The 54,312-nt window shown below is 67.9% G+C and carries 63 protein-coding genes (1 of these 63 cut by a window edge); 47 read left to right on the top strand and 16 right to left on the bottom strand.

Features of this window, described 5'->3' with window-relative positions:
* Position 1: a 1-nt sliver of a hypothetical protein gene (locus tag ACGFY9_RS31860; protein WP_393759863.1), read on the top strand. The gene continues 737 nt to the left of window position 1, outside the view; only 1 of the gene's 738 nt is visible here; its start codon lies off the left edge, out of view; the stop codon is cut by the window's left edge — 1 of its three bases falls inside, at position 1.
* A 92-nt stretch (positions 2-93) separates the two neighbouring features.
* Entirely contained in the window at positions 94-411 is a 318-nt protein-coding gene (locus tag ACGFY9_RS31855; protein WP_393759861.1) for a hypothetical protein, read from the top strand.
* Positions 412-433: 22 nt separating this feature from the next.
* On the opposite strand, the gene ACGFY9_RS31850 is transcribed toward ACGFY9_RS31855, so the two are convergent.
* From ACGFY9_RS31850 to ACGFY9_RS31840, 3 genes are all read right to left on the bottom strand, one after another.
* Positions 434-991, bottom strand: coding sequence for a Uma2 family endonuclease (locus tag ACGFY9_RS31850; protein ID WP_393759859.1), 558 nt, complete (start codon positions 989-991; stop codon positions 434-436).
* Between the two features lie 28 nt (positions 992-1,019).
* A complete protein-coding gene (locus ACGFY9_RS31845) occupies positions 1,020-1,892 on the bottom strand; it encodes a helix-turn-helix domain-containing protein (RefSeq protein ID WP_393759858.1) in 873 nt (290 codons plus the stop codon).
* Between the two features lie 214 nt (positions 1,893-2,106).
* Positions 2,107-2,493, bottom strand: coding sequence for an ATP-binding protein (locus ACGFY9_RS31840; RefSeq protein ID WP_393760028.1), 387 nt, complete (start codon positions 2,491-2,493; stop codon positions 2,107-2,109).
* A 260-nt stretch (positions 2,494-2,753) separates the two neighbouring features.
* Between ACGFY9_RS31840 and ACGFY9_RS31835 the strand changes: the two genes are divergently transcribed.
* On the top strand, positions 2,754-3,629 hold the full coding sequence (locus tag ACGFY9_RS31835) for a helix-turn-helix domain-containing protein (protein WP_393759856.1): 876 nt from the start codon (positions 2,754-2,756) through the stop codon (positions 3,627-3,629).
* Positions 3,626-3,826, top strand: coding sequence for a DUF397 domain-containing protein (locus ACGFY9_RS31830; RefSeq protein WP_393759854.1), 201 nt, complete (start codon positions 3,626-3,628; stop codon positions 3,824-3,826). Before ACGFY9_RS31835 ends, ACGFY9_RS31830 begins: the two co-directional genes overlap by 4 nt.
* Before the next feature lie 79 nt (positions 3,827-3,905).
* Here ACGFY9_RS31830 and ACGFY9_RS31825 read toward each other — a convergent pair whose 3' ends face one another.
* Together ACGFY9_RS31825 and ACGFY9_RS31820 are read right to left on the bottom strand one after the other, a co-directional pair.
* Positions 3,906-8,828, bottom strand: a complete 4,923-nt coding sequence (locus ACGFY9_RS31825; RefSeq protein ID WP_393759852.1) for a DEAD/DEAH box helicase — start codon at positions 8,826-8,828, stop codon at positions 3,906-3,908.
* Between the two features lie 127 nt (positions 8,829-8,955).
* Positions 8,956-10,944, bottom strand: a complete 1,989-nt coding sequence (locus ACGFY9_RS31820; protein WP_393759850.1) for an ATP-binding protein — start codon at positions 10,942-10,944, stop codon at positions 8,956-8,958.
* Positions 10,945-11,518: 574 nt separating this feature from the next.
* Here ACGFY9_RS31820 and rpsJ point away from each other — a divergent pair.
* The 31 genes from rpsJ (at position 11,519) to truA (ending at position 29,074) form a co-directional block, all read left to right on the top strand.
* The gene (gene rpsJ / locus ACGFY9_RS31815; RefSeq protein WP_003948644.1) at positions 11,519-11,827 is read left to right on the top strand and encodes a 30S ribosomal protein S10; all 309 of its coding nucleotides are present in this window, start codon (positions 11,519-11,521) and stop codon (positions 11,825-11,827) included.
* Between the two features lie 17 nt (positions 11,828-11,844).
* Positions 11,845-12,489 (top strand): 50S ribosomal protein L3, encoded by a 645-nt coding sequence (gene rplC, locus ACGFY9_RS31810; protein WP_010986342.1) that lies wholly within the window; start codon positions 11,845-11,847, stop codon positions 12,487-12,489.
* A 5-nt stretch (positions 12,490-12,494) separates the two neighbouring features.
* Positions 12,495-13,151 (top strand): 50S ribosomal protein L4, encoded by a 657-nt coding sequence (gene rplD, locus ACGFY9_RS31805; RefSeq protein ID WP_037747970.1) that lies wholly within the window; start codon positions 12,495-12,497, stop codon positions 13,149-13,151.
* On the top strand, positions 13,151-13,570 hold the full coding sequence (gene rplW, locus ACGFY9_RS31800) for a 50S ribosomal protein L23 (RefSeq protein ID WP_393759848.1): 420 nt from the start codon (positions 13,151-13,153) through the stop codon (positions 13,568-13,570). The genes rplD and rplW overlap by 1 nt, the downstream gene beginning before the upstream one ends.
* A 38-nt stretch (positions 13,571-13,608) precedes the next feature.
* Positions 13,609-14,445 carry a 50S ribosomal protein L2 gene (gene rplB / locus ACGFY9_RS31795; RefSeq protein WP_384162215.1) on the top strand — a complete coding sequence of 279 codons (837 nt, stop codon included), beginning with the start codon at positions 13,609-13,611 and terminating at the stop codon, positions 14,443-14,445.
* A 12-nt stretch (positions 14,446-14,457) separates the two neighbouring features.
* Entirely contained in the window at positions 14,458-14,739 is a 282-nt protein-coding gene (rpsS, locus tag ACGFY9_RS31790) for a 30S ribosomal protein S19 (RefSeq protein WP_019055518.1), read from the top strand.
* 40 nt (positions 14,740-14,779) lie between these two features.
* Positions 14,780-15,127, top strand: coding sequence for a 50S ribosomal protein L22 (gene rplV, locus ACGFY9_RS31785; protein WP_006604878.1), 348 nt, complete (start codon positions 14,780-14,782; stop codon positions 15,125-15,127).
* Positions 15,127-15,993 (top strand): 30S ribosomal protein S3, encoded by an 867-nt coding sequence (rpsC, locus tag ACGFY9_RS31780; RefSeq protein WP_393759845.1) that lies wholly within the window; start codon positions 15,127-15,129, stop codon positions 15,991-15,993. Before rplV ends, rpsC begins: the two co-directional genes overlap by 1 nt.
* A gap of 5 nt (positions 15,994-15,998) precedes the next feature.
* Positions 15,999-16,418, top strand: coding sequence for a 50S ribosomal protein L16 (gene rplP / locus ACGFY9_RS31775; RefSeq protein ID WP_010986348.1), 420 nt, complete (start codon positions 15,999-16,001; stop codon positions 16,416-16,418).
* A complete protein-coding gene (gene rpmC / locus ACGFY9_RS31770) occupies positions 16,418-16,642 on the top strand; it encodes a 50S ribosomal protein L29 (RefSeq protein WP_005481220.1) in 225 nt (74 codons plus the stop codon). The genes rplP and rpmC overlap by 1 nt, the downstream gene beginning before the upstream one ends.
* Positions 16,642-16,929 (top strand): 30S ribosomal protein S17, encoded by a 288-nt coding sequence (gene rpsQ / locus ACGFY9_RS31765; protein ID WP_019072282.1) that lies wholly within the window; start codon positions 16,642-16,644, stop codon positions 16,927-16,929. Before rpmC ends, rpsQ begins: the two co-directional genes overlap by 1 nt.
* A gap of 253 nt (positions 16,930-17,182) precedes the next feature.
* On the top strand, positions 17,183-17,551 hold the full coding sequence (rplN, locus tag ACGFY9_RS31760; protein WP_003998823.1) for a 50S ribosomal protein L14: 369 nt from the start codon (positions 17,183-17,185) through the stop codon (positions 17,549-17,551).
* A gap of 2 nt (positions 17,552-17,553) precedes the next feature.
* Positions 17,554-17,877, top strand: coding sequence for a 50S ribosomal protein L24 (gene rplX, locus ACGFY9_RS31755; RefSeq protein WP_019072281.1), 324 nt, complete (start codon positions 17,554-17,556; stop codon positions 17,875-17,877).
* Complete coding sequence (gene rplE / locus ACGFY9_RS31750; protein WP_019072280.1) at positions 17,877-18,434, top strand: 50S ribosomal protein L5; 558 nt, start codon at positions 17,877-17,879, stop codon at positions 18,432-18,434. Before rplX ends, rplE begins: the two co-directional genes overlap by 1 nt.
* A gap of 5 nt (positions 18,435-18,439) precedes the next feature.
* Complete coding sequence (locus ACGFY9_RS31745; protein WP_003948630.1) at positions 18,440-18,625, top strand: type Z 30S ribosomal protein S14; 186 nt, start codon at positions 18,440-18,442, stop codon at positions 18,623-18,625.
* A 209-nt stretch (positions 18,626-18,834) separates the two neighbouring features.
* Positions 18,835-19,233, top strand: a complete 399-nt coding sequence (rpsH, locus tag ACGFY9_RS31740) for a 30S ribosomal protein S8 (protein WP_013001411.1) — start codon at positions 18,835-18,837, stop codon at positions 19,231-19,233.
* 22 nt (positions 19,234-19,255) lie between these two features.
* The gene (gene rplF / locus ACGFY9_RS31735) at positions 19,256-19,795 is read left to right on the top strand and encodes a 50S ribosomal protein L6 (protein ID WP_033280021.1); all 540 of its coding nucleotides are present in this window, start codon (positions 19,256-19,258) and stop codon (positions 19,793-19,795) included.
* A 3-nt stretch (positions 19,796-19,798) separates the two neighbouring features.
* A complete protein-coding gene (gene rplR / locus ACGFY9_RS31730; RefSeq protein WP_019055526.1) occupies positions 19,799-20,182 on the top strand; it encodes a 50S ribosomal protein L18 in 384 nt (127 codons plus the stop codon).
* Between the two features lie 37 nt (positions 20,183-20,219).
* Positions 20,220-20,825 carry a 30S ribosomal protein S5 gene (gene rpsE / locus ACGFY9_RS31725; RefSeq protein ID WP_006376045.1) on the top strand — a complete coding sequence of 202 codons (606 nt, stop codon included), beginning with the start codon at positions 20,220-20,222 and terminating at the stop codon, positions 20,823-20,825.
* Complete coding sequence (rpmD, locus tag ACGFY9_RS31720) at positions 20,825-21,007, top strand: 50S ribosomal protein L30 (RefSeq protein ID WP_006376032.1); 183 nt, start codon at positions 20,825-20,827, stop codon at positions 21,005-21,007. Before rpsE ends, rpmD begins: the two co-directional genes overlap by 1 nt.
* A gap of 2 nt (positions 21,008-21,009) precedes the next feature.
* Positions 21,010-21,465 (top strand): 50S ribosomal protein L15, encoded by a 456-nt coding sequence (gene rplO, locus ACGFY9_RS31715; protein WP_019055527.1) that lies wholly within the window; start codon positions 21,010-21,012, stop codon positions 21,463-21,465.
* Positions 21,466-21,721: 256 nt separating this feature from the next.
* A complete protein-coding gene (gene secY, locus ACGFY9_RS31710) occupies positions 21,722-23,035 on the top strand; it encodes a preprotein translocase subunit SecY (protein WP_033280022.1) in 1,314 nt (437 codons plus the stop codon).
* Positions 23,035-23,700 carry an adenylate kinase gene (locus tag ACGFY9_RS31705; protein ID WP_393759840.1) on the top strand — a complete coding sequence of 222 codons (666 nt, stop codon included), beginning with the start codon at positions 23,035-23,037 and terminating at the stop codon, positions 23,698-23,700. The genes secY and ACGFY9_RS31705 overlap by 1 nt, the downstream gene beginning before the upstream one ends.
* Before the next feature lie 118 nt (positions 23,701-23,818).
* Positions 23,819-24,655, top strand: coding sequence for a type I methionyl aminopeptidase (map, locus tag ACGFY9_RS31700; RefSeq protein WP_318018233.1), 837 nt, complete (start codon positions 23,819-23,821; stop codon positions 24,653-24,655).
* 248 nt (positions 24,656-24,903) lie between these two features.
* Complete coding sequence (infA, locus tag ACGFY9_RS31695; protein WP_003948620.1) at positions 24,904-25,125, top strand: translation initiation factor IF-1; 222 nt, start codon at positions 24,904-24,906, stop codon at positions 25,123-25,125.
* 59 nt (positions 25,126-25,184) lie between these two features.
* Positions 25,185-25,298, top strand: a complete 114-nt coding sequence (gene rpmJ / locus ACGFY9_RS31690) for a 50S ribosomal protein L36 (protein WP_003998809.1) — start codon at positions 25,185-25,187, stop codon at positions 25,296-25,298.
* 205 nt (positions 25,299-25,503) lie between these two features.
* On the top strand, positions 25,504-25,884 hold the full coding sequence (gene rpsM / locus ACGFY9_RS31685) for a 30S ribosomal protein S13 (RefSeq protein WP_019055531.1): 381 nt from the start codon (positions 25,504-25,506) through the stop codon (positions 25,882-25,884).
* Positions 25,885-25,953: 69 nt separating this feature from the next.
* Entirely contained in the window at positions 25,954-26,358 is a 405-nt protein-coding gene (rpsK, locus tag ACGFY9_RS31680; protein WP_003956432.1) for a 30S ribosomal protein S11, read from the top strand.
* A gap of 140 nt (positions 26,359-26,498) precedes the next feature.
* Complete coding sequence (locus tag ACGFY9_RS31675; RefSeq protein ID WP_019055532.1) at positions 26,499-27,521, top strand: DNA-directed RNA polymerase subunit alpha; 1,023 nt, start codon at positions 26,499-26,501, stop codon at positions 27,519-27,521.
* Positions 27,522-27,604: 83 nt separating this feature from the next.
* Complete coding sequence (gene rplQ / locus ACGFY9_RS31670) at positions 27,605-28,099, top strand: 50S ribosomal protein L17 (RefSeq protein ID WP_328831009.1); 495 nt, start codon at positions 27,605-27,607, stop codon at positions 28,097-28,099.
* 129 nt (positions 28,100-28,228) lie between these two features.
* A complete protein-coding gene (truA, locus tag ACGFY9_RS31665) occupies positions 28,229-29,074 on the top strand; it encodes a tRNA pseudouridine(38-40) synthase TruA (protein WP_393759837.1) in 846 nt (281 codons plus the stop codon).
* A 52-nt stretch (positions 29,075-29,126) separates the two neighbouring features.
* On the opposite strand, the gene ACGFY9_RS31660 is transcribed toward truA, so the two are convergent.
* Positions 29,127-30,002 (bottom strand): hypothetical protein, encoded by an 876-nt coding sequence (locus ACGFY9_RS31660; protein ID WP_393759835.1) that lies wholly within the window; start codon positions 30,000-30,002, stop codon positions 29,127-29,129.
* Between the two features lie 347 nt (positions 30,003-30,349).
* Here ACGFY9_RS31660 and rplM point away from each other — a divergent pair, with 347 nt between their 5' ends.
* From rplM to glmM, 3 genes are all read left to right on the top strand, one after another.
* Positions 30,350-30,793, top strand: a complete 444-nt coding sequence (gene rplM / locus ACGFY9_RS31655) for a 50S ribosomal protein L13 (RefSeq protein ID WP_013001400.1) — start codon at positions 30,350-30,352, stop codon at positions 30,791-30,793.
* A gap of 46 nt (positions 30,794-30,839) precedes the next feature.
* A complete protein-coding gene (gene rpsI / locus ACGFY9_RS31650; protein WP_328831012.1) occupies positions 30,840-31,367 on the top strand; it encodes a 30S ribosomal protein S9 in 528 nt (175 codons plus the stop codon).
* 193 nt (positions 31,368-31,560) lie between these two features.
* Positions 31,561-32,919, top strand: coding sequence for a phosphoglucosamine mutase (gene glmM / locus ACGFY9_RS31645; RefSeq protein ID WP_393759832.1), 1,359 nt, complete (start codon positions 31,561-31,563; stop codon positions 32,917-32,919).
* Here the strand turns inward: glmM and ACGFY9_RS31640 are convergent.
* The 5 genes from ACGFY9_RS31640 to ACGFY9_RS31620 all read right to left on the bottom strand — a co-directional run bounded on the left by ACGFY9_RS31640 (position 32,916) and on the right by ACGFY9_RS31620 (position 40,000).
* Complete coding sequence (locus ACGFY9_RS31640) at positions 32,916-33,857, bottom strand: DUF389 domain-containing protein (RefSeq protein ID WP_393759830.1); 942 nt, start codon at positions 33,855-33,857, stop codon at positions 32,916-32,918. The genes glmM and ACGFY9_RS31640 overlap by 4 nt on opposite strands.
* Positions 33,858-33,888: 31 nt before the next feature.
* A complete protein-coding gene (gene coaA / locus ACGFY9_RS31635) occupies positions 33,889-34,857 on the bottom strand; it encodes a type I pantothenate kinase (RefSeq protein ID WP_393759828.1) in 969 nt (322 codons plus the stop codon).
* Between the two features lie 127 nt (positions 34,858-34,984).
* Complete coding sequence (locus tag ACGFY9_RS31630) at positions 34,985-35,461, bottom strand: SMI1/KNR4 family protein (RefSeq protein ID WP_393759826.1); 477 nt, start codon at positions 35,459-35,461, stop codon at positions 34,985-34,987.
* Positions 35,458-39,258 (bottom strand): RICIN domain-containing protein, encoded by a 3,801-nt coding sequence (locus ACGFY9_RS31625; RefSeq protein WP_393759824.1) that lies wholly within the window; start codon positions 39,256-39,258, stop codon positions 35,458-35,460. The genes ACGFY9_RS31630 and ACGFY9_RS31625 overlap by 4 nt, the downstream gene beginning before the upstream one ends.
* A gap of 40 nt (positions 39,259-39,298) precedes the next feature.
* Positions 39,299-40,000 carry a hypothetical protein gene (locus ACGFY9_RS31620; protein WP_393759822.1) on the bottom strand — a complete coding sequence of 234 codons (702 nt, stop codon included), beginning with the start codon at positions 39,998-40,000 and terminating at the stop codon, positions 39,299-39,301.
* Between the two features lie 446 nt (positions 40,001-40,446).
* On the opposite strand from ACGFY9_RS31620, the gene glmS reads away from it, so the two are divergent.
* Entirely contained in the window at positions 40,447-42,294 is a 1,848-nt protein-coding gene (glmS, locus tag ACGFY9_RS31615) for a glutamine--fructose-6-phosphate transaminase (isomerizing) (protein WP_393759820.1), read from the top strand.
* On the opposite strand, the gene ACGFY9_RS31610 is transcribed toward glmS, so the two are convergent.
* On the bottom strand, positions 42,255-42,470 hold the full coding sequence (locus ACGFY9_RS31610; protein WP_393759818.1) for a DUF397 domain-containing protein: 216 nt from the start codon (positions 42,468-42,470) through the stop codon (positions 42,255-42,257). The genes glmS and ACGFY9_RS31610 overlap by 40 nt on opposite strands.
* Positions 42,471-42,478: 8 nt before the next feature.
* Positions 42,479-43,315 (bottom strand): helix-turn-helix domain-containing protein, encoded by an 837-nt coding sequence (locus ACGFY9_RS31605; protein ID WP_393759816.1) that lies wholly within the window; start codon positions 43,313-43,315, stop codon positions 42,479-42,481.
* Positions 43,316-43,502: 187 nt separating this feature from the next.
* Between ACGFY9_RS31605 and ACGFY9_RS31600 the strand changes: the two genes are divergently transcribed.
* Positions 43,503-43,922: an ATP-binding protein gene (locus ACGFY9_RS31600; RefSeq protein WP_393759814.1), complete on the top strand. Its 420-nt coding sequence runs from the start codon at positions 43,503-43,505 to the stop codon at positions 43,920-43,922.
* Positions 43,923-43,929: 7 nt separating this feature from the next.
* On the opposite strand, the gene ACGFY9_RS31595 is transcribed toward ACGFY9_RS31600, so the two are convergent.
* Complete coding sequence (locus ACGFY9_RS31595) at positions 43,930-44,277, bottom strand: hypothetical protein (protein ID WP_393759812.1); 348 nt, start codon at positions 44,275-44,277, stop codon at positions 43,930-43,932.
* Positions 44,278-44,538: 261 nt separating this feature from the next.
* Here ACGFY9_RS31595 and ACGFY9_RS31590 point away from each other — a divergent pair, with 261 nt between their 5' ends.
* Complete coding sequence (locus ACGFY9_RS31590) at positions 44,539-44,949, top strand: hypothetical protein (protein ID WP_393759810.1); 411 nt, start codon at positions 44,539-44,541, stop codon at positions 44,947-44,949.
* Positions 44,950-45,066: 117 nt separating this feature from the next.
* Here ACGFY9_RS31590 and ACGFY9_RS31585 read toward each other — a convergent pair whose 3' ends face one another.
* Positions 45,067-46,809: a M16 family metallopeptidase gene (locus ACGFY9_RS31585; protein WP_393759808.1), complete on the bottom strand. Its 1,743-nt coding sequence runs from the start codon at positions 46,807-46,809 to the stop codon at positions 45,067-45,069.
* Between the two features lie 12 nt (positions 46,810-46,821).
* Positions 46,822-47,823: a hypothetical protein gene (locus ACGFY9_RS31580; protein WP_393759807.1), complete on the bottom strand. Its 1,002-nt coding sequence runs from the start codon at positions 47,821-47,823 to the stop codon at positions 46,822-46,824.
* A gap of 186 nt (positions 47,824-48,009) precedes the next feature.
* On the opposite strand from ACGFY9_RS31580, the gene ACGFY9_RS31575 reads away from it, so the two are divergent.
* The 6 genes from ACGFY9_RS31575 to tsaE all read left to right on the top strand — a co-directional run bounded on the left by ACGFY9_RS31575 (position 48,010) and on the right by tsaE (position 54,059).
* The gene (locus ACGFY9_RS31575; protein WP_366095510.1) at positions 48,010-48,381 is read left to right on the top strand and encodes a holo-ACP synthase; all 372 of its coding nucleotides are present in this window, start codon (positions 48,010-48,012) and stop codon (positions 48,379-48,381) included.
* Between the two features lie 80 nt (positions 48,382-48,461).
* Entirely contained in the window at positions 48,462-49,898 is a 1,437-nt protein-coding gene (locus ACGFY9_RS31570; protein WP_393759805.1) for an NAD(P)H-hydrate dehydratase, read from the top strand.
* Between the two features lie 203 nt (positions 49,899-50,101).
* A complete protein-coding gene (locus tag ACGFY9_RS31565) occupies positions 50,102-51,001 on the top strand; it encodes a L,D-transpeptidase family protein (RefSeq protein ID WP_393759803.1) in 900 nt (299 codons plus the stop codon).
* 70 nt (positions 51,002-51,071) lie between these two features.
* A complete protein-coding gene (alr, locus tag ACGFY9_RS31560) occupies positions 51,072-52,337 on the top strand; it encodes an alanine racemase (protein ID WP_393759801.1) in 1,266 nt (421 codons plus the stop codon).
* Complete coding sequence (locus ACGFY9_RS31555) at positions 52,334-53,572, top strand: alpha/beta fold hydrolase (RefSeq protein ID WP_393759799.1); 1,239 nt, start codon at positions 52,334-52,336, stop codon at positions 53,570-53,572. Before alr ends, ACGFY9_RS31555 begins: the two co-directional genes overlap by 4 nt.
* Positions 53,538-54,059: a tRNA (adenosine(37)-N6)-threonylcarbamoyltransferase complex ATPase subunit type 1 TsaE gene (tsaE, locus tag ACGFY9_RS31550; protein WP_393759797.1), complete on the top strand. Its 522-nt coding sequence runs from the start codon at positions 53,538-53,540 to the stop codon at positions 54,057-54,059. The genes ACGFY9_RS31555 and tsaE overlap by 35 nt, the downstream gene beginning before the upstream one ends.
* The last annotated feature ends 253 nt before the right edge of the window (positions 54,060-54,312 follow it).

The raw sequence follows: 54,312 nt of genomic DNA, 5'->3' as shown, positions 1-54,312 counted from the left end.
AATACCGGTACCCGAACCTCCGGCGGGATCCCCGTGCCGTCGAACGTCCGGCCCGAGTCGGTCAGGTACTCCTCGTTCGGGAGGTATGCGGTCATGCCGTTGGGCACAGATGCGCTGGCCGCGGTCGACGACCGAGTTCGGAGCTTGTTCACCGGTCTCACTTGCATCTTCGTGACGCTCCTCGCCGTAGGCCTGCTGGCGGTTCTCCGCCGGGCCGCGACAGGCCAGGGCCAGGGGGAGGCGCCCGGCGGTCTTCAGGTGATCGCGGCCGTCATGGGGCTCGCGGTGGTTGTGGTCGCGGTGTGGTTGATCGTCCGGGCCCGGCGCGCCCAGAGGTGGCTGCCGCTGTTGATCGCATGCGGGGGCTGTGTCGGCTGGATGGCCGTCATGGTCCTCGTTGCGCGGATTTAGCCAGGGGGAGTTCCTGCCTCCCTCAGGACTCTGGGCTGCCAGACGCCGCATAGAGCGGCAAGCCCTCCGTCGAGATGGTCCACTCGGCGATGGTGACGTCCTCGCCGTAGACGAAGTCCTTGCGGGTCGCGTAGCGGGGGCCGTCGGGGGTGGCGTGGATGTCGGTGAGGACGGCGCCGGTGCCGGTGCGGGGGTCGAAGACGGCGTAGGTGGGGATCCCGATCAGGGGATAGTCGCGCATCTTGCCGACCCAGTCGTTGTCCGGGTTGGAGCGGGAGACGACTTCGATGGCGGCGATCAAAGTGCGCGGGTCGAACGAACCCGGCACGTCCATGTCCGCCCACGCGATCACCATCACATCAGGACGGCGCAGGATGCCCTCGCCTTCGACTTCCACATACGGTGCACCCGTGTGGGCGACCAGCTCGTCCGGCATGACCTTCTCCACGCGCTTGCGAAGGCGCAGCGTGGTCAGCTCGTGGGGGCTGATGCCCGCCGTCATGTCGTGGACGATCCCTTCTTTGGTGATCTCGAACCTGCCGGGAAGGGTGTCGTCCATGGACTGCAGAAAGTCCCTCATGGCTCGGTACTGGATCGTCCCCTTCACGCTAGGCGGCCTCCGGGAGATCGGTTCGGCAGTCGTGGCAGCGGCCTGGGGTGGGGGAGCGGAAGGCCCGGTCACAGCCATCGCAGTTGTGGAGCGGGTGGCGGACCGGCGGTGGCGGTGCCGGGGCGCGGAACGGTGGTGGGGGCGGGAGCTGGGCCGTCAGTCGGTGGGCGAGGAGGGCTGCGGGGCGGCGTAGTCCTTCGGGTGGCAGGTCTGCCGTGAGGGTGTGGCGTACGGCTGTGGGGGACACGTCCCGTTCCAGCCAGGCCGCCACTCCTGGGGCGAGGTGGGCCGTGTCGCAGGCCGACAGGAGGAGATCGGGGTTGTGGCGGCGGAGGTCTGCGAGCAGGTCGGTGGCGGTCTGGAGGAGGGCGGGGGTCGGGTACGCGGGGCGCGGTACGACGGGAAGCGGCTTGCGGGGTGCCCGTTCGCGCCGGGGCGCGGATGCTTTCGGTGGCGTGTGGGGTTCTTTGCGGTCTCTACGGCCGCCGGGCTGGTTGCAGGAGATCGTGCGGGTGACGATGCGGCCGTCGGGGATGCGGTGCCGTTCGCGGCGGAGGTAGCCGTAGGTCTCCAACTCCCGTAGCGCGGCGGCGATTCGGGTCGTGCCCTCCGGGAAACGGGCTGCGAGCGTCTTGATGCCGACGCGGGCGCCCGCCGGAAGCGATTGGATGTGAACGCCGAGGCCGATCGCGAGAGCCGACAGCTCCGGGTGCTGGGCGAGGTGGTTGCCGATCACCGTGAAGCGGGCGGTGTGACGGGCGTTGTCGTGCGTGAGTCCAACGCCGGATGCACGGTGCCGCTGGTTCGGGTGTTTGTCGGCGGTGTGCCGGGACTGGGCGCGCGGGGGCGCGCTAATGTCGTGCGTATCCATCGGGAAGGTTCTGCTTCCTTGGTGGTCAGGCCCTCGCCTTGGGATGCCAGTCCCGGCGAGGGCCGTCGTATGTCCGCTGTCTGTCTGCTGTCTGCGGTTGTGTTGCGCTGAGCGTAGATCACGCAACCTGCCCGGAATCCAGCCCAGTTGGCGATGTTCACCCACATGGGTGAGTGGCTGACTCGGCTGCCGGGAGGGTGGGGTGGGGGTTCTTTCACCGTCGTGGTTCTTGGGAAAAGGCGTCACGCGCACCGGAGCACGAGGATCCGTGCTCCGGTGCCGGTACGAGGTCCAGTTCCGCCCAGATCGTCTTGCGCGGGCGCGGTTCCCGGACGACGCCCCAGCGGTTGGTGAGCGCCTCGACGAGGAGGAGTCCCCGGCCGGATTCGGCTTCCGCAGCCGGGTGTTGGGGGCGGGGTAGGCGGTCGCCACAGGTGTCGGTGACCTCGATGCGGAGGGTGGCGCCAACGACGTAGAGCGTGAGTCTGAAGTCCCGGCCCGGGACGCGGCCGTGCGTGGTCGCGTTGGCCGCCAGCTCGGCCACGACATGCTCCGCCGGGGCCAACGGGAGTCCCCAGTCGCGGAGTTGCCGTACCGCCAGCAGGCGGGCCTGGCGGGCTCCCCGGGGTGTGGGTGGCAGGAGTGCGCTGAAGTGCGGGCGGGGTTGACGAGTTGGGCCTCGGGCTTGGCGGTTCTTGATTCATGTCACTCAGCGTGGCCGGTTTTGCTTTCGGTGATGAGTCACAAGGCCGTTGCGTACGGTGACTGTCCGGAGCTTGTCCGGTGGTGTCCGGGCTTGTCGGGGCGGGTCTCGCGGGTAGGGCGGCGGTGAGGTACGGCGCTATGGCGGAGGGGTGCGAAATGTCGATGGAAGCGGACCCGGGACGGCTCAGGACCGAGGCGGACGAGCTGGGTTGGGAGGTGGACGCGGACGACGAATGGGGGCTTGCGGTCCTCGGGACCGTGGGGCGGCAACTGAAGCTTCGGCGGGAGACGGCGGGGCTGCGCGCCGGCGAGTTCGGGGAGCGAGTCGGGTACGGCGAGGACATGGTGTACAAGATCGAGGGCGGCAAGCGGATTCCCCGGCCCGAGTATCTGGACGACGCCGACCGGGTGTTGGGGGCGGACGGGCTCATCTCCGCGATGAAGGAGGACGTGGAGAAGGTTCGGTATCCGAAGAAGGTCCGGGCTCTGCGGGAGCTGGAGGCCAAGGCGGTCGAGCTTCAGCTCTACGACCCCCTGAACGTCCACGGGTTGTTGCAGACGCCGGAGTACGCGCGCGGGCTGCTTCTGATGAGGCGTCCCGCGTACGGCTTGGACGAGGTGGAGCGGTTCATCGCCGCGCGCGTGGCCCGCAAGGCGGTGTTCGAGCGGGACCCGGCGCCCGAGGTCAGCTTCGTGCTGGAGGAGTGGACGCTACGGCGTCCGCTTGGCGGGCGGGCGGCGCTGCGGGGCCAGCTCGAACACCTCCTGGAGGTAGCGGGGTTGCGGAACGTCGAGCTTCAGGTGATGCCGATGGACCGTGAGGAGCACGCCGGGCTGGCGGGCGGGATCGAGCTGCTGAAGTTCGAGGACGGTTCAGCCGTGGGACGGTCGCCGGTGGTGGCACAAGGTCGGCCGGTCCACGAGCCGAAGCATCTCCATATCCTTGAACTGCGGTATGGCATCATCCGGGCTCAGGCACTCACGCCCCGTGAGTCGCTGGCCTTCATCGAGCACTTGCTGGGGGAAACATGATCCGCGACAGCGCCTTTGAACCGGAGTGGTTCAAGAGCAGTTACAGCAGCAGCAGTGAGGGTGACTCCTGCGTCGAGGTCGCCACCACCCCCGGCACCATCCATGTCCGCGACTCCAAGTACCGCGACGCCAGCCCCCGTTTCGCACTGACGCCGGGAGCCTGGGCGGACTTCGTGACGTACGCGTCCGGGAACTGACCGGTCGACTCCTCAACTACTCGCGCCCCACGCCCGGTTGGTGCCGTGCACGGGGCGCGCTGCTGTTGGGGAGGTCAGCTCAGCCGACGGCTTCCTCGATGATGTCGAGCGGCGGGAGGTGCCGGACGATCTCGACGGTCGCGAGGCTGACCGTCACGATGCGCCTGAGCAAGTCGATGACGTAACGCGGGTCGTCGGACCAGTCGTTGGGGTCGTTGACGATGCCGGACTTCGGGTCGGTCTTCACCTGGTACCGGTCGATGATCCACTCGATCGCCGACCGCGCCCCGAGCTGGTACTCGTACGCCTCCTCCGGGATGTTCTCCAGCGTGACGTGGTGGTTGTAGACGATCCGGGTCCGGTCCTGAACGCCTTTCGTCTTCGGGATCTTCATCTTCGTCACCCGGTACAGCTCCGAGTCGGGCATGTCCGGGCGGGTGCCGGTCAGCGTCAGCACGACGCCGCCGAAGGGCTTGGCCGTCTCGTACCCGATGTGCAGCTCGGACAGGGCCCGTCCGGCCGCCGAGAAGCCCTTGAAGTCACGCACTCTGGGGATACGCGGCAGTGACTTCTTGAGGTCGGAGGCGTAGGCCTCGCGGTAGGCGGTGGAGTGGAGGAGGCCGTAGACGTAGAAGAAGATGTCGTCCTTCGTCAGGCCGGGGGCCGTGTCAGCGTACGTCTTGCGGTACGCGGCGAGGGCGGCGTCGGTGATGTTGTCGACGCGCTCGTAGGCGGCGGTACCGTCTGCGTCGCCGAAGTCGAAGCCGCCTTCTACGGCTAGATCGCGGTAGGTGTAGCGGGGGAAGAACTGGCCGCCGCTGCCCGCGCCTGTGACGTGCAGGTCGGGGAGGGAGTCCAGCATGAGGACCGAGAAGGGGACTGCCGATCCGTTGCCGACGTTGTAGAACCCGACATTGTCGTGCTCCGGCGTCGGGAAAAGCTGTGGCATCTTGCCGGGACGATGGTTGAGATCTCGGTCGAAATACACCGCTTGGCGGTTGAAGGGACGATATAGGCCCGTTACAACTCGCTCCGAGGCGTACTCCACCTGCTTCCCCTGCGCCAGCTTCGAGATCAAGCTTGTCGTCCAGCTGATTCGCTTCGCATCACGGTCGATGTAGCGGTCCGCGTCTGCAACTTGTGCCTGGGTAATGCCCGAGGTTTTGCAATGCTCTTGGTACCCAGTTGCCTGCTCGTTGTAGAAGTCCACCATCGACTCCATGTTCTCGCGGAGATGTTGTCCGGAGAAGTTGTAGACCCATGAGTCTCGACCAGTCTCAAGCCCACGGGAGAACAGCCTGAAGATGCCCTTCTCAATTGCGGACTTGTCCGGCTCGCCGATCGGCTGGAACGTCCCGAACCGCTCGTCCCGTTGGTTGATCCAGTCTCCGTCCGCGTTCGGAGCGATCCGCTCCCACTCCACCGCGTCCAGGCTCTGCCCGTCGACGATGCTGAGCTTCTCCTCCCGGCTGTGGTAGTCCCCGATGTCCCGGTAGAACAGCCCACGCGGGGCGTTCTCGCGGCCACCCTTGACCAGGACGATCACAGCCACCGTGTTACGGCTGCCGGAACCGAAGATCTTGCCGCCCTCCCTACGGGACAGCTCGCCGGCCGTGCGCTGATTGCCCCGCAGGTTGTAGCAGTACACCGCGTCGAACTCGTCTGTCAGGCACTTACGCACGCCGTCCGCTGTGTTTCCGTCGACGTATCCGCCGTTGGACACGAACGCCACGAGGCCCTCGTCCCCGACCCGGTCGGAGGCCCACCGGAAGGCACGCAGGTAGGAGTCGTACAGCGAGTTCTTGTTCTTGGCCGTCGACCTGGCTGCGTAGGTCGCCTGGATACGACCGTCCAGCGCCTCGTACTTGAGGTTCTGGTTGTCGTCGTTCTGGCTGTCCTGCCCCACCGAATACGGCGGATTCCCCAGCACGACCCGGATGTCCTGGCCCATCTGCTTCCGCGCCCGCTCGCTGTTTCCCGCCATCACCTCCCCGAACAGCCGCCCCTCATCCGACTCGGCGAGCTGGAATGTGTCGGTCAGCACGATGCCCTCGAACGGCACGTACGCGTCCCCGCCCTCACCGCCGCCCCTGGTTTCCAGGTACAGGTCATGGAACGCCGCCTCGATGTTCACCGCCGCGATGTAGTACGCCAGCAGCACGATCTCGTTGGCGTGCAGCTCACGCGTGTACTTGCGCAGCAGATCCTCCGGCTTGATCAGCCCGGACTGCAGCAGCCGTACCACGAACGTGCCCGTCCCCGTGAAAGGGTCCAGCACATGCACGTCCTCGTCCGACAGCGACCGGCCGAAGTGCCGGTCCAGCGCCTGGTCGGCCGACCGCAGGATGAAGTCGACGACCTCGGTCGGGGTGTAGACGATGCCCAGCGCGTCCGCCGTCTTGGGCAGCGCCGTCTTGAAGAACTTCTCGTACAACTCGGTGATGACACGCTGGCGGCCATCGTGGTCGGTGATGCCCTCCGCGCGCACCCGCACCGACTCGTAGAAGCCCTGGAGGGTCTTCGCCTCGGCCGAGATGGTGTCGTCGTCCAGGATGTCCAGCATCCGCTGCATCGCCTGGGAGACGGGGTTGTTGGCGGCGAACGCGTAGTCCTGGAAGAGGGCGTCGAAGACCGGCTTGGTGATCAGGTGCTGGGCGAGCATGTCGATGGCGTCGGACTCGGTGACGCCGGGGTTTATGTTCGCCCGCAGTTCGTCCGTGAACTCCTTGAAGGCCTCCGCCTTCTGCGGGTTCGCCAGGCCGGCCTTGATACGGGCGACATGCCGCTCCGCGATCAGCGCGATGTCCTTGGCCCACTGCTCCCAGTACGTGCGCTCGCCGACCTTGTCGACGATCCGGGCGTAGATGGCCGCACGCCAGGCCTCGTCGAACTCCAGGCGGTCCTGGACGTAGCGCGCGGTCTGTTCCTCCTTGGCCTTCTTCGCCTCGGCACTCTGCTCGGTGCTGCTGCCGTCCTGATCGCCGACCGACTCGTCCCCGGCGCCGATCGCGCCGATCCCGATGGTGTTCGGGGCCTTCTTGTTGACATCGATCTGGTTGACGGACGCGTTGAAGCGGTCGTCGTGGGCGCGCAGTGCCTGGAGGACCTGCCACACGGTCTTGAAGCGGCGATTGTCGGCAAGGGCCTCTTCGGCGGACATCCCGGCGGGCACGGCGACGGGCAGGATGATGTAGCCGTAGCGCTTGCCGGGGGCCAGGCGCATCACGCGGCCGACGGACTGGACGACGTCGACGACGGAGTTGCGCGGCTGGAGGAAGAGAACCGCGTCCAGGTTCGGGACGTCGACCCCCTCGGACAGGCAGCGGGCGTTGGACAGGATGCGGGCGTTGTTCGGGCCCGGGTCCTGCTTGAGCCAGTCCAAGAGGTCGTTGCGGCGGAGGGTGTTGAAGGTGCCGTCGATGTGCTGGACCTCGCAGTTCAGCAGGTCGTCATCGGCGTCCTCGTACGCCGAGACGATGCCGTTGAAGTGGTCTGCGATCGCCTGGGAGTCCTTGATGGAGCGGGTGAAGGCGACCGCCCGGCGCATCGGCTCCTCACCGGGCAGGAAACCGGTGCCGTCCCCGAAGGTCCCGGTGCGTTTCGCCAGGCCGTTCCAGCAGCCGATGATCTTGGCAGCGTCGTCGAGGTTCAGTTCGGGGCCGCCAGCCGCCAGGCCTTGCTGGACGGACTTGGCGACCACGTCCTGGTCCACGGTGAGGATGAGGACCCGGTAGTCGGTGAGCAACCCCTGTTCCACCGCCTTGCCGAAACCGAGCCGGTGGAACTCCGGGCCGTACAGACTCTCGTCGTCCATGGAGGCCAGCACGGCGGAGGCGTTCTTCGCGTCCGCCTTGGTGTCCTCGTTGTAGAGCCTCGGAGTTGCCGTCATGTAGAGGCGGCGGGCGGCCCGGATGACGGTGTTGTCGTGGATCCGGACGAAGTTCGACTCGTCGTGGCCCGCGAGCGTGACACCCGTGGTGCGGTGCGCCTCGTCACATAGGACGAGGTCGAAGGTGTCGAGCCCCATCTCCTGCGCCTTTGCGATGGTGCCGATCGACTGGTACGTGGAGAAGACCACCGTCAGACCGGCGGGCGGCTCGCTACCATCGCCGGTGATCTGGGTGAGTAGACGGGCGGGGTCCGTGGTGGCGGGCAGGGCCAGATCGTGGGTGGCCATGTCCAAGTCGTCGGCGTCGACCCGACCCCGGGAGACCTTGGTATCGGAGCAGACCGCGAAGGCGCGCAGCGGGGTCTCGGTCTCGTACCGCCACTCCCGCAGGGTTTGCGACAGCAGAGCGATGGACGGGACGAGGAACAGGACCCGGGTGTTCTCGCTCTGCCCGCCCTCGGCCCGCTCGGCCGCCAGCCGCTCCACGATCTTCAGGCCCGTGAACGTCTTGCCAGTGCCGCAGGCCATGATCAGCTTGCCGCGATCATGCTCCTCGAAGCCCTGGAACACCGCATCGATGGCCTCGCGCTGGTGGGGGCGAGGAGACTTCTTGCCCCGTAGGGACAATTCGACCCGGTCCGCGTTGCCGCTCGCGGGCAGCCGCCATTCCACCGGGCTGGCGGCGATGTCCGACAGACCGAGGCGGTGCACGGAGATCTGCTGGTCGTCCAGAGCCGCCTCGGCGTTCGGTCCCCACCTGTCCGTGGTGGAGATGATCAGGCGGTGAGCGAACCCGCCCTTTCCGGAGGCGGTGAAGAAGGAGTCGATGTCAGCCTTCTGGACCGTGTGATTCGGTTCGTAGAACTTGCACTGGATCGCCCACACGTCGCCGGTCTCGCGTTCCTGCGCCACCAGGTCGATGCCGAGATCTTTCTGGTTGCCGGCCGCGCCCGGCCACTCGCCGTACATCCACACCCGGCTGAACTGCTCGCTCCAGAGCGGGTCCGTACTGAGGAAACGCACCATCAACCGCTCGAAGGCGGTGCCGAGTTCGCGGTTCGTCGTCGACTGCTCACGGATGATCCGGAGGACGTCGTGCACGGTGGTGGTCACGAAGGGTGGCTCGCTCTCTGCTTGGGGCGCTGTGAACGGGACGGTGCGCCCTGGGCACAGGCGCGCCAAGAACAGTAGACCGGGCCACTGACAAGAGGCGGCCATCAGGGCATCAGTCGGCCAAGGTTCACAGCGTGACGTCGTCGGTAGTCTCAGCGCTTCGGGGGCCGGGGATGGTCCCGTCCGCGACCAGTTCGGCCACCACATCACCGTGGTTGCGTACCAGGTAGTTCATCGCATGCTCGGTGGAGGACTGGTACTCAAGGTGCGCGCTGTGGAACCGCAGGCGCTCCTGACAGTCCTCGATGATCTCGCCCCAGGTCTTCACCATGATCCGGAAGAGGGGCGTGGAGACCGCGCAACCCGGAACACGGTCCACTTGGTGGGCCATCTGCCGGAGCGTCTTGTCCATGGCGTTGCCCACCAGCCAGAAGTCCCACGTCACCGCCGGATCGCGGAAGCGGTCGTCGGACATGACCGCCTCCGCGTAACTGCTGATCTGGCCGAACTCCGTCATTCCGAGGACGATGTTGGGGCGCTTCAACTCGATGACCAGATGGTGCCGTTCACCTTTCCGGTGCCGGGCGGCCCGGGACAGCATCAGATCCACCCTGCCGCGTCGCCCGTCTTCACGCAGGACTGGTTTTGGTGCGGGAGCCTCACGGCCGAGCAGCCGACAGTGTTCCGTGAGGACCGCGTTGAGACTGCGATCACTGACATGGAGCGCGTACTCCTCGCCGAAGACCCAGCACTGATCCTCTAGGAGGCGGTGGAGTTCGTCCCGTTCGGTCACACGTTGCTTCGCTTCCGGAGTGAAGACAAGGTGTTCCAGCGCGGTTAGGAAGTCGATCCGGTTGGCCGCCGCCGTAGAAGCCTTGATCAGAGCCGAGAGAGTGGTGCGCTGCAGAAGCCGGTTGAGTTCTTCCCGCTCCTGTTTGGAGAGCGAGAACAACTCGTCCGCGATGCGCAGCACGTCCGAAGGCTCGTGCGCGAGGACGGATCGAAGCAGCGCGAACGTCGTGCGGCGTGTGCCCTGAGATCTCGGCAGGTGCCGGAAGACGGTGGTGGCGACGGCGTCGAACGTCTCGCGTTCCGCCCGCTCTCGCTCGTCTGCGGCGTCATCCGCGTAGGGGTAGATCCCTTCGCGCCGCCACTGGGCGACCTGCTCCCGTCTGCGCTCGTCCACCCTGGCCCGGAAGTGGGCCTTGAGCTGATCACGCGCCGCTGCGAGCACTTCGGCGAGCGGGCCCTCCGACGCCCAGTCGGTGAAGGCGAGATCCTCGGCGTCGACCTCGTCGAAACCGGCCCATGTGATATGTGCGGTGAACTCGAAACCGGGAGCCTGGATACCCGGCTTGAGGTGAGCCCGGGACATACCTTGGCCGTCGCACAGGAAGAGCGCCCGAGTGACGGGCCTGCGCCATTCCACGACCTTCAGTCGGGCGGGCTCGCCGTTCCAGCCGGAAGGCGACGGCAAAACGTAGTCGTGTACGTGGAGTTGTTCCGCAGCCGGGTCGAGGTCCTGGCCGTCGTACTCGATGCGGACGTCCGGATATTTCTCCAGGTACGTCGCGAAGGCAGTGGTGAGCGATGATCTGGCTCGCTCGTCGGCGAGCAGGTTCAAAAGCTCGTCACCGCCGAAGGCCTCGAAGAGCGTGCCGGTGGGATCGTCGGTGGGCTCCGGATCGCCGATGTCGAACTCGTCCATGGAACGCTGGTTGGCCTCGATCACCAGTTGTTGGCGGCCTCCCAAGGCGTCACTGGCGCTGGTCCAGCGCACCTGGGTGCCGAGGGCGAAGGCGCGTACCCGTCCTCGCCCGTTCTTCCCGTGCAGAGCGCGTTTCTTCACCGGGCTTCCCTGGGCGCGTTTCTTCCAGGAAGCACCGATGGGCCGGAAGTACTCCTCGCAGTGTTCTGCCGACATCCCACTGCCGTCGTCCTGGACCCGGACTCTGTCCACACCGCCCAGGTCGTTGCGCTCCAAGGTGACGACGACACGTTCGGCATCGGCGTCCACGGCATTCCAGAGCAGCTCCTCGACAGCGCCTACGGGATCCCGTAGGCGAGCCAACTCGGCGATGTGCTCACGGCTCGTCTCGATCCGTACCTTGACCATGACGTGGGGACCTCCTGCCCTGTGTGCCCTGATCAAGAACGCAAACTAGCCTGTCCCGATACCGTGAAGTGCGAAATTGCAGGCAATCGCCTGATCGGGATGCCTGGGCAGACGTGCCCAAGCTGTGCGCCCGCCGCGCGCACGTGTTTGACCTACGTCACTCCAGGGGTAATCTCTACGCCCCGATTGGCCAGCCGCCTCCGCCATATGGCAGACTGTCGGAGTTGCTCGGTCGAGTGTTGATGCTGCGCGCCTCCCGTCGGGAGGACCGGAAGCGAGTCCCACGGTACTCGTCGTCCCAACTGCCTTACGGCAGCGCTGGGGCGGACGTACGGGAATCTTTCGGGAAGTGTCAGTGCGGCGCCGGCCAGGCACCCGGTGGGCTTCTTCGCCCTCGGCTTGCGGTTCCGGAAGGGCCGTGCTTTCCCAGCAGGGAAGTTCCGTATATGGGACTTCTGTGTCGGTGAGAGCGCGACACACCCGACCGCGTGGGTCGGAGGAATCGAAGAGTGAAGCGAGCAGAAGGGCTTGCCGGGGTGCAGAGCGTTACTAGAGACAGGACTACTGAGTAGCCATGGCGGGACAGAAGATCCGCATCCGGCTCAAGGCCTACGACCACGAGGTCATCGACTCCTCGGCGAAGAAGATCGTCGAGACGGTGACGCGCACTGGTGCGTCGGTCGCGGGCCCGGTGCCGCTGCCCACTGAGAAGAACGTGTACTGCGTCATCAAGTCGCCGCACAAGTACAAGGACTCGCGCGAGCACTTCGAGATGCGCACGCACAAGCGCCTGATCGACATCCTCGACCCCACCCCCAAGACCGTTGACTCTCTGATGCGACTCGACCTGCCGGCCGGTGTCGACATCGAGATCAAGCTCTAGGGGTCGGTGAGCTGAAGATGGCTAAGCAGATCAAGGGCATCCTGGGCGAGAAGCTCGGCATGACGCAGGTGTGGGACGAGAACAACCGTGTTGTTCCGGTCACCGTCGTCAAGGCCGGCCCGAACGTTGTGACCCAGGTCCGTACGAACGACAGTGACGGCTACGAGTCGGTCCAGATCGCCTTCGGCGAGATCGACCCGCGCAAGGTGAACAAGCCCCTCAAGGGCCACTTCGCCAAGGCCGACGTCACGCCCCGCCGCCACCTCGTCGAGATCCGTACCGCTGACGCCAGCGAGTACACCCTCGGCCAGGAGATCACCGCCGAGACCTTCGAGGCCGGCGTCAAGGTGGACGTGACCGGCAAGAGCAAGGGCAAGGGCTTCGCCGGTGTCATGAAGCGTCACAACTTCAAGGGCCTCGGCGCCGGACACGGCACCCAGCGCAAGCACCGCTCTCCCGGCTCCATCGGTGGCTGTGCCACCCCGGGCCGTGTGTTCAAGGGCCTCCGCATGGCGGGTCGTATGGGCAACGAGCGGGTCACCACCCAGAACCTGACCGTTCACGCCGTTGACGCGGAGAAGGGCCTGCTCCTCATCAAGGGCGCGGTTCCTGGTCCGAACGGCGGCCTCGTCCTGGTCCGCACCGCGGCCAAGGGGGCCTGAGGACTATGAGCACCATTGACATTCTGTCGCCCTCCGGCGACACCGCCGGGACCGTAGAGCTCCCGGCCGAGATCTTCGACGTCGAGAAGATCAGCATCCCGCTGCTTCACCAGGTCGTCGTCGCGCAGCTGGCCGCCGCCCGTCAGGGCACGCACAAGGTCAAGCGTCGTGGCGAGGTCCGCGGTGGCGGTAAGAAGCCGTACCGCCAGAAGGGCACCGGCCGCGCCCGTCAGGGTTCGACCCGCGCCCCGCAGTTCGCCGGCGGTGGCGTCGTGCACGGCCCGACGCCGCGCGACTACTCGCAGCGGACCCCGAAGAAGATGAAGGCCGCGGCCCTGCGCCACGCCCTCACCGACCGGGCCCGCAACGCTCGCATCCACGTCATCACCGGCGTGATCGAGGGCGAGACCCCCTCCACCAAGGCCGCCAAGAGCTTCCTCGGCAAGGTCAGCGAGCGCAAGAACGTGCTCCTGGTCATCGAGCGCTCCGACGAGGCCGCGCTGCTTTCCGCGCGCAACCTGCCCCAGGTCCACATCCTGGAGCCGGGCCAGCTGAACACGTACGACGTTCTCGTCTCGGACGACGTGGTCTTCACCCAGGCCGCTTTCGAGTCCTTCGTGTCTGGCCCCCAGGCCGCTGACACCGAAGGGAGCGAAGCCTGATGGCTACGCGTCACCCGAGCATCGCCTCCAAGGCCGCCAAGGCCAAGAAGGTCGCGCGCGTCGCCAAGGCGAAGCGTCACGAGACCGAGGGCAAGAACACTGTCGAGACGCCGATCAGCAAGTCGTTCACGGACCCCCGTGACGTGCTGCTGAAGCCGGTCGTCTCGGAGAAGAGCTACGCGCTCCTCGACGAGGGCAAGTACACCTTCATCGTGGCCCCGGGCGCCAACAAGACCCAGATCAAGCAGGCCGTCCAGGCGGTCTTCTCGGTCAAGGTCACCGGGGTCAACACGATCAACCGCCAGGGCAAGCGCAAGCGCACCAAGACCGGTTTCGGTCAGCGCGCGGGCTCCAAGCGCGCGATCGTGACCCTCGCTGAGGGCGACCGTATCGACATCTTCGGCGGTCCGGCCGCGTAAGCGGGTCGGATCGTCCGATATCGGACGAGGACTGAGAAATGGGAATCCGCAAGTACAAGCCGACTACGCCGGGCCGCCGTGGCTCCAGCGTCGCCGACTTCGTCGAGGTCACGCGGTCCACGCCGGAGAAGTCGCTGGTTCGCCCCCTGCACAGCAAGGGCGGCCGTAACAATTCCGGTCGTGTGACCGTCCGCCACCAGGGTGGCGGACACAAGCGCGCCTACCGCGTCATCGACTTCCGTCGCCATGACAAGGACGGCGTGCCGGCGAAGGTCGCGCACATCGAGTACGACCCCAACCGCACCGCGCGCATCGCGCTGCTGCACTACGCGGACGGCGAGAAGCGCTACATCCTCGCCCCGCGCAACCTGCAGCAGGGTGACCGCGTCGAGAACGGTCCCGGGGCCGACATCAAGCCGGGCAACAACCTGGCGCTCCGCAACATCCCGGTCGGTACCACGATCCACGCGATCGAGCTCCGTCCGGGTGGCGGCGCCAAGTTCGCCCGCTCCGCCGGTGCCTCCGTGCAGCTGCTGGCGAAGGAGGGCACCATGGCCCACCTTCGTATGCCCTCCGGCGAGATCCGTCTGGTCGACCAGCGCTGCCGCGCCACGGTCGGCGAGGTCGGCAACGCCGAGCAGAGCAACATCAACTGGGGCAAGGCAGGCCGCAAGCGCTGGCTGGGCGTCCGCCCGACCGTCCGTGGTGTTGCGATGAACCCGGTCGACCACCCGCACGGTGGTGGTGAGGGCAAGACCTCCGGTGGTCGCCACCCGGTCAGCCCGTGGGGTCAGAAGGAGGGTCGTACTCGTTCGCCGAAGAAGGCTTCGAACAAGTACATCGTCCGCCGCCGCAAGACGAACAAGAAGCGCTAGGAGCGGGTTTAGATGCCGCGCAGTCTCAAGAAGGGGCCCTTCGTCGACGGCCACCTCATCAAGAAGGTGGACGTACAGAACGAGGCCGGCTCCAAGAACGTCATCAAGACCTGGTCCCGCCGCTCGATGATCGTCCCGGCCATGCTCGGCCACACGATCGCGGTGCACAACGGCAAGACCCACATCCCGGTGTTTGTCACCGAGTCGATGGTCGGCCACAAGCTCGGCGAGTTCTCGCCGACGCGCACCTTCCGGGGTCACGTCAAGGACGACCGGAAGTCGAAGCGCCGCTAGCGCGGGGTGACCGACCATGACAAACACTGAAGGGACAACCATGGAAGCCAGGGCCCAGGCGCGGTACATCCGCGTCACGCCCATGAAGGCCCGCCGCGTGGTGGACCTCATCCGTGGCATGGACGCCACGGAGGCTCAGGCGGTCCTGCGTTTCGCCCCGCAGGCCGCGAGCGTGCCGGTCGGCAAGGTGCTTGACAGCGCCATTGCCAACGCCGCACACAACTACGACCACACCGACGCCGGCAGCCTCGTCATCTCCGAGGCATACGTCGACGAGGGTCCGACCCTGAAGCGGTTCCGGCCGCGTGCCCAGGGCCGCGCCTACCGGATCCGCAAGCGGACCAGCCACATCACCGTGGTCGTCAGCAGCAAGGAAGGAACCCGGTAATGGGCCAGAAGGTTAACCCGCACGGGTTCCGGCTCGGCATCACCACGGACTTCAAGTCCCGGTGGTACGCCGACAAGCTGTACAAGGACTACGTCAAGGAAGACGTCGCCATCCGTCGGATGATGACGTCCGGCATGGAGCGCGCCGGCATCTCGAAGGTTGAGATCGAGCGCACCCGTGACCGCGTGCGTGTGGACATCCACACCGCTCGCCCGGGCATCGTCATCGGCCGCCGCGGCGCCGAGGCCGACCGCATCCGCGGCGACCTGGAGAAGCTGACCGGCAAGCAGGTCCAGCTCAACATCCTTGAGGTCAAGAACCCGGAGACGGACGCTCAGCTGGTGGCCCAGGCCGTCGCCGAGCAGCTCTCCTCCCGCGTCTCCTTCCGCCGCGCCATGCGTAAGAGCATGCAGTCGGCGATGAAGGCCGGCGCCAAGGGCATCAAGATCCAGTGCGGCGGCCGCCTCGGCGGCGCCGAGATGTCCCGCTCGGAGTTCTACCGCGAGGGCCGCGTGCCCCTGCACACGCTCCGCGCGAACGTCGACTACGGCTTCTTCGAGGCCAAGACGACCTTCGGCCGTATCGGTGTGAAGGTCTGGATCTACAAGGGCGACGTCAAGAACATCGCCGAGGTCCGCGCCGAGAACGCCGCTGCCCGTGCGGGTAACCGCCCGGCTCGCGGTGGCGGCCCGGGCGGCGACCGCCCGGCCCGTGGCGGTGGCCGCGGTGGCGAGCGTGGCGGCCGCGGCCGCAAGCCGCAGCAGCAGTCCGCGCCGGCTGCCGAGGCCCCCAAGGCCGACGCTCCCGCCGCCGCTGCCGCTCCGGCTGAGGCCGCGCCCTCTTCTACTGGCGGAACGGAGGCCTGACCGAAATGCTGATCCCCCGTAGGGTCAAGCACCGCAAGCAGCACCACCCCAAGCGTCGTGGTCAGGCCAAGGGCGGTACGCAGGTTTCGTTCGGCGAGTACGGCATTCAGGCCCTCACGCCGGCGTACGTGACGAACCGCCAGATCGAGGCCGCCCGTATCGCGATGACCCGCCACATCAAGCGTGGCGGCAAGGTCTGGATCAACATCTACCCGGACCGCCCGCTCACAAAGAAGCCTGCCGAGACCCGCATGGGTTCCGGTAAGGGTTCTCCCGAGTGGTGGATCGCGAACGTGCACCCGGGCCGGGTCATGTTCGAACTGTCCTACCCCAACGAGAAGATCGCCCGTGAGGCCCTCACTCGCGCAGCCCACAAGCTGCCGATGAAGTGCCGGATCGTCAAGCGCGAGGCAGGTGAAGCGTGATGTCGGCCGGTACCAAGGCGTCCGAGCTGCGCGAACTGGGTGACGAGGAGCTTCTCAACAAGCTCCGCGAAGCCAAGGAAGAGCTGTTCAACCTCCGCTTCCAGGCGGCGACCGGTCAGCTCGAGAACCACGGTCGGCTGAAGGCCGTCCGGAAGGACATCGCGCGGATCTACACCCTGATGCGTGAGCGCGAGCTGGGCATCGAGACGGTGGAGAGCGCCTGATGAGCGAGAGCAATGTGACTGAAGAGCAGACCGCATCCCGCGGCTTCCGCAAGACCCGCGAGGGTCTCGTCGTCAGCGACAAGATGGACAAGACCGTCGTCGTCGCCGTCGAGGACCGCGTGAAGCACGCGCTGTACGGCAAGGTCATCCGCCGTACGAACAAGCTCAAGGCCCACGACGAGCAGAACGCCGCAGGCGTCGGCGACCGCGTCCTCCTGATGGAGACGCGTCCGCTGTCCGCGACGAAGCGCTGGCGCATCGTCGAGATCCTCGAGAAGGCCAAGTAGTCCCTGCGGGGCCAACCCGCAGAACTGATCGCCGTTCCGGCGGAGCTCCGTCAAACGACTTGCGGAGCTCCGCCGGGAAAACCCGGCTGAGCTGCGTGAAGCACTAGCGCGAGTAGCGCGAGTCGTTTGACGGAGCCGCCGGGTGGCCCAAGTAATTCCTGCGGGTACCCCCGCAGGACAGTTCCGCCAGGCTCTGGGCGGGCGTGCAAGTGTCGCACCGCCCCGGGAACCGGCAGACATCCAGGAGATAGACGTGATCCAGCAGGAGTCGCGACTGCGCGTCGCCGACAACACTGGTGCGAAGGAAATCCTTTGCATCCGTGTGCTCGGTGGCTCCGGTCGCCGCTACGCGGGCATCGGTGACGTCATCGTCGCCACCGTCAAGGACGCGATCCCCGGTGGCAACGTGAAGAAGGGTGACGTCGTCAAGGCCGTCATCGTTCGCACCGTCAAGGAGCGCCGCCGTCCGGACGGCTCGTACATCCGCTTCGACGAGAACGCCGCCGTCATTCTGAAGAACGACGGCGACCCTCGTGGTACCCGCATCTTCGGCCCGGTCGGGCGCGAGCTGCGCGAGAAGAAGTTCATGAAGATCATCTCGCTGGCTCCGGAGGTGCTGTAAGCATGAAGATCAAGAAGGGTGACACGGTTCAGGTCATCACCGGCAAGGACAAGGGCAAGCAGGGCAAGGTCATTGCCGCTTACCCGCGCGACGAGCGCGTCCTGGTCGAGGGTGTGAACCGGGTCAAGAAGCACACCAAGGCCGGCCCCACCGCAAAGGGCTCGCAGGCCGGTGGCATCGTCACGACCGAGGCGCCGATCCACGTCTCCAACGTCCAGCTGGTCGTTGAGAAGGACGGCAACAAGGTCGTCACGCGTGTCGGCTACCGCTTCGACGACGAGGGCAACAAGGTTCGCGTTGCCAAGCGGACGGGTGAGGACATCTGATGACTACCACCACCACTCCGCGTCTCAAGACGAAGTACCGCGAGGAGATCGCGGGCAAGCTGCGTGAGGAGTTCTCCTACGAGAACGTCATGCAGATCCCCGGCCTCGTCAAGATCGTGGTGAACATGGGTGTCGGCGACGCCGCCCGTGACTCCAAGCTCATGGACGGTGCCGTCCGTGACCTGACCACGATCACCGGTCAGAAGCCGGCCATCACCAAGGCCCGCAAGTCCATCGCGCAGTTCAAGCTGCGCGAGGGTCAGCCGATCGGTGCCCACGTCACGCTCCGTGGCGACCGCATGTGGGAGTTCCTGGACCGCACCCTGTCGCTCGCGCTTCCGCGCATCCGCGACTTCCGTGGTCTGTCTCCCAAGCAGTTCGACGGTCGTGGCAACTACACCTTCGGTCTCACCGAGCAGGTCATGTTCCACGAGATCGACCAGGACAAGATTGACCGCGTCCGGGGTATGGACATCACCGTGGTGACCACGGCGACCAACGACGCCGAAGGCCGTGCCCTTCTCCGTCACCTCGGCTTCCCCTTCAAGGAGGCGTAAGCGAGATGGCGAAGAAGGCTCTGATTGCCAAGGCTGCTCGTAAGCCCAAGTTCGGAGTACGTGGCTACACGCGCTGCCAGCGCTGCGGCCGTCCGCACTCCGTGTACCGCAAGTTCGGCCTCTGCCGCGTGTGCCTTCGTGAGATGGCTCACCGTGGCGAGCTGCCGGGCGTGACCAAGAGCTCCTGGTAGTCCGGTAGTTCCGGACTCCCGAAGCTCTCGGTAAGCAAAGGGTTCGGTCAGGTGCCCACCTCTCCATGGCTTAGGCTAGGAGGGTTGGGCGCCTGACGCCCACACGACTTACTACGCCGTAGGTCCACCGCACCGCACCCGCCTCGTCTCGGATCGAGGAGAGGGATGGGCACCTGGAAACCCCGGCGAGAGAGGCCGAAGGCCAATTCATGACCATGACTGATCCGATCGCAGACATGCTTACGCGTCTGCGGAACGCGAACTCGGCATACCACGACTCAGTGACGATGCCGGCGTCCAAGATCAAGTCTCACATCGCGGAGATCCTCCAGCAGGAGGGCTTCATCACGGGCTGGAAGGTCGAGGACGCCGAGGTCGGCAAGAACCTCGTTCTCGAGCTGAAGTTCGGCCCGAACCGTGAGCGCTCCATCGCGGGCATCAAGCGGATCTCCAAGCCCGGTCTCCGGGTTTACGCGAAGTCCACCTCCCTGCCCAAGGTGCTGGGTGGCCTCGGCGTGGCGATCATCTCCACGTCGCACGGGCTCCTCACCGACAAGCAGGCCGGCAAGAAGGGCGTAGGCGGAGAAGTTCTCGCCTACGTCTGGTAGCGGAAAGGAATCGGAAGAAGCTATGTCGCGTATTGGCAAGCTCCCCATCACGGTTCCCGCCGGCGTGGACGTCACCATCGACGGCCGTACGGTCTCGGTCAAGGGCCCCAAGGGCTCGCTGACCCACACCGTCGCAGCGCCGATCGACATCGCCAAGGGTGAGGACGGCGTGCTCAGCGTCACCCGCCCCAACGACGAGCGTCAGAACAAGGCCCTGCACGGCCTGTCCCGCACGCTGGTGGCGAACATGATCACCGGCGTGACCGAGGGTTACGTGAAGAAGCTCGAAATCAGTGGTGTCGGTTACCGCGTCGCGGCCAAGGGTTCGAACCTTGAGTTCGCTCTCGGCTACAGCCACTCGATCACGGTCGAGGCGCCCGAGGGCATCTCGTTCAAGGTCGAGAACCCGACGCACTTCTCGGTCGAGGGCATCGACAAGCAGAAGGTCGGCGAGGTTGCGGCCAACATCCGCAAGCTGCGCAAGCCCGACCCGTACAAGGCCAAGGGCGTCAAGTACGAGGGCGAAGTCATCCGGCGCAAGGTCGGAAAGGCGGGTAAGTAAGCCATGGCATACGGTACGAAGATCGCTAAGGGCGACGCTTACAAGCGTGCTGCCATCAAGCGTCGTCACATCCGCATCCGGAAGCACATTTCCGGTACGGCTGAGCGTCCGCGCCTGGTCGTGACCCGCTCCAACCGGCACATCGTGGCCCAGGTCATCGACGACATCAAGGGTCACACCCTGGCGTCGGCGTCGACCCTGGACACCTCGATCCGCGGCGGCGAGAGCGACAAGTCCGCGCAGGCCAAGTCGGTCGGCGCCCTGGTCGCCGAGCGCGCCAAGGCTGCCGGTGTCGAGGCTGTCGTATTCGACCGTGGCGGCAACCAGTACGCGGGGCGCATCGCCGCCCTGGCGGATGCCGCCCGCGAAGCCGGACTGAAGTTCTAGTCGCTTCCGTAGCTAGCGGAAAGAGAGAGGTAATCCAATGGCTGGACCCCAGCGCCGTGGAAGCGGTGCCGGTGGCGGCGAGCGGCGGGACCGGAAGGGCCGTGACGGCGGCGCTGCTGCCGCCGAGAAGACCGCGTACGTTGAGCGCGTAGTCGCGATCAACCGCGTCGCCAAGGTTGTCAAGGGTGGTCGTCGCTTCAGCTTCACCGCGCTCGTCGTGGTGGGCGATGGTGACGGCACCGTCGGTGTCGGTTACGGCAAGGCCAAGGAGGTGCCGGCCGCGATCGCCAAGGGTGTTGAAGAGGCCAAGAAGCACTTCTTCAAGGTCCCCCGTATCCAGGGCACCATCCCGCACCCGATCACGGGCGAGAAGGCCGCGGGCGTCGTCCTGCTCAAGCCTGCTTCCCCCGGTACCGGCGTTATCGCCGGTGGCCCGGTGCGAGCTGTCCTGGAGTGCGCCGGCGTGCACGACATCCTGTCGAAGTCGCTCGGCTCGTCCAACGCGATCAACATCGTGCACGCGACCGTGGCGGCCCTCAAGGGCCTGCAGCGTCCCGAGGAGATCGCGGCCCGCCGCGGTCTGCCCCTTGAGGACGTCGCCCCCGCGGCTCTCCTTCGTGCACGTGCGGGGGCGGGTGCGTAATGGCTCGCCTCAAGGTCACGCAGACGAAGTCGTACATCGGCAGCAAGCAGAACCACCGTGACACACTGCGGTCCCTTGGTCTCAAGGGGATCAACACCGTGGTCGTCAAGGAGGACCGCCCCGAGTTCCGCGGAATGGTGCACACCGTCCGCCACCTCGTGACGGTTGAGGAGGTCGACTGATCATGGCGGAGAACAACCCGCTCAAGATCCACAACCTCCGTCCCGCCCCGGGTGCCAAGACCGCCAAGACCCGTGTGGGTCGTGGTGAGGCGTCGAAGGGTAAGACGGCCGGTCGTGGTACCAAGGGCACGAAGGCCCGTTACCAGGTTCCGGAGCGCTTCGAGGGTGGCCAGATGCCCCTCCACATGCGTCTCCCGAAGCTGAAGGGTTTCCGTAACCCGTTCAAGACCGAGTTCCAGGTCGTGAACCTCGACAAGCTGGGCGCGCTGTACCCCGAGGGTGGCGAGGTCACCGTTGAGGGTCTCGTCGCCAAGGGTGCCGTTCGCAAGAACAGCCTCGTCAAGGTGCTCGGCCAGGGCGAGATCTCCGTGGCGCTGCAGGTTTCGGTTGACGCCGTCTCCGGCTCCGCCAAGGAGAAGATCACTGCTGCGGGCGGTACGGTCACCGAGCTCGTCTGATATTTCGGACCGAGCCTGACCAACGTCAGCAACGGCGGCCGGGGTTGGCCCTCTACAGAGGGTCGACCCCGGCCGTTTTTTCAGCAGTCGTGACTCATGGGACGTTCGATCGGTATCCCCTAGGGGCGTTGATGTAGGTAGGCTGTGCGGCTGGTACCCAGCGTCGTCTTGGCATGCCGTAATCTCGTTCCACAGGCCATCAACCACACTTAGTCGTCACCTCACGCGCGCACACGCGGGGGTCGCAGGAGGCACCGTGCTCACCGCGTTCGCCCGGGCGTTCAGGACACCCGACCTGCGCAAGAAGCTGCTCTTCACGCTCGGCATCATCGTGGTGTACCGGGTCGGTACGCACGTCCCGATCCCGGGCGTCGATTACAAGAGCGTCCAGACCTGTATCGACGTCTCGAACGGCAACCAGGGTCTGTTCGGTCTGGTCAACATGTTCAGCGGTGGCGCGCTGCTCCAGATCACGATCTTCGCGCTCGGCATCATGCCGTACATCACGGCGAGCATCATTCTGCAGCTGCTGACCGTCGTGATCCCGCGCCTCGAAGCCCTCAAGAAGGAGGGGCAGGCCGGTACGGCGAAGATCACGCAGTACACGCGTTATCTGACCGTGGCGCTCGCCATCCTCCAGGGCACGGGTCTGGTGGCCACCGCCCGCAGCGGCGCCCTGTTCTCGGGCTGCCCGACGGCGAATCAGATCGTCCCGGACCAGTCGATCTTCACCACCATCACCATGGTCGTCTGCATGACCGCCGGCACCTGCGTCGTGATGTGGCTCGGCGAGCTCATCACCGACCGCGGTATCGGCAACGGCATGTCGATCCTCATGTTCATCTCGATCGCCGCGACGTTCCCGTCCGCTCTGTGGGCCATCAAGAAGCAGGGCACGCTGGCCGGCGGCTGGATCGAGTTCGGCACCGTCATCCTCGTCGGCCTGGTGATGGTCGGCCTCGTGGTCTTCGTCGAGCAGGCCCAGCGCAGGATCCCGGTCCAGTACGCGAAGCGCATGATCGGCCGCCGTTCCTACGGCGGTACGTCGACCTACATCCCGCTGAAGGTCAATCAGGCCGGTGTGATTCCGGTCATCTTCGCGTCGTCGCTGCTCTACATCCCGGCTCTGGTCGCTCAGTTCTCCGGCGGTACGTCCGGCTGGAAGACCTGGATCCAGACCAACCTGACCAAGGGTGACCACCCGATCTACCTGGTCAGCTACTTCCTGCTGATCGTTTTCTTCGCGTTCTTCTACGTGGCGATCTCGTTCAACCCCGAGGAAGTCGCGGACAACATGAAGAAGTATGGTGGCTTCATCCCGGGCATCCGGGCTGGCCGGCCCACCGCTGAGTACCTGAGTTACGTACTCAACCGGATCACCTGGCCGGGTTCGCTGTATCTGGGTCTGATCGCTCTCGTACCGACGATGGCGTTGGTCGGTTTCAACGCAAGCGGCAACTTCCCGTTCGGCGGGACCAGCATCCTGATCATCGTGGGTGTCGGTCTTGAGACGGTGAAGCAGATCGAGAGCCAGCTCCAGCAGCGCAATTACGAAGGGTTCCTCCGCTGATGCGAATCGTCCTCGTCGGGCCGCCGGGTGCCGGTAAGGGAACGCAGGCTGTGCGCCTCGCCAAGACGCTGCACATCCCGCACATCTCCACGGGCGACCTCTTCCGTGCCAACATCAGTCAGGCCACGGAACTCGGCAAACTGGCGAAGTCCTACATGGACGCGGGCAACCTGGTCCCGGACGAGGTCACCATCGCGATGGCCAAGGACCGCATGGAGCAGCCGGACGCCGCGGGCGGCTTTCTGCTGGACGGTTTCCCGCGCAATGTGTCGCAGGCCGAGGCGCTGGACGAGCTGCTGAAGACCGAGGGCATCAAGCTGGACGCGGTCCTCGACCTGGAGGTCTCCGAGGACGAGGTGGTCAAGCGCATCGCCGGCCGCCGCATCTGCCGTAAGGACTCCAGTCACGTCTTCCACGTGACGTACAGCCCGCCGAAGCAGGACGGTGTCTGTGACACCTGCGGCGGCGAGCTGTACCAGCGCGACGACGACTCCGAGGACACGGTCCGCACCCGCCTGGAGGTCTACCACACGCAGACCGAGCCGATCATCGACTACTACAAGGCCCAGGGCCTGGTGGTCACGATCTCCTCGCTCGGTCCGGTGGACGAGATCACACAGCGGGCGCTGGACGCGCTGCAGCGCGAGGACGAGAGCGCGAAGTAGTCACCAAGCAGAACCGGCCGCGGTGCCCGCAGGGGCGCCGCGGTCGTACTGTTGTGTACGGCCGTTTTTGTCCACGGCCATTCCTTTGTGTCGCGGAAGACGGAGAGCGCAGGCCCCCATGGTGCAGATCAAGACCCCCGAGCAGATCGCCAAGATGCGCGAGGCGGGGCTGGTCGTCGCCGCGATCCACGCGGCCACGCGTGAGGCCGCGGTGCCCGGCGCCAGCACGAAGGATCTGGACGAGGTCGCCCGCAAGGTCCTCGCCGACCACAACGCGAAGCCGAACTTCCTCGGCTACGGCGGTTTCCCCGCGACGATCTGCACCTCGGTGAACGAGGTCGTCGTCCACGGGATCCCGTCCGAGGACGTGGTGTTGAAGGACGGCGACATCATCTCCATCGACTGCGGCGCGATCATCGACGGCTGGCACGGGGACGCGGCGTACACGGCGTTCGTGGGCTCGGGGCACTCCCCGGAGCTCCTTGAGCTGTCGCGGGTGACCGAGGGGTCGATGTGGGCCGGGATCGCCGCGATGAAGCTGGGGAATCGGCTCGTGGACATCTCCCGGGCCATCGAGACGTACATCCGGCGGCAGCCGAAGCCGGGTGGGGGGAAGTACGGGATCGTCGAGGACTACGGCGGTCACGGCATCGGTACCGAGATGCACATGGACCCGCACTTGCTGAACTACGTGGAGAAGCGGCGGGGTAAGGGGCCGAAGCTGGTGCCGGGGTTCTGCCTCGCCATCGAGCCGATGGTGTCTCTGGGGACCCCGAAGACCGAGGTGCTCTCGGATGACTGGACGGTCATCACGACGGACGGGACCTGGTCGTCCCACTGGGAGCACTCGGTTGCCTTGACCGAGGAGGGGCCGCTTGTGCTGACGGCTCCTGATGGTGGCAAGGCGAAATTGGCCGAGTATGGGATCACGGCTGCGCCGGATCCGCTCGCGTAGTTGCCTGGCTGACCGCCGGTGGGGGCTGGTCGCGCCCACGCGGCGGAGCCGCAAATGTCACAGCCCCGCGCCCCTAAAAGCTCTCCGCGTGCTTAGTGATCTCCGCTCCGGGGCATCCTTCCTCGATTCGTCTTTCCGAGTGGCCTGACGTAGACTGACTCGTCGGCTCTCGTGCAGCCGCATGTCCGCATGCACCCCGTAAGGGGACGCACAGAGTCGATCAAGGTAGTCGATTCGAAGGGCGAAGCGTGGCCAAGAAGCAAGGTGCCATCGAGATCGAAGGCACTGTCGTCGAGTCTCTCCCGAACGCCATGTTCAAGGTGGAGCTCCAGAACGGCCACCAGGTCCTGGCACACATCAGCGGCAAGATGCGTATGCACTACATCCGCATCCTCCCTGACGACCGGGTCGTGGTGGAGCTGTCTCCGTACGACCTGACGCGTGGCCGGATCGTCTACCGCTACAAGTAGATCTTGCCCAGGTTCCGCGCAAGCGGCGCCGAAGGCAACTGACCCGGAGAACCTCACCAATGAAGGTCAAGCCGAGCGTCAAGAAGATCTGCGACAAGTGCAGGGTGATCCGCCGTCACGGTCGGGTCATGGTCATTTGCGAGAACCCGCGCCACAAGCAGCGCCAGGGCTGACGCAGGACCTTCCCTCTGCATCCATCGCAGAGTTTCGCGCGACGCGAGCAATACATGTTCATACGCAGGACCCGGGCGTAGTAGGCGTCCGACACCCCCGGCTCGGAGGCTGGGGACCCACGCCGTACCAAATCTTCGACAGAAGAGGCCGGCGGCTGGGATCCGGTTCTGCGGAAGACCTCCGAAGATCACCAGGAGCCATTGAATGGCACGCGTTTCCGGTGTCGACATCCCGCGCGAAAAGCGCGTGGAGGTCGCCCTCACCTACGTGTTCGGCATTGGTCGGACCCTTTCCCAGCTGACGCTGGCCGAGACCGGCATCGACCCCAACACCCGCGTTCGCGACCTCTCGGAAGAGCAGCTCGTCGCGATTCGTGAGTACGTCGACGCCAACATCAAGACCGAGGGTGACCTCCGTCGCGAGATCCAGGCCGACATCCGCCGCAAGGTGGAGATCGGCTGCTACCAGGGTCTCCGTCACCGTCGTGGTCTGCCCGTTCGCGGTCAGCGCACCAGCACGAACGCTCGTACCCGCAAGGGTCCGCGTCGCGCCATCGCCGGCAAGAAGAAGCCGGGCAAGAAGTAGTCCGCAGCGGACAACGCTTCACCAGCGGTCTTCGCTGTAGGACCGACCACCTCCCCGTAGGAGTAATAGATGCCCCCCAAGGGTCGTCAGGGCGCTGCCAAGAAGGTGCGCCGCAAGGAAAAGAAGAACGTCGCTCACGGCCACGCGCACATCAAGAGCACGTTCAACAACACGATCGTCTCGATCACGGACCCCTCGGGCAACGTGATCTCCTGGGCCTCCGCCGGCCACGTCGGCTTCAAGGGCTCGCGCAAGTCCACCCCCTTCGCCGCGCAGATGGCCGCCGAGTCGGCCGCCCGTCGCGCGCAGGAGCACGGCATGCGCAAGGTTGACGTCTTCGTGAAGGGCCCGGGCTCCGGTCGCGAGACCGCGATCCGCTCCCTCCAGGCCACTGGCCTTGAGGTCGGCTCCATCCAGGACGTCACCCCCACCCCGCACAACGGCTGCCGTCCGCCGAAGCGCCGCCGCGTCTGACGCACGGTTGTCTCAGGTTTCGGGCGGTATGGCCTTTCGGGGCCGTGCCGCCCGTACCCTTGCAGCTGTATCAACATCGGGCTACCGCCCGGTGGCAAGGACATCAAATAGTGGGTGTCCATGACTGAAGGAATCACCTCATGCTGATCGCTCAGCGCCCCTCGTTGACCGAAGAGGTCGTCGACGAATTCCGCTCCCGGTTCGTGATCGAGCCGCTGGAGCCGGGCTTCGGCTACACCCTCGGCAACTCCCTGCGTCGTACGCTCCTCTCCTCGATCCCCGGTGCCGCTGTCACCAGCATCCGGATCGACGGTGTCCTGCACGAGTTCACCACCGTGCCGGGCGTCAAGGAGGACGTCACCGACCTGATCCTCAACATCAAGCAGCTGGTCGTCTCCTCGGAGCACGACGAGCCGGTCGTGATGTACCTGCGCAAGCAGGGTCCGGGTCTGGTCACCGCCGCCGACATCGCGCCTCCGGCCGGTGTCGAGGTGCACAACCCCGATCTCGTCCTCGCCACGCTCAACGGCAAGGGCAAGCTGGAGATGGAGCTCACGGTCGAGCGTGGCCGCGGTTACGTCTCCGCCGTGCAGAACAAGCAGGTGGGCCAGGAGATCGGCCGTATCCCGGTCGACTCCATCTACAGCCCGGTGCTGAAGGTCACGTACAAGGTCGAGGCCACGCGTGTCGAGCAGCGGACCGACTTCGACAAGCTCATCGTCGACGTCGAGACGAAGCAGGCCATGCGGCCGCGCGACGCCATGGCGTCCGCCGGCAAGACCCTGGTCGAGCTGTTCGGTCTCGCCCGCGAGCTGAACATCGACGCCGAGGGCATCGACATGGGCCCGTCCCCGACGGACGCCGCCCTTGCCGCTGATCTCGCCCTGCCGATCGAGGAGCTTGAGCTCACCGTTCGGTCGTACAACTGCCTCAAGCGCGAGGGCATCCACTCCGTGGGTGAGCTCGTGGCTCGTTCCGAGGCCGACCTCCTGGACATCCGCAACTTCGGTGCGAAGTCCATCGACGAGGTCAAGGCGAAGCTGGCCGGCATGGGCCTGGCCCTGAAGGACAGCCCGCCCGGATTCGACCCGACGGCCGCTGCCGACGCCTTCGGCGCCGACGACGACGTGGACGCGGGTTTCGTGGAGACCGAGCAGTACTGATCGGTTGTTGCCGGTGAGCATCCGCTCGCCGGGTCCTGACCCCGGTACCTGATACGGCCGGGGCAGATACCAAGGAGAAAGACATGCCGAAGCCCACCAAGGGTGCCCGTCTGGGCGGCAGTGCCGCGCACGAGAAGCTGCTCCTCGCGAACCTCGCGAAGTCGCTCTTCGAGCACGGCCGTATCACCACCACCGAGGCGAAGGCCCGCAAACTGCGGCCGTACGCCGAGCGTCTGATCACCAAGGGCAAGAAGGGCGACCTTCACAACCGCCGTCAGGTGCTTCAGGTGATCACGGACAAGAGCGTCGTCCACACGCTCTTCACCGAGATCGGCCCGCGCTACGAGAACCGTCCCGGTGGTTACACCCGTATCACCAAGATCGGTAACCGTCGTGGCGACAACGCGCCCATGGCTGTCATCGAGCTCGTCGAGGCCCTGACCGTCGCGCAGGCTGCGACCGGTGAGGCCGAGGCCGCGACCAAGCGTGCCGCGAAGGACGCCGAGGCTGCGGCTCCGGTTGAGGTCGTTGAGGACGCGAAGCCGGTTGAGGCCGACGAAGAGGCCAAGGACGCGTAACACCGTTTTTGGCTGCCGGTCCGCTGTGGCTGGTCGCGCAGTTCCCCGCGCCCCTAAATGCAGGGCGTGTAGTGGGCCCGTTCCTTTTATGGAGCGGGCCCGCTTTTGTGTTCCTGAGAGGATCTCTGTGTGAGTGATGACGTAGAAGCCGGGTTCGTACGCGTGCGACTCGACCTCTCCTACGACGGGACCCTGTTCTCCGGGTGGGCCAAGCAGGCCGGGGGGCGACGGACTGTGCAGGGGGAGGTCGAGGATGCGTTGCGGACGGTGACGCGGTCCGGGGCCGCGGCGTACGACCTGACCGTGGCCGGGCGGACCGATGCCGGGGTGCATGCCCGGGGGCAGGTGGCGCATGTCGATCTGCCGGGGGAGTTGTGGGCGGAGCACCGGGAGAAGCTGCTGAAGCGGCTTGCGGGGCGGTTGCCGAAGGATGTGCGGGTGTGGGGCGTGGCGGAGGCTCCTGAGGGCTTCAACGCGCGGTTCGCGGCTCTGTGGCGGCGTTATGTGTACCGGGTGGGGGACTGGCCGGGGGGCGTGGATCCGTTGCTGCGGAACCATGTGCTGTGGCACGACTGGGAGTTGGACGTCGATGTGATGGACGCCGCCGCCAAGTCCCTTGTGGGGGAACATGACTTCGCCGCTTATGCGAAGAAGCGTGAGGGGGCGTCGACCGTTCGGGAGATTTTTGACTTCGGCGTGCGGCGGCGGGATGACGGGGTCGTCGAGATCGAAGTGCGTGCCGACGCCTTCTGCCACAACCAAGTGCGGTCCATGGTGGGCGCGTTGGTGTTCGTCGGCGATGGACACCGGGGCGCCGAGTGGCCACGGAAGGTGCTGGACGCGCGGGTGCGGGACAGCGCCGTGCATGTCGTACGGCCGCACGGGCTGACCTTGGAGGAGGTCGCCTATCCGGCCGACGAGGGGCTGGCGGAGCGGCAGTTGCTGGCCCGGCGGGTGCGGGGGGCTGTGCACTGAGGGCCGGCCGGGTGGGCGCGCCGGGCGCCAACTCCCGGTGGCCCCCCGCCTGTTACTGCGCCGCCGCCGAAGCCTGGGCCTCGCCGCGGGCGCGGATCTGGTCGAAGGCGAACTTGCCCAGGTCGTCGCCGATCGCGAAGACCTTGGTGTCCTTCGCCGTCACGTCCGTGCCGTTGGTGAAACCGGCGACCGTGAAGTAGGCGTAGCGGCCGTAGGCGTTGGTCGTCGTACGGCAGATCGCGCCGTCGCAGAAGGCCTTGACGCCCTTGCCGGACAGTGACCTGACAGCGCTCTTGGTGTCCGCCTGGGCCTTGGCCTTCGTCGCCTGTGCCTCGGTGTCGAAGAGGGCCACACCGACCGTGACCGCGATGTTGTCCTTGACGTACGAGACCCGCATGAGGCGGGTGCAGCCGTTCGCGGTGAGGACCTTGGGGAGGGTGCCCGAGGCGACCGAGGCGCAGTTCGTGGTGTCGGCCGTCGGGCCCTTCTTGTACACCGTCGAGGCGACCGTCAGCTGGGTGCCCGGGAAGAGGCCCGCGGGGCTGAGCGGTGCCGTGTCCTTCGCCTTGCTGGAGATGAAGTCCTTCGGGTCCAGCGGCGGGGGCGCGCTGGTCGGCGCGAAGGACGGCGAGGTGGCGTCGGCACTGGGCACGGAGGCGCTCGCGGGCAGGTTCGTGGGCTTGCCCGACGCGCTCGTGTCGTCGTTCGCCGACATCACGGCCATGGCCACGGCTGTCCCGACGGCCACCGTCGCGAGCGCGCCGCCGCCTATCAGCAGCAGTCGCTTGCGTCTGTTGCGCGTCTCCGCCTGGTCGGCGAGCGCGGCCCAGTCCGGGGTCTCGTCGTCGACGCTGCCGCCCCACGGCTGCTGCGAATTGGGTTTCCAGGGATCCCACTGGGACTGGGGTCCCCCCTGTCCGAAGCTCATGGGTCGCATCCTAGACGGGGCGACGGTGGTACCGGTGCGCCTCAATGAGGCCTGTGGCGACTGACGTTGGGGATGTCACGGTAAGTATTTTCGCCATCGCTCTCCGCGCCCGTGCCGGTCGCGCCGACCCCGTTTTGACCCGTCCGGGGCGGCGCGGGTACTCTTACGGTTTGTTATGCGTATCGGCTTGGTCGCTCTCAGGCGAGAAGCCCTTGCGTAGGTTCCCTGGAGCAGTTACCAGTGGGCGGCATACGGGCATCGTCCCCGGCCATTGTCGTCCCCAGCTGCACGATCGCTTCAGTGATGCCATGTGTCAGCACCCATCCACTGAAGAAGAAGGCTGCGAAGTGCGTACGTACAGCCCCAAGCCCGGCGATGTGACTCGCCAGTGGCACGTCATCGACGCCCAGGACATCGTCCTCGGCCGTCTGGCTACCACTGCTGCGAACCTCCTCCGCGGCAAGCACAAGCCGACCTATGCCCCGCACATGGACATGGGTGACTTCGTCATCATCATCAACGCCGACAAGGTTCACCTGTCCGGCAACAAGAAGACCCAGAAGCTGGCGTACCGCCACTCCGGTTACCCGGGTGGTCTGCGCTCCGTCCGCTACGACGAGCTGCTGGCGAAGAACCCCGAGAAGGCCGTCGAGAAGGCCATCAAGGGCATGATCCCCAAGAACACCCTGGGCCGTCAGATGATCAGCAAGCTGAAGGTCTACTCGGGCGATCAGCACCCGCACGCTGCCCAGCAGCCGGTGCCGTTCGAGATCACCCAGGTCGCGCAGTAGTTCCGGCCACACACCCCCTAAGACAGAAAAGAATCTGAGGAGAACCGTGGCCGAGACCACCGTTGAGCAGCCGGTCGAAGAGACCGAGACCGAGCTCGTCGACATCGAGAGCTACACCACCGAGTCCGACGTCCCCGTCGAGGGTGAGTACACGTCGGAGTCGCTCGCCGGCCGCTTCGGCGACCCGCAGCCCGCCGCCGGCCTGGGCCGCCGCAAGAACGCCATCGCGCGCGTTCGCATCGTGCCCGGCACCGGCAAGTGGAAGGTCAACGGGCGCACGCTTGAGGACTACTTCCCGAACAAGGTCCACCAGCAGGAAGTCAACGAGCCCTTCAAGGTGCTCGAACTCGACGGCCGCTACGACGTCATCGCCCGCATCTCGGGTGGCGGCGTCTCCGGTCAGGCCGGTGCCCTGCGCCTCGGCGTGGCCCGCGCGCTGAACGAGGCCGACGTGGACAACAACCGCGGCGCCCTCAAGAAGGCCGGTTACCTCCGTCGCGACGACCGTGCGGTCGAGCGCAAGAAGGCCGGTCTCAAGAAGGCCCGCAAGGCTCCGCAGTACAGCAAGCGCTAAATCGCGCTGGCTGTCTGTACTCCGAACGCCCCGGCGGCACGCCACTCGTGCCGCCGGGGCGTTCGTTTATCACAGCCGGGGGCGTATAACGGCACAAGACGCTCAAAGGCTTGTGTGATCGGATGAACAGGCATCCTATGCCTGGATGCAGGACTTTCGCCTGGCAGGATTTTCGCCTTCCTCAGGAGGACAAGTGGGACGACTCTTCGGCACGGACGGCGTGCGCGGTGTCGCCAACGTGGATCTGACGGCCGAGATGGCCCTCGGGCTCTCCGTCGCGGCGGCGCACGTACTCGCCGAGGCGGGCACCTTCGCTGGCCACCGGGCAACGGCCGTGGTCGGGCGGGACCCGCGCGCGTCCGGGGAGTTCCTGGAGGCCGCCGTGGTCGCCGGCCTGGCCAGCTCAGGAGTGGACGTACTGCTCGTCGGTGTGCTGCCCACCCCCGCGGTGGCGTATCTCACCGGTGTGCTGGGCGCCGACCTCGGTGTGATGCTCTCCGCGAGCCACAACGCCATGCCGGACAACGGACTGAAGTTCCTGGCGCGCGGCGGGCACAAGCTCGACGACGAGCTGGAGGACCGGATCGAGAAGATCTACGAGGAGCACCGCACCGGCGCCCCGTGGGACCGCCCGACCGGTTCGGGCGTCGGCCGGGTCCGGCACTACAACGAAGGCTTCGACCAGTACGTCGCCCATCTCATCGGCGTGCTCCCGAACCGGCTCGACGGGCTGAAGATCGTCCTCGACGAGGCGCACGGCGCCGCGGCCCGGGTCTCCCCGGAGGCGTTCTCGCGGGCGGGCGCCGAGGTCATCACGATCGGCGCGGACCCCAACGGGCTGAACATCAACGACGGTTGCGGCTCGACCCACCTGGGTCTGCTCAAGGCCGCCGTCGTCGAGCACGGCGCCGACTTCGGCATCGCGCACGACGGTGACGCCGACCGCTGCCTGGCCGTGGACCACACCGGTGAAGAGGTCGACGGGGACCAGATCATGGCCGTGATCGCGCTGGCGATGCGGGAGCGTTCCGCACTGCGCTCCGACACCGTCGTCGCGACCGTCATGTCGAACCTCGGCTTCAAACTGGCCATGGAGCGCGAGGGCCTGACGCTCGTCCAGACCGCGGTCGGTGACCGCTACGTCCTGGAGGAGATGAAGGAGCACGGCTACGCGCTGGGCGGCGAGCAGTCCGGCCACGTGATCATCCTGGACCACGCGACCACGGGCGACGGCACGCTGACCGGCCTGATGCTGGCGGCGCGGGTCGCCGACACGGGTCGTACGCTCAAGGACCTTGCGTCCGTGATGACGCGGCTGCCGCAGGTGCTCATCAATGTGCCGGACGTGGACCGCACGCGGGTGGGCACGTCTGCCGACCTGGCGGCCGCGGTCGCCGAGGCGGAGCGTGAACTCGGTTCCACGGGGCGGGTGTTGCTGCGTCCGTCGGGTACCGAGCCGCTGGTGCGGGTGATGGTGGAGGCCGCTGACATCGATCAAGCGCGGTCGGTGGCGGGCCGGTTGGCGGACGCCGTCAAGTCGGCGCTCGGCTAACCCACTTGAGGGGTGCGCTCGCGCTGCATCGCCCAGAACCACTTCTGGGCCAGCAGTGTGAGCGTGCCCGCCAGCACGATGCCGCCCAGGTTGGCCAGGAGCTGCCAAGTGGAGCCCCACGTCTGGGAGTAGTCGCGGTAGCTGAAGGCGACGGCGGCGTTCGCGGCGGCCGGGACGGTTGTCACCGAGATCGCCACGCCGATCAGGGCACCGGACTTGGCGGACGTCAGGGACAGGGTGCCCGCGATGCCGGCCAGGAAGGCCACGACGAAGGACATCCAGTCGGGATTCCAGATGAAGGCGGTGTTGGGCCGCGAGGCCTCCACCATGGACCTCTCGAAGAGCCCGAGGGTGTCCAGCAGCCAACTGAAGCCCGCCGTAAGGACCATGGCCGCCGCGAACCCGGCCAGCAGCGCCCACAGCGACCGCCACACCAGGTGCGGCGCCTTCCGCACCAGCGCCGTGGAGATCCCCGCGAGCGGCCCGAACTCCGGTCCTACGGCCATCGCGCCCACGATCAGGATCGCGTTGTCCAGCATCACACCGCAGGCCGCGAGCATCGTGGCGACGGCGAGGAACGCGACGTAGGTGACGGTGAGCGTCGACTCCTCGTGCGTGGCGTCCGCCAGGTGCTCCCACAGCACCGCGTCCGCGCCTTCGCCGGGCGCTTCGTCCTCGGCCTTGTCGGCCCGCGCCGACAGCGACAGGTCGATGTTCTCGACGGCGATCGAGCCGGTCCGGTCCAGCTCCAACTCCCTTAGCGCGCTGATGAGTTCGTCACCCGCCTCGCGGGCGACATCGCACATGACGACATCGCCGACGGGGTTGCGGGCGGCGCCGGTCATGACGACGAGGTGCGTGGTACCGACCGTCTTCTCGATCAGTCGGACCACGGCGTCGGTCTTGTCGGCGGGGGTGATGAGGCGCAGATGCAGCATGACGCCTTTCTAACAGGCGCCCGCCACGGGGCTACAGCTTGCGCAGGCTCAGCCGCCGCACCTTGTGGTCGGTGCCCTTGCGGATGACGAGGGTGGCGCGGCCCCGGGTGGGGGCGATGTTCTCCACCAGGTTGGGTTTGTTGATGGTGCGCCAGAGGGTGCGGGCGTAGGCGACGGCCTCGTCCTCGGAGACCTGGGTGTACTTGCGGAAGTACGAGTCGGGGTTCTGGAACGCGGTGGCGCGCAGCTTGCGGAACCGGTTCAGATACCAGCGCTCGATGTCCTCGGCGCTCGCGTCGACGTACACGCTGAAGTCGAAGTAGTCGGCGAGCCCGACGCGGGTACGGCCGTCCTTGCCGGGGAGCGCGGGCTGGAGCACGTTGAGCCCCTCGACGATCAGGATGTCGGGGCGGCGGACCGTGAGCCGCTGGTCAGGGACGATGTCGTAGATGAGGTGGGAGTAGACGGGGGCGGTGACCTCGTCCTTGCCGGCCTTGATGTCGGCGACGAAGCGGGTGAGCGCGCGGCGGTCGTACGACTCGGGGAAGCCCTTGCGCGACATGAGCCCGCGCGCCTCCAGCTCCCGCGTGGGCAGCAGGAACCCGTCGGTGGTGACCAGCTCGACGCGGGGGTGCTCGGGCCAGCGGGAGAGGAGCGCCTGGAGGAGGCGCGCGACGGTCGACTTCCCTACGGCCACGGAGCCCGCGACGCCTATGACGAACGGGGTGCCGGACTGGGAGCCCTGCTCGCCCAGGAAGGTGTTCAGCGCGTTTCTCAAGCCGTCCGTGGCGCCGACGTAGAGGTTGAGGAGTCTGGACAGCGGGAGGTAGATGTCACGCACCTCGTCGAGGTCGATGACATCGCCCAGGCCGCGCAGCTTCTCGACCTCCTCGGCGGTGAGCGGCAGCGGCGTCTTGTCGCGCAGCGCGCTCCACTCGGCTCGGGTGAGGTCGACGTAGGGAGTCGCCTCCGGCTTGTGCCGGTGGGCGCTCCGGGGCATCGGGGAGACCGGAGAGATCACAGTCCATTGTTAACGGAGTTTGAACGGGGTGGTGGGTGGGGTGCGTCACGTGGGTGCCGGCGCGCAGGGGTCCGCACGCCGGGCGTGCGGACCCCTGTCGAGACGATCAGCTCAGGTTCTGTAGGCACTCCTTGAGCGCGAACTCTCCGAAACTGTTCGCGATCTTCTCCATGAGCCCCCCAGCCGGGACCCCGGGGTTCCACGCGAAGACGGGGTACTCGCCGTCCTCGTCAGGCTGGGAGGTGTCGAGGACGACGATCCCCCAGACGTCGTCGTGCAGGAGGACCATGAAGTGGTGGGGAAGCCCGAGGGCGGCACGGTCCTCCTGTGTGTAGGCCGGAGTTCCCAGCAGTCTCTCTCCCGCGGCCGATGTCCGGTACACGCCGAGGAACTCGATGGGCGGCACGTCCCACGTGCCGAATTCCTCGATCAGGCGCCGATAGGAGGGGGGGAAGGCAAGTGCCATCTCCGCCTCCGCCGCGGCGATCATCTCGGGAGGGCAGCCGTCGGCGTGATGAGCCAGATCCTCGTTCTCACGCACGAGGCTGATCACCTGCTCGGCCGCTCGTAGACCGTTCGTCATGTGAAGTCCTTCGCCCTCTGCTTCCAATATGCGGTCTTCCACCTGTCGAACTCGGGCCGGTCGATTCCACTGGGGATCTTGGTGCCGGACTTCCAGTGCAACTTCCCGTAGTTGTCGAAGTGCATCACGTCCGTGACCTCGGCGATCGGGCCGTCCTGAGTCTGGAGCATGTGGTGGAGGTTCATGGGTTTGTCGATCCCACCGCTCGCGGTTCTGCCCGGGGCCATCGGGGCGAGTCCCTGCGTCATCCGCTTCAAGTTGGTCCGACCGTAGGGGTCCTCGGGGGAAACGTAGTCGGGATTGATGAGATCGTCCCGCTGGTACACACGCTGGCCCTCGAAGTCGGTCAGCTTCCAGAACTTGCAGGGCGGCCCGCCCGCTGCCGCCGCGGCCAGCGCTCTGGTGAGCTGGGTGACGCTGCCGACGGCCTGGCAGGCAGCGGCAATGTCATCCTCGTACGCCGCGACCGTACGGCCGATGTCGGCCACGGCGCCGGCGTCCATGTTCAGGGCTCGTAGCGCCCGGTAGGCGTCGCCGACACCGATCCCGGTGCGCAGCGAGGCATCGAGGGCGCGGATCGAGTCGACCACCGCTGCGGTAATCTTGCCGCCGAAGATGAAGGTCGCGATATCGAAGGCCGCCCAGCCGCAACCTCCCAGGCTTCCGCTCGCGCCTCCGGGCACCACCTTCTCGGCGCAGTCGATCCAGTGCCCGACGAGGATGTCGACCGGGTCGATCCCCTCGTTGAACTCGGTCATCGAGAGGACCTTCGTGACCGTCTGTGTCTGGGTGTCAACCGGCTGCGTTCCGAGGAACAACGTCTCCCAGTCCGGGCATCCCGCCTGGGTGGCGGGCAGGTCCAGAGCCGTGCAGAGGTAGACGTCGATCTCGACCTTGTACCGGATCGTCGCGGTGACCGTGCAGTTCCCGGTGTGGATGATGACGCCGCAGTTGTCCTTCTTCACATCCCGCGGTTCGCCCACTGCCTCGATGCGGTCGACGTAGAAGACGTTGCCGATGCCGCCGGCCGACGTCCCCTTCTGGATGCTGCCGTTCTTGTCCGCTGTCTCCGTGCGGGTGGCCGACTCCTGTGCTTCGGTCGCGTACTTGTCCGCGTCCTTCGCCGCCTGCTCTGCCTCGGTCGCCGCCGTGTCGGCCCGGTCGGCCGCCGCTCGGGCGTCCTTGGCCGCCTGTTCGGCCTCGGTGGCTGCCGCGCGGGCGGCGGTGGCGTCGAGGGCTGCCTGGTCGGCGGCGGAGCGGGCGGACGTGGCGTAGCCCTCGGCGCGGCCGGCTGCCGCGTCCGCCGCTGCCGCGTCCTCGGTGGCCTGGCGGTCGTACTCGACCGTGCGGGTCAGTGACTGCGCGGCCTTGGCGGCAGCTGTCGCCGCGTCGGCCGCGTAGCCGAGGGCCTCCTGGGCGTAGCCGCGGGCGGTCTTGGCGTAGCCGGCGGCGTTGGCCGCGTGTTGGAGGGCGGCCTTGGCGTCGCCCGTCGCCTGGTCGGCGATGGCCTGGGCGGCGGCGGCCTCCTCGGACGCATTGCGGGCGTGGGCGGCGGCCACGGCCTGTTGCTGCTCGGCGATCGTCTTGGAGGACTGCCCGCTCAGGACGACCAGGGCCGCGGCCGAGTCGGTGGTGACATAGGGCGAGCCCAACTGGATCGCGTCGTTGGCCGGGGTGGCGACCTGCTCGGCGGACGTCGTCGCGTCCACCGCCGCCTGGGCGGTGACATGGGCGAAGCCCGCTGCCTTCGCCGCGGCGAGCCGGGCGTTGGCGGCCTCCTTGAGCGCAGCGTTGGCGTTGGTTCGTGCGGTCTTGGCCAACTCCTCGGCGTGGTCGGCAAGTTGGACCGCGGTCTTCGCCTCCTCGGCGGCGTGCGCGGCGGCCTTGATGGCGTCGGCGACCGCTGCCGTGGCGGTGCGTACGGCGGCGTCGGCCTTCAGCTTGGCGGCCTGGGCGGCGTCGGAGTCGGCGCGGGCCCGCTTGGCGGCGGCCTCGGCCCGGGTGGCGGCGGCGTCCGCGTCGGCGGCCGCCTGGGTGGCGGCGTCCGCCGCGGTACGGGCGTTCGTGGCGGCTGTCTCCGCCTTGCCGGCCTGGGTGTCCGCCTCGTTCGCGGCACTTCGGGCCGCGTCCGCCGCGTCACCGGCGTCCAGGGAGTCGGCGTAGGCATCCTTGGCGTCGGCCTTGGCGCGGGCGGCGTCGGCCTTCTGCTCGGCCTCCCACGCGTCGTCCCGCTTGTCCTTGGCCTTGTCGCGGGCGCTGACCGCGTCGTCCCGCCTGCTCTGGGCGGTCTGTTCGGCGGTCTCGGCCTTGTCCTTGGCGTCCTTGGCCTTGGTCGCCTCGGCCTGGGCCGTCTGCTTGTGCTGGTTGGCCTCCGCCTGCTTGGCCTCGGCGGTCTCCTTCTCCGCCTTCGCGGTGGCTTCCTCGGACTCGGCCGAGAGCCGTTTGGCGTGCGCGTCGGCGGCGGCGGCCTTCGCGTCGCCCTCAGCGCCCAGGGCCACGGTGAGCTTGGCCTCCGCGGTCTCCTTGTCCTTCTTGGCGTTGTCGCGGTGGACCTTCGCCGCGTCGGCCGCGGCCTTGGCCTGCAACTCGGCCTTCTCGGCGGCCTTCTCGCGGAACTCGGCCTTCACCTGCGCGGCCTGCGCCAGCGCCCGCTGGGTGATGGTCGCGCTGTCCGCGGCGGCGGCGCGGGTGGCGGCCTCGGCTGTCGTGCCGGCCTTCACCATCGCGTCCAGCGCGGCGACCGCGCCCTTGGTGACCTGCGCCTTCTGCTGACCGACCAGCAGTCCGCGGCCCCGGGGCGCGCCGTTCGTGTCCGCGACGGTGTACGCGGCCTGCTCGGCGGTGTCCGAGGCGGTGGCCGCCTTCTGCGCGGCGGTGAGCTGGGCCTTGATGTCGGCGAGTTTGTTCGCCGCCGCCGCGCGGGCCTTGGCGAGGCTGGTCGTGGCCTTGAGGAACTGGGCCGTCGGCGGCACGGTCCCGGTGTGGCCGGAGGGCGTGACGTCGTACTGCTGGGGACCGCCGCTGGTGCAGTCCCACAGCCGGCTGTCCTGGCCCACGGTGTACGCGGCCAGGTCGACGCACTTGCCAGTGCCGGTGTTCTTCAGCGCCGAGGTGGCCCGGAGGTTGAACTCCCAGGTCTGCGCGGGCGAGCTGTTGCACGTGAACTGGCGGATCTTCGTGCCGTTGGCCGGGTTGTTGCCCGCGACGTCCAAGCACCTCAGGGAGTTGAGGTTGCGCAGGTGCAGGCCCTTGTCGTCGCCGAAGATCTCCCACTTCTGCGCGGCGGCCGAACTGCTGCACGTGTTCAACTGCACCGCGGCGCCATCGGTCTTGGCGCCGTCCTGGACCTCCAGACACTTGCCGGCGGCCGCGTGCACCTTGATGGCGGTCGGCGCGTTGCCGACCCAGCCGACCCCGCCGTCGGACCAGTAGTCCTGCCAGCGGGTGAGCCGGTCGGCGGCCCAGGACTGGCCCAGCAGATCGCCGAGCGACTTGGACGCGCTGGAGAGGGCCTCCACGGCGGTCTTGTTCGCGTCCAGGATCTGGTTGCGCTGGGTCGCCTGGGAGGCGATCTCCTGCTGCCACTCGGTGGCGGCGGTGACGGTGGCGGCGCTCAGCACACCGTTCGGGTCGAGCGGGTCGCGCCAGGCGCAGGCCGAGAACCGGGCCTTCAGGTTCTCGACGGCGATCCGGTACTCGGCGCTGTCCGGTTCGGGCGCGATGCGCGGGAAGCCGCCGGACTCCAGGAAGATCCGGGCGTCGTCGGCGTCCGTGTGCTGCCCCGGGCCTCCGTGCATCCAGCGGAACGCGTCCTGTTCGGCGAGGGCGCGGTTCCGCTCACCGCCCGGCAGGCCGGGGTCGGGGTCGGCGGTGTAGCGCGGGGCACCCAGGTCGTCGACGGCCTTGAGGGTCGTCGCGTCGACGGGGGGGCGTGGAGTCCTCGTAGAAGTCGTCCTCGCTCTGCCAGAAGCGGTCGGAGATCCACTGGGTCAGGCCGGTCTGGCCGTAGAAGCTCTGCTGGCCGTCGCCGTTGGTGCCGGGCGGCCAGTGGAAGTCGGTCTCGGTGAAGCCGGCCGGGGTGTTCAGTCCGGTGACGGGCGTTTTCCAGGTGTCGCGCAGGGCGTTGATCGCGCCGAGTTCCGCTGCCGACTGGTCGCGGTCCTTCTGGTACGCCGTCGACAGCGGCGTCTGCTCCCAGTGGGCGCGGTCGGCCAGGGTGTGCAAGGTGTCCTGCGGCTGGTTGAGGGCGTTCTGTGCGGTCGTGGCCATGGAGGTGCCGCCGAGCCGCAGGACGTCGGTCATCAGGCACTGGTCCTGCCGCAGTTGCTCGGCGGCGGTGTCGTCGTACCAGGGGTAGCTGTCACTCGCGGCGGTGGCGTCCCGCCCGTCGGCGGGGACCACCTGACCCGAGCCGACGGCTATGCCGGCCAGGAGGGCGGTGGCGAGGACCGGCGGGAGGAGCCGGGTGACGGTCGTGGGGAATCGTTTCGACTCCCATGCTCTTGGTGCTCTCGGCGGTCGGCCGCGTCTGAGGCGCATGCGTGGGTCCCCTGTCGGGGGGAAGGCGGCGCGCGGCCACTCCGGTGAGCGCGCGCGTGCGGCAGTGCGGCATGGCGACGTGTCCCCCGTGGCGCGGCGACACGTGTTCCCCCGGTCGCTGGTCGCTGGCTTGAACTGAGCGCCTATGGCTTGGTCAAGAGCCGGTCAAGCGCGCGCCACTGTAAGCAGGAGGTAAGTGCTTTGGGCAAGGCTTTTCGGTTTCGCTCAGGCGCGGTAGCGCGAAGTCGCCCATGGTCGACTTGCGCGGCGCGCCACGCGGAACCCGGCCGCCCCAAGGGAAATTCTGTGCTTCTTTTGTGGTTGAACCGTGAAGCCCTTGAGGGTGCGGCGAGCAGAGTTGGCCGGTTTTCCACGGCGGCCGGAATTTCCGAAATCGGGCACGAAGTGCCGTGTTCGGGCGGGCTTCGGCGCCTAGGCTGCGGCGCATGTGCGGAATCGTGGGATACGTGGGGTCGCAGTCGGCGCTTGATGTGGTGATGGCCGGGCTGAAGCGGCTGGAGTACCGGGGGTACGACTCGTCGGGTGTCGCCGTGCTCGCGGACGGCGGGCTGGCGGCGGCCAAGAAGGCGGGGAAACTCGTCAATCTCGAGAAGGAACTGGTCGATCGGCCGCTGCCGGCGGGGTCGACCGGCATCGGGCACACGCGCTGGGCCACGCACGGCGGTCCGACGGACGCCAACGCCCATCCGCATCTCGACAACGCGGGGCGGGTGGCGGTCGTCCACAACGGCATCATCGAGAACTTCGCCTGTCTGCGGGCCGAGTTGGCGGAGCGCGGACACGATCTCGCCTCCGACACGGACACCGAGGTGGTCGCGCATCTGCTGGCCGAGGAGTTCTCGGCGTGCGCGGACCTCGCGGAGTCGATGCGGCAGGTGTGCCGACGTCTGGAGGGAGCGTTCACGCTGGTCGCGGTGCACGCGGACGAGCCGGACGTGGTCGTCGGCGCCCGCCGCAACTCGCCGCTCGTGGTCGGCGTCGGCGAGGGCGAGGCGTTCCTCGCCTCCGACGTCGCCGCGTTCATCGCCCACACGCGCTCCGCGATCGAGCTCGGCCAGGACCAGGTCGTCGAGCTGCGGCGGGACGGGGTGACCGTCACCGGGTTCGACGGGGCACCGGCCGAGGTCCGCTCCTACCACGTCGACTGGGACGCCTCCGCCGCGGAGAAGGGCGGCTACGACTACTTCATGCTCAAGGAGATCGCCGAGCAGCCGAAGGCGGTCGCCGACACGCTGCTGGGCCGGATCGACGCGGACGGACTGCTGAAGCTGGACGAGGTCCGCATCCCCGTCCACGAACTCCGCGAGGTCGACAAGGTCGTCATCGTCGCCTGCGGTACGGCTTTCCACGCGGGCCTGATCGCCAAGTACGCCATCGAGCACTGGACGCGGATCCCGTGCGAGGTGGAGCTGGCGAGCGAGTTCCGCTACCGGGACCCGATCCTGGGCGCGCGGTCTCTCGTCATCGCCATCTCCCAGTCCGGCGAGACGATGGACACGCTGATGGCGCTGCGGCACGCGAGGGAGCAGGGCTCGAAAGTCCTGGCCATCTGCAACACCAACGGGTCGACGATTCCGCGGGAGTCGGACGCGGTGCTGTACACACATGCCGGGCCGGAGGTCGCCGTAGCGTCGACGAAGGCGTTTCTGACGCAGCTGGTGGCGTGTTATCTGGTCGCGCTGTATCTCGGTCAGGTGCGGGGCACCAAGTGGGGCGACGAGATCCAGGCCGTCATCCGGGACCTGTCGCAGATCTCCGGTGAGGTCGAGCGGGTGCTGGAAACCATGGAGCCTGTACGGGAGTTGGCGCGGTCGGTGGCGTCCAAGAACACCGTGCTGTTCCTGGGCCGGCATGTCGGATATCCCGTTGCTCTCGAAGGCGCCCTGAAACTCAAGGAGTTGGCGTACATGCACGCCGAGGGCTTCGCGGCGGGGGAGTTGAAGCACGGGCCCATCGCCTTGATCGAGGAGGGCATGCCGGTAGTGGTGGTCGTGCCGTCGCCGCGTGGGCGTTCCGTGCTCCACGACAAGATCGTGTCCAACATTCAGGAGATCCGGGCGCGCGGTGCGATGACGATCGTGATCGCGGAGGAGGGGGACGAGACGGTCGTCCCGTACGCCGATCACTTGATCCGGATCCCGGCCACACCGACGTTGCTGCAACCGCTGGTGGCGACCGTGCCGTTGCAGGTGTTCGCCTGTGAGCTGGCCACGGCTCGGGGGAACGAGGTCGATCAGCCTCGGAACCTGGCGAAGTCGGTGACGGTGGAGTAGGGCTCGCTCTTCAGGGCTTCCATGAAGGGGGTGAAGGCTCCGGTCGGGAAGGTGAGGGTGGCCCTGGCCGGGGTCTTTGAGTCGCGGATGGCTATGTGGGTGGGGGAGTTCGCGATCTCCACGCACTCGTTGCCGTCCCCCTCGCCGGAGTAGGACGACTTCCGCCAGTTGTCCATGCGATGCCTCACAGTTCCTTGGTCAGCTTGTGGATGAACTTGCGCGACTGTTCGGGTTCGAGTGACGCGGCCACTACTCTACGGAAGCTCCGTCGGTAGGTATTGAGTTGAGCCTCGGAATCGATGAAGACGGACCCGTGGGGCGCGTCACGTACCACTGTGTCCAGCTTGGGCAGGAGGCCACCCACGTAGGTCATCGTGCTGGAGGCTTTGGCGAAGTCGTCCACGTCGAAGGGGATGACGCGCAGGGTGATGTGGTTCGCTTCGGAAAGCGCAAGAAGCTGGGCGAGTTGAGCCTGCGAGGTGGCGCGGTTGCTGACCCTGATCCGTAGCGCCGCCTCATGGAGCACCACCTCGTACGGGACGTTGATCTTTTGTCGTTTCATCCGATGCTGGATACGCAACTCCACTTCCTCATCGGTGAGTTCGGGAAGTCTGGAGGAGAACACTGCACGTGTGTAGTCCTCCGTCTGCAATAGCCCCGGCACGTACAAGATGGCCACGTGGCGTTGGAATCGGGCGTGGTGCTCCAGCTCGGACAGGTCGAGGAACGGCGTCGGCAACAAGCCCCGGTACTCCTCCCACCACCCCCGCGTGCGATCCGTGGCCATCCCCACCAGTGCGTCGATGAACTCCTCGTCCGTGCAGGCGTAGTGAGACGCGAGACGGCGGAGTCGCTGTTCGCTCACGCCCGTGAGGCCGGCCTCGATCTGGCTGATCTGGACGTTGCTCACGCCGAGCAGGGTTGCTGCTTCCCGGGCCGTGAGGCCTGCCGCGTCGCGCAGTCTTCGTAGTTCGACCGCCAGGCGCATCTGACGTGCCGTTGGTTCGCGCCTGGTTGTCATCGCCCGCTCCTCCTCGTTTGAGGGCAGATTACGCGATCGGCTTGCCGTACCGAAACTTTCAGGTCTACCGTCGGTGACGCAACGCACACTCTGCGGAAGTGCACCACTCCGTCCTGCCATGACGGCCGTGGTGGAGCCACCGCACGAGATCTGCCTGAACTCCCCTATATCTAAACGGAGTTGACCCATGCCCGAAACCCAAGAACCCTCCGCCCCCTGGGAGTACTCCCTCTACGTCCCCAACGACCCCCGCGCCGTCACCGTCAGCCGCCGTACCCTCCGGCTGATCCTCACCGTCCACGGACTCATCCGCCTCGTCGACACCGCCGAACTCGTCGCAGCGGAGCCGGTCGCCAATGCCGTACGGCACACCGAAGGTCCTGCCGCGTTGCGCATGGGGTGGGTGGGCGGGGTGCTCAAGATCGGGGCCTGGGACGCCGATCCTCGGCCGCCCGAGCCGCCGGGGGCGTTCGATCTGCTTCTTGACGCGGAGGAGGGGCGCGGGTTGGCCCTGGTCAAGGCCTGTGCCGCCCAGTGGGGGTGGCAGCCCCTTGCCCGGAACGGCAACCGGGGCAAGTACGTCTGGTGCGAACTCGACGCGGCTTAAGGGGTGTTCAGCCGGATATCTCGGATGTCGGTGCATCGGCGAGACTTACTGCCGGGCAGTTCAACATCCCTGTCAGCACCCGGCACTGACGTTGCGTCAGGCAGCCCACGAAGACCGCCGCGTCGGCGTTCGTCCGTTCGCAGAGTGTCGCCACTTCGCGAACCTTGCCGTAGGTCAGAACAGTTCGCGAAGAATAGGGCAACGCCATCTTCCTGGCACCGCCGGCCGAGACGCCCCGCCGCCGCACGATCCGGCCCACGACCCGCGCACCGCGTTCCTTCAACGCCCGCGCCGCCGCATCCATCAGCGCAGCCCAGTCCCTCTGCTTGCCGGAGAAGTAACCGACGATCACCACGTCGGCACCCTCGACCTCAACTGTCGTGGCCGGAGCCCGGTGTTGGGCCGCCCTCGCTCTCGCCCCCGCTCCCGTGCGATGAGCGGGGCGCCGGTCGCGCCGTCGGGCCTGATGCATGGCCTTCAGGCTAGTTGCGCTCCGCTGAAAGCGCGCTGAGGGCGTCGTGAAACCCGGTGCGCGCAGGCTCTGTTCCAGAACGAAGGCGATGCGAGCCCCGACCCGGGGTCGTAACGGTCTGACGATTCCAAGGAGCACATCACCATGGGCATCAACCTCACCGACCAGGACAAGCTCACCCTCCGTACCGCCGCGTACGGCGCCATCACGCTCATGGCCGCCGCCGGTGCCGCCACCGGCTCGCCGCACCGGATCGCCACCCAGGGCAGCCTCGCCCTGGCCTCGGCGACCGGGCCGGTCGGGTACGTGCTCGCCGAGAACTCCAAGATCCCGAACCTGAACGGGAAGTCCGTGGCCGAGATCGCCGATCAGGTGCTGCCGGCCCTCACCACCGCCATGAGCCTGCTCAAGAAGCAGGACCCGGCCGAGGCCGACAACTTCCGCGGCACCGTCCTCGTCGCCCTCGAAGCGGCCGTCCGCCCCAAGAAGGGCGAGCCCGGCCCCGTCATGCTGGAGATGGTCCGCAAGATCACCGGAGCCCTCGACGCCGCCTGAACTCGGCAGGTTTCCATGGGCAGTTGGGTGGTGCCTACTCCCGGGCGAACAACCAGCAGTGGCTGCTGCGGGCCGCGCCGGCAGTTCAACTGACCTGAGAGGCGCGCCCGGACCGGGTCATCGTCGTCGCCGCATGCGATGCACCAGGTACAGCCTCCGGAGGAGCATGAACGGTGGGACCTCGATGAGGGCGACGGCGAGTGCGCCGCCCAAGTCCCCGTCGGGCCCGATGATCTGGCGGACGATCGTGAACCCGCCGAGCAGGACCCATGCGGCCGCGACCACGGCGAGCGCCCAGCCGCCGATGGTCCGGAGCCGCGTCACCAAACCGGAGTCCTTGCGTCGCGGGGGCTGCGGTGTCCCCTGCCGCGGCCGCGGGATGTGTTCCGGAGCGCGGGCGGGCAGCCGCACCACCGCCGCCTCCGGTACCGCCGCGTCGATCGTCGCGATCCGGTCCGGTGTCACGTCGCGGTACAACGTCGGTTCCACGGTGATCGCGAAGCCGTCGGGGCCCGTGAGGCCGCGGGCTCCGTCGGGGCGGGTGGTCATCGCCACGCAGGTGCCGTAGGGGACGGTCACCGCGCCGCGCGGGGTCGTGACGCTCACGCCCTCCTCGCCGATGACCAGCGTGACGTCCTCGTTCTCCAGGGACCGGTGCCGGCTGCCCGTGACCGTGGTCCCGGAGTACTGCGGGGCCACGGTCAGGCCCGCCCAGTCCACGCCCCGGCGGCCCGGGACCTGGAGCAGGGTGGACGCCCATGCCTCGCGGGCCACCTCGCGCAGGTCCGCGACCGTGACCGCCGCCAACTCGGCCCGGTGCTCGGCGGGGGAGAGGACGCGGTGGCCGAGGAGGAGGTTCAGGGCGTATCCGGGGAGGGCGGCGGCGGCGAAGTCCGGGACGTCGTACATCTTGAGCATCTTGCCGCGGACGGAGTCCAGTTCGGACTGTGCGATGGTGCCGTTGCGGAGGCGCGCGAGGGTGTCGACGAAGCCGCCGACCACCGCGTCCTGCTTCCGCGGCAGCGCGTCGGCGTACGCGGTGAGCGTGGCGAAGTCGGCGTCGCGCGGGGTGTAGTCGGCCTCCGCCGCGTAGGAGTAACCGCCCTCCTGGCGCAGGTCCTGGAAGAGCGCCCGGCCCAGTACGTCCGCGAAGACCGCGGCCGCCGTCGACCGTCGTACGACCGAGGTCAGGACCACCTGGCCGTCCTCGCCGCAGATGTACGCGGGGGTCGTCGGGAGGGCGCTGGTGGCCGCGGGGGCCGGGAGGCGGGTGCCTGTCGGCAGGGTGAGGTCCAGGCCGTCCGGGACGGACTCGCTCGTGATCCACAGGACCGCGTTCTCACGGGTGAAACGGGTCCGCGCCCAGTCGCTGACCTGGTCCGGCGTCACGCTCCAGGTCCCCAACTCGTCGTAGCTGGACAGTCCGTAGCCCTGAGCGCCGTAACGCCACAGCGGCAGACTGGAGTTGGCGCCGTTCTTGCCGCCCGCGGCCTCCGTGCGCAGGATCTCCCGCTCGGTGTCCAGCCGGGCCAGCGGCAGGTCGCGCAGCGCCGCGCAGACACTGTTGAGGTGCGCTACGACCTCGTCCTCGTCGCCCGTCGCGTGGAAGAGGGTGTACGTGTTCGCCGTCGCGCCGTTGTAGTGCAGGTCGGCCAACCGTAGCCGGTGCAGGGCCAGATGCTCGACGAGATGGGTGAGCCCGGCCGTCGCCAGGGTCTCGTCGGCGCGGCCCACCCGGAAGAAGAGGCCGGCCGTGACCTGGCCGCCCCGGCGCGGGGCGTAGAGCGTGGGAATGCCCTGGGTGGTCGTGCAGCCGATCAGGCCGGAGAGGGCCTCCGGCGCGAACTCGGTGGTCGTCATCGTCGGCTCCCCCTAGAGCGTCGCGAGCGCGGACTTGCGGTACTTCACGAACGCGGCCTGCCAGCCGGGCAGGTACAGCCACTGGTACTCGGTCACCCGGTTTTCGAGGGAGACGAAGTGCGCCGCCGCGTCCTCGAAATGACCGCCGATCGAGAAGGCCAGGGCGAACGCGCTGTCCGCCGTGATCCAGCTCCAGCCGGAGGCGTGGTCCGGGTGCAGCACGGACGCCCGTGCGGCGGCCCGCAGTTCGTCGCGGACCGAGACACTCCGCATGTACGTGCGCTGCGCCACGCCGTCCAGGTCCGCCCAGTGCTCGATGTGCGCCTCGGCGACCACCGCCCCGGCGTGCGAACCGCCGGGGGCCGCGGCCACGCACTCCTGCGCGAAGGCGTGCGCCGCCTCCCAGGAACCGCTCCACTTGGGGCACACCTGCTGGAGCAGCTGGGACTGCGCGCGGTAGTGGTGCGGGTGGTGGGCGGAGAGGCGGTCGTAGCGGCGGCGGGCCTCGGTCTGGCCGAGTTCCAGGCCGCGGGCGGTGAGCAGCCGGGCGGTCCACGCGGCGGGGTTGTCGGGCTGCTCGGCGCACACGTCGATCAGCAGCCGCTCGGCCCGCCGCAGCCAGTCGTGGAACTGGTCGAACTGGTCGCGTGAGACGTGCTGTGCGCGGTAGCGGCTGCGGATGGCCCAGCCGATGCGGATGTAGCGCTCCGCGAGCAGGGTACGGGGGAGGGGGTCCGCGGGGTGTTCGGCCGCCGCCCGCTCCAGGTAGGTCTCCACGCCGTCCAGGCCCGCGAGTTGGGCCGAGGCGAAGGACATGTTCTCCGCGGAGCTCTCGACCGGGTGCCCGGTCGAGCCGAGGGCGGTGAAGAAGGTCTGTGTCGCCTGCCAGTCGCCTGCCCGGGCCGCGTCCCGCAGCGGGGTGAGGTCCGGCAGCGCGGTGAACGGGTCGTCGACCGGATCCGACAGGGCTACGGGTCTTTCGTCGTCGTCGGTCGTCGTGCGCGTGGTGGTCATGCTCCGCCCCCTGGCGAATCCTGAACCCACGGCGCGCCTACTGGCCCCCCAGGGCGCGCGAACGTGAGTGGTGTCATGCGTGAGGTGTCGTGCGCTTGATGTCGTGCGGGTGATGCGAGTTGCCGCAGGCTAGCAGCCGTCTGTGACAGGCGGGACGGGGGTGGACTCGGTCGTAGGGTGCTCGGCATGAGCATCATCGGGGTTGGTATCGATGTGGCCGAGATCGACCGGTTCGCGGCGTCGTTGGCCCGTACGCCGGGGATGGCTCGGCGGCTGTTCCTGGACAGCGAGTTGCTGTTGCCGAGTGGGGAGCGACGGGGGAACGCGTCCCTCGCCGCGCGCTTCGCCGCGAAGGAGGCCCTCGCGAAGGCGCTGGGCGCGCCGGCCGGGCTGCACTGGACGGACGCGGAGGTGTACGTCGAGGACAGTGGCCGGCCCCGGCTGCGGGTTACCGGGACTGTCGCGGCTCGGGCGGCCGAGCTGGGGGTGCGGTCCTGGCATGTCTCGTTGAGCCACGACGCGGGGGTGGCCTCGGCCGTGGTGATCGCGGAGGGGTGACGGCGGGGACCGCCGCCGGCCGGGGTGGCTCGCCCGGGTGCGGGTGCGGGTGCGGGTGGTTCCGGGGCAGACTCGACCGCATGCGTACTGCGTACAGCGTGGAGACGGTAAGGGCAGCAGAGCAGAGGCTGATGGCGCGGCTTCCCGAGGGTGCGCTCATGCAGCGTGCCGCGGCCGGACTGGCCGTCGCCTGCGCCCAGTTGCTGGGGCGGGTCTACGGCAGCAGGGTCGCGCTGCTGGTGGGGAGCGGGGACAACGGCGGCGACGCCCTGTACGCCGGGGCGCGGCTGGCTCGGCGGGGCGCGGCGGTCACGGCCGTGCTGCTCGCGCCCGAGCGCACCCACCCGGGCGGGCTCGCGGCGCTGCTGCGGGCGGGCGGTCGTACCGTCGCGGCCGGTGACGCCGAGGAGACCGTCCTCCGCGCCGATCTCGTCGTCGACGGGATTCTCGGGATCGGGGGGAGGGGCGGGTTGCGGCCCGACGCCGCACGGCTCGCGGCGCTTGCCGGGGACTCCCGGGGCATCGTCGTCGCCGTCGATCTGCCCAGCGGGGTCGAGGCGGACAGCGGTGAGGTGCGGGGGGCCGCCGTACAGGCCGATGTCACCGTCACCTTCGGGGCCCACAAGCCCGGGCTGCTGATCGATCCCGCGCGTGAGTACGCCGGTTCCGTGCGGTTCGTCGACATCGGGCTGGGGGCCGAGCTGCCCGACGAGCCCGCCCTGGAGGCCCTCCAACACGTGGACGTGGCACGGTTGTTGCCCGTGCCGGGGGCCGAGAGCGACAAGTACCGGCGCGGAGTCGTGGGGATCGCCGCCGGGTCCGGGCGGTATCCGGGGGCGGCCGTGCTCGCCGTCGCCGGGGCCTTGCGGGGCGGGGCGGGAGCCGTACGGTACGTCGGGCCGGCCGCGGACGCGGTGATCGCCCGGTTCCCGGAGACGCTCGTGTCGGACGGGGGGCCGCGTAAGGCGGGGCGGGTGCAGGCCTGGGTCGTCGGACCGGGGGCGGGGGACGACGCCGGGACCGTGGCGGAGGTCGTGACCGCCGATGTGCCGGTGCTCATCGACGCGGACGGGCTGCGGCTGGCCGACCCGGACGCGGTACGGGCTCGTACCGCGCCGACGCTCATGACTCCTCACGCGGGAGAAGCCGCCGCGTTGCTCGGGGTTCCTCGGGCCGAGGTTGAAGGGGCTCGGCTGGATTCCGTGCGGGAGTTGGCGGGGCGGTATGGGGCGACCGTGTTGTTGAAAGGGTCGACCACGCTTGTCGCTGACTCCGGGGGTGGGGCGGTGCGGGTGAATCCGACGGGGACGGGGTGGCTGGCTACGGCGGGGAGCGGGGACGTGTTGTCGGGGCTCGCGGGGTCGCTGCTGGCGGCGGGGTTGTCGGCGTTCGACGCGGGGAGTGTGGGGGCGTATCTGCATGGGCTGGCGGGGAGGCTGGCCGCGGACGGGGCGCCTGTGGGGGCGCACGATGTGGCTGAGGCGGTTCGGGTTGCGTGGCGGGATGTGCGGGACTGAGTTTCTTTCGCCCCCGCCGCCCCTACCCGTCCCATCCCTGGGGGCTGCCCCCCCAGGCCCCCTTCGGCCTGAACGGCCTCGTCCTCAATCGCCGGACGGGCTGGGTGTGGCGGCCTGTGCTGAAAGGGCTCGCGCTCGTCAATAAGGGTGACCCCTCCGCGCGGCACTCGGCTCACGCCGTACCCGCGCGTTTCTCTGATCGCATGATCAGTACACGAATCGCGCACAGAAGTATCGCGGTGCTGCTCACCGCGGTGATCGCCCTCCCCCTCGGGGCCGGTAGTGCCTGGGCGGACGGGCCGGTGCCGTCGGCTGCGGGGCCCGAGGAGACCGAGTTGGTGCCGGGGGTGCCGCCCGGGCCGTATCAGCCGTGGCAGATCGATACGCCGGATCAGGCGCTCGCGCCGAAGGTGTACACACCTACCGCCGAAGAGGACAGGGTCGAGCCGCGGGACGCCGCCGCGGGGACCTACGCGCTCGTCGAGTACGTGCCGATCGCGGACGCCGTCGCCAAGGTGACCTGCAGCAAGCAGACCGGGCCGTATCAGCGGGGCGTCGAACGGTGGCTGAAGCTCAAGGTGGACGGGAAGCAGTCGGGCGCCGACTGCAAGGCCATCCGTGCCTTTCAGAAGAAGCAGGGCATCAAGCCCGCTATCGGGTTCGCGGGACCTGTCACCTGGGCGCGTATGCAGCTCATCGGTGCCAAGAAGAATCCGAATGCCGCCCGGAAATGTCCCGTCCGCTCGTACCGCGTCGCCTGTGTCGATCTCGATCGGCAGCTCACCTGGGTGCAGAAGGGGAAGAAGGTCGTCTTCGGGCCTGTGCCCATGCGGAGCGGGCGGACCGGGCATGTGACCCGGGGCGGTTGGCACAAGATCTACTGGAAGCACAAGAACCACTGGTCGACGCTCTACAACAGCCCTATGCCGTATGCCCAGTTCTTCGACGGCGGCATCGCCTTCCACGCCGTCTACGGCAGCATCTACACCACCGTCGGCTCCTGGGGCTGCGTCAATCTGCGGCTGGCCGACGCGCGCAAGCTCTGGGGTGTCCTCAAGAAGGGTGACCGTGTGTACGTGTGGGGGCACCGGCCCGGGAACTAGGGAACCGGGAACTAGGGAACAAGGAGGGCTCAGAGGGGGTGTCAGTCCCCTCTGAGACACTGGGGGTGCCATGAACGAGACAGAGACACAGTCCACCGCACCGTTGCGCGCCCGCGCCGAGATCGATCTGGGCGCCCTGCGGGCCAACGTGCGGACTCTGCGCGCCCTCGCGCCGGGCGCGGCCCTCATGGCCGTCGTGAAATCCGATGCCTACGGCCATGGGGCCGTGCCCTGTGCGCGTGCCGCGGTGGAGGCGGGCGCCACCTGGCTCGGTACCGCCACGCCCCAGGAGGCGCTCGACCTGCGGGCCCGCGCCGGGTTGCCCGACGGCGTGCGGATCCTGTGCTGGCTGTGGACCCCGGGCGGGCCCTGGCGGGAGGCCATCGAGGCCGATCTCGATGTGGCGGTGAGCGGGATGTGGGCCCTGGAGGAGGTCGTCGCGGCCGCTCGTGCTGCCGGACTCCCCGCGCGCGTGCAGCTCAAGGCCGATACCGGGCTCGGGCGCAACGGGTGCCAGCCCGGCGACGACTGGGCCGAGCTGGTCGGGGGCGCCCTCCGCGCGGAGGCCGAAGGGCTTCTCCGTATTACCGGGCTCTGGTCTCATCTCGCCTGCGCCGACGAACCCGGGCATCCCTCCACCGACGCCCAACTCGCCCTCTTCCGCGAGATGGTGTCGTACGCGGAAGAGCGTGGGGTGCGGGCAGAGGTGCGGCACATCGCCAACTCGCCTGCCACGCTCACCCGTTCCGACTCACACTTCGACCTCGTCCGGACCGGCATCGCCGTCTACGGCATCTCGCCCAGCCCTGAGGTGGGGTCCTCGGCCGACTTCGGGCTGCGGCCCGTGATGTCCCTGAAGGCGTCCGTCGCGCTCGTGAAGCAGGTGCCTGGCGGGCACGGGGTCAGTTATGGCCATCACTACGTCACGCCCGGTGCGACCACCCTCGGACTCATCCCCGTCGGGTACGCGGACGGCATTCCGCGACATGCCTCCGGTACCGGGCCCGTGCTCGTCGGCGGGAAGTGGCGGACGGTCGCGGGGCGGGTCGCCATGGACCAGTTCGTCGTGGACCTGGGTGGGGACGACCTGGAGGCCGGGGCCGAGGCGATCCTGTTCGGGGCCGGTGACCGCGGTGAGCCCACCGCCGAGGACTGGGCGCAGGCCGCCGGCACCATCGCGTACGAGATCGTGACCCGCATCGGAACACGCGTTCCCCGCGTCTACGTCAATGAGGTCGTCGGAGAGATCGTCCCCGAGGTCGTCGGTGAGGTCATCCCCGGGTATGAGGGAGACGACGTAGCGCAGGGTCCTGACGTGAAGAGGAGCGGCACGTGAGCGAGAGCAGTGCGGAGGCGGTCGCCGCGGTCGCCTCCGCCGCCGCGGGGGCGGGCGGGAACTGGCGGAAGGTCACCGGTATCGCGGGCGCCGCGATAGGTGTGATCGCCGCCGGTGCCGCGGCCGGTGTCGCCATAGAGCGGATGACCGTCGGGCGTGGGATGCGCGAGCGGGCCCGGCTGGCGCTCGACTCCACCGGGCCGTACGGCTCGCTGCGCGGCACCCCGGGCACGGCCCAGGCCGACGACGGCACCGCGCTGTACTACGAGGTCGACGACATCGAGCCGGACGTCGCCGTCACGCCCAAGCGGCGGCGGCTCTTCGGGCGCAAGGCACCCGCTCCCGTCACTGTCGTCTTCAGCCACGGGTACTGCCTCAACCAGGACTCCTGGCACTTCCAGCGGGCCGCCCTGCGCGGGGTCGTGCGGACCGTGCACTGGGACCAGCGCAGCCATGGGCGTTCCGCGCGCGGGGTCGCGCAGCTGGAAGACGACATGCCGCTCACCATCGACCAGTTGGGGCGCGACCTGAAGGCCGTGATCGACGCGGCCGTGCCCGAGGGGCCGATCGTGCTCGTCGGGCACTCCATGGGTGGCATGACGATCATGGCCCTCGCCGACCAGTACCCCGACCTGATCCGCGACCGGGTCGTCGCCACGGCCTTCGTCGGTACGTCCTCCGGGCGGCTCGGCGAGGTCAACTTCGGGCTGCCCGTCGCCGGGGTCAACGCGGTGCGGCGGGTGCTGCCCGGTGTGCTGAAGGCGCTCGGGCAGCAGGCCGCGCTGGTGGAGCGGGGGCGGCGGGCCACCGCCGATCTGTTCGCCGGGATCATCAAGCGGTACTCGTTCGCTTCGCGGGACGTCGATCCGGCGGTCGCGCGGTTCGCCGAGCGGATGATCGAGGGCACGCCGATCGATGTCGTCGCCGAGTTCTATCCGGCGTTCACCGACCACGACAAGACCGCCGCCCTGCCCCACTTCAAGGACATGCCGGTACTCGTGCTGGCCGGGATCGGCGATCTCGTCACGCCCAGTGAGCACAGCGAGGCCATCGCCGACCTGCTGCCGGACGCCGAGCTGGTGCTCGTGCCGGACGCCGGGCACCTGGTCATGCTGGAGCACCCGGAAGTGGTCACCGACCGCCTCGCCGACCTGCTCACCCGCGCGGGTGCCGTGCCGACAGGGGCTACCGTAAGTGGCTATGGAAGCACCAGCAGCACCGCACAACGCGGCTGAGCCCCTGTCCGTTTCGATCACCGTCAACTCCCCTGAGCAGATGCGGGAGTTGGGACGCCGCCTCGCCGAACTGCTGCGCGCGGGCGACCTCGTGATGCTCACGGGTGAGCTGGGCGCCGGCAAGACGACACTGACCCGGGGACTGGGGGAGGGGCTCGGGGTGCGGGGGGCGGTTACCTCGCCGACCTTCGTGATCGCCCGTGTGCATCCCTCGCTGGGGGACGGGCCGCCGCTTGTGCACGTCGACGCGTATCGCCTGAGCGGCGGGCTCGACGACATGGAGGACCTCGACCTCGATGTCTCGCTGCCCGAGTCCGTGATCGTCGTGGAGTGGGGTGAGGGCAAGGTCGAGGAGTTGGCGGACGACCGGCTCTCACTCGTGATCCACCGAGCCGTCGGGGATACGACGGACGAGGTACGGCACGTCACTGTCACCGGGCTCGGGGCGCGGTGGGCCGCGGTTGAACTGGGCGTGCTCGGCGGCTGACCGGGGGTGCGAGGGGTGTGGGTTCCGACAAGGTGTCGGCAAGATGTTGCGTTCGAGGTCTCGGGCGTGGTCACATGGTATCCAGTTCGTAGTTAGGTCTACCTAACTACGTCTGCCCCAGGCCCCAGGAGGCGTCCATGTCGGCTTCAGAGAACCAGGACCGTCCGGAGCCGCATGTGTTTGCCGGGGTGTCGATGCGGGAGTTGTTGGCGGCGGGTGAGGCGGCGAGGGCGGTTTCTACGCCGCCTCGTGC

Origin of the sequence: Streptomyces sp. NPDC048504, from assembly GCF_043200035.1 — a bacterium.
GTDB lineage: Bacteria > Actinomycetota > Actinomycetes > Streptomycetales > Streptomycetaceae > Streptomyces.
This window is presented reverse-complemented; position numbering and strand designations above follow the sequence as displayed.

Coding starts and splice junctions, on each gene's coding strand:
- rplB (WP_384162215.1), top strand. CDS start 13,609: ATGGGAATCCGCAAGTACAAGCCGACTACGCCGGGCCGCCGTGGCTCC.
- rpsM (WP_019055531.1), top strand. CDS start 25,504: ATGGCACGCGTTTCCGGTGTCGACATCCCGCGCGAAAAGCGCGTGGAG.
- ACGFY9_RS31575 (WP_366095510.1), top strand. CDS start 48,010: ATGAGCATCATCGGGGTTGGTATCGATGTGGCCGAGATCGACCGGTTC.
- rpsS (WP_019055518.1), top strand. CDS start 14,458: ATGCCGCGCAGTCTCAAGAAGGGGCCCTTCGTCGACGGCCACCTCATC.
- rpmD (WP_006376032.1), top strand. CDS start 20,825: ATGGCTCGCCTCAAGGTCACGCAGACGAAGTCGTACATCGGCAGCAAG.
- ACGFY9_RS31580 (WP_393759807.1), bottom strand. CDS start 47,823: ATGACCACCACGCGCACGACGACCGACGACGACGAAAGACCCGTAGCC.
- ACGFY9_RS31600 (WP_393759814.1), top strand. CDS start 43,503: ATGCCCGAAACCCAAGAACCCTCCGCCCCCTGGGAGTACTCCCTCTAC.
- ACGFY9_RS31820 (WP_393759850.1), bottom strand. CDS start 10,944: ATGGTCAAGGTACGGATCGAGACGAGCCGTGAGCACATCGCCGAGTTG.
- rplV (WP_006604878.1), top strand. CDS start 14,780: ATGGAAGCCAGGGCCCAGGCGCGGTACATCCGCGTCACGCCCATGAAG.
- ACGFY9_RS31630 (WP_393759826.1), bottom strand. CDS start 35,461: ATGACGAACGGTCTACGAGCGGCCGAGCAGGTGATCAGCCTCGTGCGT.
- ACGFY9_RS31605 (WP_393759816.1), bottom strand. CDS start 43,315: ATGACAACCAGGCGCGAACCAACGGCACGTCAGATGCGCCTGGCGGTC.
- ACGFY9_RS31830 (WP_393759854.1), top strand. CDS start 3,626: ATGATCCGCGACAGCGCCTTTGAACCGGAGTGGTTCAAGAGCAGTTAC.
- ACGFY9_RS31675 (WP_019055532.1), top strand. CDS start 26,499: ATGCTGATCGCTCAGCGCCCCTCGTTGACCGAAGAGGTCGTCGACGAA.
- rplO (WP_019055527.1), top strand. CDS start 21,010: ATGGCGGAGAACAACCCGCTCAAGATCCACAACCTCCGTCCCGCCCCG.
- ACGFY9_RS31585 (WP_393759808.1), bottom strand. CDS start 46,809: ATGACGACCACCGAGTTCGCGCCGGAGGCCCTCTCCGGCCTGATCGGC.
- coaA (WP_393759828.1), bottom strand. CDS start 34,857: ATGCCCCGGAGCGCCCACCGGCACAAGCCGGAGGCGACTCCCTACGTC.
- ACGFY9_RS31835 (WP_393759856.1), top strand. CDS start 2,754: ATGTCGATGGAAGCGGACCCGGGACGGCTCAGGACCGAGGCGGACGAG.
- alr (WP_393759801.1), top strand. CDS start 51,072: ATGAACGAGACAGAGACACAGTCCACCGCACCGTTGCGCGCCCGCGCC.
- ACGFY9_RS31620 (WP_393759822.1), bottom strand. CDS start 40,000: ATGCGCCTCAGACGCGGCCGACCGCCGAGAGCACCAAGAGCATGGGAG.
- rplD (WP_037747970.1), top strand. CDS start 12,495: ATGAGCACCATTGACATTCTGTCGCCCTCCGGCGACACCGCCGGGACC.
- rpsQ (WP_019072282.1), top strand. CDS start 16,642: ATGAGCGAGAGCAATGTGACTGAAGAGCAGACCGCATCCCGCGGCTTC.
- ACGFY9_RS31745 (WP_003948630.1), top strand. CDS start 18,440: ATGGCGAAGAAGGCTCTGATTGCCAAGGCTGCTCGTAAGCCCAAGTTC.
- ACGFY9_RS31660 (WP_393759835.1), bottom strand. CDS start 30,002: ATGAGCTTCGGACAGGGGGGACCCCAGTCCCAGTGGGATCCCTGGAAA.
- rplR (WP_019055526.1), top strand. CDS start 19,799: ATGGCATACGGTACGAAGATCGCTAAGGGCGACGCTTACAAGCGTGCT.
- map (WP_318018233.1), top strand. CDS start 23,819: ATGGTGCAGATCAAGACCCCCGAGCAGATCGCCAAGATGCGCGAGGCG.
- ACGFY9_RS31705 (WP_393759840.1), top strand. CDS start 23,035: ATGCGAATCGTCCTCGTCGGGCCGCCGGGTGCCGGTAAGGGAACGCAG.
- rplW (WP_393759848.1), top strand. CDS start 13,151: ATGGCTACGCGTCACCCGAGCATCGCCTCCAAGGCCGCCAAGGCCAAG.
- ACGFY9_RS31625 (WP_393759824.1), bottom strand. CDS start 39,258: ATGCACGGAGGCCCGGGGCAGCACACGGACGCCGACGACGCCCGGATC.
- rplE (WP_019072280.1), top strand. CDS start 17,877: ATGACTACCACCACCACTCCGCGTCTCAAGACGAAGTACCGCGAGGAG.
- rplQ (WP_328831009.1), top strand. CDS start 27,605: ATGCCGAAGCCCACCAAGGGTGCCCGTCTGGGCGGCAGTGCCGCGCAC.
- ACGFY9_RS31850 (WP_393759859.1), bottom strand. CDS start 991: ATGAGGGACTTTCTGCAGTCCATGGACGACACCCTTCCCGGCAGGTTC.
- ACGFY9_RS31590 (WP_393759810.1), top strand. CDS start 44,539: ATGGGCATCAACCTCACCGACCAGGACAAGCTCACCCTCCGTACCGCC.
- rpmC (WP_005481220.1), top strand. CDS start 16,418: ATGTCGGCCGGTACCAAGGCGTCCGAGCTGCGCGAACTGGGTGACGAG.
- ACGFY9_RS31845 (WP_393759858.1), bottom strand. CDS start 1,892: ATGGATACGCACGACATTAGCGCGCCCCCGCGCGCCCAGTCCCGGCAC.
- ACGFY9_RS31640 (WP_393759830.1), bottom strand. CDS start 33,857: ATGCTGCATCTGCGCCTCATCACCCCCGCCGACAAGACCGACGCCGTG.
- glmS (WP_393759820.1), top strand. CDS start 40,447: ATGTGCGGAATCGTGGGATACGTGGGGTCGCAGTCGGCGCTTGATGTG.
- ACGFY9_RS31565 (WP_393759803.1), top strand. CDS start 50,102: ATGATCAGTACACGAATCGCGCACAGAAGTATCGCGGTGCTGCTCACC.
- ACGFY9_RS31570 (WP_393759805.1), top strand. CDS start 48,462: ATGCGTACTGCGTACAGCGTGGAGACGGTAAGGGCAGCAGAGCAGAGG.
- rpmJ (WP_003998809.1), top strand. CDS start 25,185: ATGAAGGTCAAGCCGAGCGTCAAGAAGATCTGCGACAAGTGCAGGGTG.
- rpsE (WP_006376045.1), top strand. CDS start 20,220: ATGGCTGGACCCCAGCGCCGTGGAAGCGGTGCCGGTGGCGGCGAGCGG.
- rplC (WP_010986342.1), top strand. CDS start 11,845: ATGGCTAAGCAGATCAAGGGCATCCTGGGCGAGAAGCTCGGCATGACG.
- rplF (WP_033280021.1), top strand. CDS start 19,256: ATGTCGCGTATTGGCAAGCTCCCCATCACGGTTCCCGCCGGCGTGGAC.
- rpsJ (WP_003948644.1), top strand. CDS start 11,519: ATGGCGGGACAGAAGATCCGCATCCGGCTCAAGGCCTACGACCACGAG.
- rpsK (WP_003956432.1), top strand. CDS start 25,954: ATGCCCCCCAAGGGTCGTCAGGGCGCTGCCAAGAAGGTGCGCCGCAAG.
- rplX (WP_019072281.1), top strand. CDS start 17,554: ATGAAGATCAAGAAGGGTGACACGGTTCAGGTCATCACCGGCAAGGAC.
- rpsH (WP_013001411.1), top strand. CDS start 18,835: ATGACCATGACTGATCCGATCGCAGACATGCTTACGCGTCTGCGGAAC.
- rplP (WP_010986348.1), top strand. CDS start 15,999: ATGCTGATCCCCCGTAGGGTCAAGCACCGCAAGCAGCACCACCCCAAG.
- tsaE (WP_393759797.1), top strand. CDS start 53,538: ATGGAAGCACCAGCAGCACCGCACAACGCGGCTGAGCCCCTGTCCGTT.
- ACGFY9_RS31610 (WP_393759818.1), bottom strand. CDS start 42,470: ATGGACAACTGGCGGAAGTCGTCCTACTCCGGCGAGGGGGACGGCAAC.
- ACGFY9_RS31855 (WP_393759861.1), top strand. CDS start 94: ATGCCGTTGGGCACAGATGCGCTGGCCGCGGTCGACGACCGAGTTCGG.
- rpsC (WP_393759845.1), top strand. CDS start 15,127: ATGGGCCAGAAGGTTAACCCGCACGGGTTCCGGCTCGGCATCACCACG.